Source organism: Streptomyces tauricus (assembly GCF_014650955.1).
Lineage (GTDB): Bacteria > Actinomycetota > Actinomycetes > Streptomycetales > Streptomycetaceae > Streptomyces > Streptomyces tauricus.
Genome location: NZ_BMVY01000024.1, coordinates 1 through 57,671, shown reverse-complemented (window position 1 = coordinate 57,671; position 57,671 = coordinate 1). Strand labels below are relative to the sequence as shown.

Genomic DNA, 57,671 nt, shown 5'->3' with positions numbered 1-57,671 from the left:
GACGCGGCCCCGTGCCCCAGCCGCGCCAGCACGTCACGGCCGAGCCCGTCGGTGCCGAGCGGATGGGCCCCGGAGGGCGCGCGGAGGCGGGCGGCCGTGTCCACGGTGTACGGGTCGCGCAGCAGACCCCAGGCGATGGCGGTAAGGAGTACTGCTGCGAGCGCCGACGGGATCGCCGGGTGCGCGCGGACCGGGCGGGCGGCCGGCAGGGTCAGGCCCGCGTCGCCCAGGGCCGGGCCCAGCAGCCGGCGCCGCACGACGGCCGCTGCCGCGCCCGTCACGAGGCCGAGCGCGAGCAGGGCGAGCACGGCACCCTGGAGCAGCGGCAGGTCCTGCGACTTGGCCGCGCCCAGGGCCGTACGCCCGATGCCCGGTACCGCGAACACCGTCTCGACGGCGACCGCTCCGCCCGTCAGACCGACGGCGACCATCCCGAACTGCGGTACCAGCGGCGGCAGTACACGGCGCAGGGCGGCGGCCGCGACGCGCGCCCCGCTCACTCCGGCGCCCTGCCACAGCTCCACCCACCGCTCCGCCAGGACGGCCGGCAGCGCGTCCGCGACCAGCCGGCCGAGCAGACCGCCCGCGGGCACGCCGAGCGCGAGGGCAGGCAGCACCACGTACTGCGGGCCCTGCCAGCCCGAGGTCGGCAGCCAGCCGAGCCACACACCGCAGGCCAGCAGCGCGAGGGTGGCCAGGAGGAACTCGGGCAGCGCGGCGAGCATCGCGGCGAACGCGCCGGCCGAGCCCCGGCCCCGTACGAGAACCGGGGCCACCAGGGCGCAGGCCACCAGGAGCGCGACGCCGAGGGCCGCGCCCATCAGCGCCAGCGACACCTGGAGTCCGGCGGCGACCGACGGCAGGACGTCGGTGCCCGACACCCACGACGTGCCGAGGTCGCCGCGCGGCAGTCCCGCGGCCCAGCTCCCCAGCAGGGAGAAGGGGCCGGCGTCCAGGCCGAGGTCGGCGCGGATCGCGGCCAGCGCCTCCGGCGTGCCCTCCTGTTCGGCCGAGCGGGCGCGCAGGACGGTGAGCGCGGGGTCGCGGCCGGAGAGCCAGGGGAGCAGTCCCACGGTGGTGAGGACCGCGGCGAGGCAGCCGAGCCGGGTGAGCGCGGTCCGGCCGGCCGGACCGGACAGGCGTGCCACGAGCGTCACTTGACGTAGGTGTCGGCGGTGACCAGGGCCCGTTCGCGCGGGTCGTGCTCGACGTCCACGACACCGGCCGCGTCACCCTGGATCACACGCTCGTGCAGCATCGGGATCGCCGCGTCGGTGGCCAGCACCGCGGCCTCCGCGTCGATGACCGACCGGCGGCGGGCGTCACCGGTCCTCGTCCCGGCCGCCTTGTCCAGGGCCGCGTCGACCTTCTCGTCGGACAGCTGGGAGATGTTGAAGGAGCCCTCCGCGGCGAAGTCGCTGTAGAGGTACGCGGCCGGGTCGCCCGAGTCGAGAATCGTCGCCCGGGAGAGGATGAACGCGTCGAACTCGCCCGCCAGCGCGTCGGATTCGATGTTCGCGTACTCGCGGACGTCCAGCTTCACCTCGAACCCGGCCTTCTGGAGCTGCTGTTGCAGCGCCTGCGCCACCTCGGGCAGTTCGGCGCGGTCGGTGAACGTACCGATGGTGATCTTCTTCCCCTCCGGGGCCGCGGACTTGACCCGCTCGGCCGGTTTCCGCAGGCCGGCGGCCCAGGGGAGGGCGGGGCCCAGCAGGCCCTTCGCGACGTCGGCCCGGCCCTCGTACACGCCCTTGACGATCGACTCGGCGTCGACGGCCTCACGGGCGGCGGCCCGCAGCGCGGCGTCCTCGAAGGGGCCGTCGGCGGTGTTCAGATACAGGGTGTTGGTGCGCGGCATGGGCACCTCGGTGACCAGTTCCTCGTCGAGCAGCGCGGCCTGCGACACCGGTACGGCCTCGACGATGTCGGCCTCGCCGCTGCGCAGGGTGGCGGCGCGGGCGGTGCCGTCCGGCACGAACTTCACGTCGATGCCGGGGGACTTGGCCCGGCCGCCCCAGTAGCCGTCGTAGCGGTCGAGGGTGGCGGACGAGGTGCCGTTCACCTTCGTCAGCTCGAAGGGGCCGGTGCCCGCGCCGACCGGGCTGACGGTCTTCCCCCGGTACGCCTTCGCCGCCAGGATCGACAGCTGCGGCGAGCTCAGCCGCTGCGGGACGAGCGGGTCCTCGTCGGCGGTGGTGACGGTGACCGAGTCCCCGTCGGCCCGCACGGTCAGTTCCACGCCGTCGAGGATGCGCGGCTTGGGCGAGGCGGTGGCGGCCCGGGTGAGCGAGCGGACGACGGACTCGGCGGTGAGCCGTGTGCCGTCGTGGAAGGTGACGCCCTCGCGTATCCCGAAGGTCCAGGTCCGGCCGTCCTGCTGCCATCCGGTGGCGAGCGCGGGCTCGGCGTCACCGTCCGCGTCGAGGGTCACCAGGGTCTCGGCGGCCGACCAGCGCGACAGCTTGAACGCGTCGTCGGAGAGGGGTGAGAGGCCGGAGCGCGGCGGGTTCATCATCGCGACGCGTACGCGCTTGCCGTCGGCGGCGCCGTTGCCGTCGCCCTCGCCGTTCGAGGATCCGTCGGTGGCCGGTCCCGAGAAACAGCCGGTCAGCAGCAGTGTGGAGGCCGCGGTCGCCGCGGAGAGGGGGAGAAGACGGGTGGGCAGGCGCACGGAGCACTCCGGGTAAAGGGCTGGTCAATGGAGAGGTGCGCCGACCGTAGCATGATGATAATCGTTTTCAGTAATGGCCTCCGGTGTCGCCGGGGTGCTCGACGACGTAGGTGAGGGCGGACGCGGTGTCGGCGGTGATGTGCGTGGGCCGGCACGTCGTGTCGGTCCACGGCCGGCCGGCCGACACCCACACGCTGCGCACGCCGTCGAGCGCGCTCGCGCCGCCGATGTCGGCGTGCGGCGAATCGCCGATGAGCCAGGCCCCGTGCAGCCAGGCCTCGTTCAGGGAGGTTCCGTCCTGGGAGGGCCCGGCGACGGCCGCCGCTGCCCGGAAGATCTCCGGCGCCGGCTTCTTGCAGCCGACCGCCTCGGAGATCACCCATCCGTGGACGATCCGGTCGAGACCGGTGCGCCGGATCTTCGTTTCCTGCTGCCCGACGCGGCCGTTGGTGACGATCACACAGGTCCACCCGGCGTCGACGGCCGCGACGAGTGCCGCGCGCACGGCTTCCGCCAGTACGACGCGATCGGCCGCCCCCCGGTCGAGGAGGTCCCGGACGGATGCCGCCGAGACGGCTGCCCCGTAGCGGGCGGCCATGGCCCGGGCGACCTCGTCCCTCGGTGTGTAACCGCTCCCGTCGACGGACATCAGCCACGCGAGGTCGTCCACGGGGAGCCGGTGGTCGGTGAGGAACGCGGACGCCGCCTCCCGGAAGGCGGCGTCGCGATCGACGAGCGTGTTGTCGAGATCGAGCATCAGCAGAGGCATGTCCGGGAGTGCATCACGACGTGCGCGGCCGGGCGGGGCGAAGCGGCCGCGGCGCGTCGGTGCGGGGTCATACGGGCTGGTCGTCCCGGCGGAAGAAGGCGATCAGGTCCTCGGACGTGGGTGTGCCCTGGTTGGCGGCCTCGGACGCGTCGGTGGCCGCGGCGATACGGGGGAACAGGGCGCGCTCGTACGCGGACAGCGCGGACTCGATGTCGTCGGGGCGGGCGGCGAGGGCCTTGCCCAGTTCCGCGCCGTCCTGCATGGCCAGGTTGGCGCCCTCGCCGTCCTGGGCCGCCAGGTGGGCGGCGTCCCCGAGCAGCGTCACCCCGGGCGTCCTGTCCCACCGGTGCCCGGCCGGCAGCGTGTGATGGGGGCGCAGGACCGGCGCAGTGTCGCTGTCGGTGATGAGGGAGGTGAGCCCGGGCGCCCAGCCGGTGAACTCCTCGGCGATCCGTGCGCCGGCCGCGGCGGCATCGGCGAAGTCGACGCCGTCGAACCACTCCTGCGGCTCGGTCAGGGTCACGTAGGTGTGCAGGGTCCCGCCGCTCTCCCGGTGGGCGGAGATCATCTTTCCGTCCGGGCCGAGCACGTACAGTGATCCGCCACCGACCGCTTGCGCGGCCGCGGGGTGCCGGGTGTCGGCGTCGAACAGGTACGTCTCGACGAACGAACTGCCGGTGTATTGGGGCGTGGCGTCGGAGAGCAGCGGGCGGACCCGGGACCACGCGCCGTCCGCGCCGACCAGCAGGCTCGTCACCACGCTGGTGCCGTCGGCGAAGGCCACCTCGTGACGGCCCCCGCCGAGGGCGCGTACGGTGTCGGCCCGCTGTCCCCAGCGGACCGTACCGGCGGGCAGCGAGTCGAGCAGGATGCGTCGCAGCTCGCTGCGCTGCACCTCCGGGCGCCCGCCCGTACCGTCGTCGGGCTGGTCGAGGAGGACCGTCCCGTCCGGGTCCAGGACGCGTATCGCCTGGCGGCCCTCCAGGACGATGCCGCGGAACTCCTCCGTCAGGCCGGCCGCCCGCAGCGCCGGTTGGCCGTTGTAGTCGTGGATGTCGAGCATCCCGCCCTGGGCGCGCGCCGAAGGGGAGGACTCGGCCTCGTGGACCGTGGCCGGGATGCCGTGGACGTGCAGGACGCGGGCGAGCGTGAGGCCGCCGAGTCCGGCGCCGATGATGGTGACGGGGTTGTTCATGGTGATGGTTTCCTCCGAGATCGGGATAGGGATCGGGATCGAGATCGGGATAGGGATCGAGGTCGGGGTCGGGGGCGGTCGGTCCGTTGGGGTCGGCCCCCTGCGGGATCAGGTGGACCGAAGACTGCCGGGGGGCGCTCACACGGGGCTCACGTGGCGCTGACAGCGGCTGACGCGTGGCTGCGCGGTGGCTGCGGGGGCTGGGTCCGGGCCCGGTTGGGAGTTGGGGCGGGCGCGCGCGAAGATGGGGCGATGGACGGGGACGCGCGGCTTCGCATCACGCTGCTCGGCGCGCTTCAGGCGTCCGTGTCCCGTGGCGACGGAGCGGCCCTGCCCGTACCGGGTGCGCGGCTGCAGGCTCTGCTCGTACGGCTGGCGCTCGCCGGTGGTCGTGCGGTCGCCCAAGGGGTCCTGGTCGACGCGATCTGGGCCGAGGACCCGCCGGCCGGTCCCGCGCACGCCCTGCAAGCTCTCGTCTCACGGCTGCGCCGGACCCTCGGCTCGGCCGCCCTCGTCACCCAACTCGCGGGCGGCTACTTGCTGGACGTGGCCGCCGCTGACGTGGACGCCCTGCGGTTCGAGCAGCTCGCCGCCGCCGGCCGGGACCGTCTGCGCGCAGGCGATCCGCGGGGCGCGGCGACCGTGCTCGGTGAGGCCCTGGCGCTGTGGGGCGACCGCGCCGGTACCGAACCCGCGGTCGTCGCCACGGTGGCGCCCGCCGCGGCGACCCGGCTGGCCCATGTCTCGGTCGAGGCCGTCGCGGACCTCGCCGAGGCCGAGTTGACGCTGCACCCGGGCGACCACGCCGATACTGCCGCCGCCCGGCTGACCGCGCTGCTCGCCGACCACCCCCTCCACGAGCGTGCCGCCGCGCTGCTCATGGACGCGCTCGCCGCCCAGGGCCGCCGGGCCGAGGCCCTCGCCCTGTACGAGCGGGTCCGCCGCACCCTGGCCGACGACCTCGGCACCGACCCGGGCACCGCCCTGCGCGAACGCCATCTGCGGCTCCTGCGCCCCGAGCGGTCGCCGCGCCCCGAACGGTCCGGGCGCCCCGAGCAGTCCGCCCCGGGCGCCGACGCCGTACGGGCCGGGCGCCGACGCCGTACGGGCCGGGCAACCTGCCCGCGCCGTGGACCAGTTTCATCGGCCGGGACGACGACCTCGCCCGGATCGAAACGCTGCTCGCCGCCGGGCGCCTGGTCACCGTGGTCGGTCCCGGCGGCGCAGGAAAGACCCGGCTCGCCGTCGAGGCCGCCCGCCGCCACCGGCACGCCTACCGCGACGGCGCCTGGCTGGCCGACCTCGCCCCGGTCACCGAGCCCGCCAAGGTCGGCGCGGCCCTGCTCGCCGCGATCGGGTCGCGTGGCGGCACGGTGTTCGAGGCCGGGAACCGGGGCGAGGGCGACGACCTGGACGTACTCGTCGAGCGGTTGCGCGGCCGGGAGAGCCTGCTGCTCGTCGACAACTGCGAGCACCTGATCGAGCCGGTGGCCCACCTGGTCGCGGCCCTGCTGTCCCGCTGCTCCGGGCTGCGTGTCCTCGCCACCGGCCGTGAACCCCTCGCGGTCGACGGGGAGGCGCTCGTACCGCTCGGCCCGCTCGCGCTGCCCGGCCCGCACGACGATGTCGGGCAGGCGCGGCGGGCGGCGTCGGTACGCCTGTTCGCCGAGCGGGCCGCCGCGGTGCGCCCCGGCTTCGAGGTCGACGGGACGACCCTGGCCGAGGTCCGGCGGGTGGTGCGCGGCCTGGACGGGATGCCGCTGGCTCTCGAACTGGCCGCGGCCCGGCTGCGGACGCTGTCGCTGCCGGAGCTCGCCGACGGGCTCTCGGACCGGTTCGCGCTGCTCGGCACCGGCAGCCGTAGCGCGCTGCCCCGGCATCGCACGTTGCGGGCCGTCATCGCCTGGAGCTGGGATCTGCTGAGCGAGCACGAGCGTACGGTCGCCGACCGGGTCTCGGTCCTGCCCGGCGGCGTGACGGTGGCTTCGGCCACCGCGCTCTGCGCCGGCACCGCGGTGCCGCCCGCCGAGATCCCGGCGCTGCTCGCCGCCCTGGTCGACCGGTCGCTGCTGCACCTGGCACCGCAACCGCCGACGCCCACCCCGACGGGGCCCGGGGCCGACGCCCCCGCTTTCGCGCCGGTTTCGCCCGGCCTGGGCGGTGGGGACGCCCCCGCCTTCGCACCGGCTTCGCCCGGCCTGGGCGGTGGGGGCGCCCCTGCCTTCGCACCGGCTCTGCCCGGTCCGGGTGGCGGGAGCCCCTCCGCCGGACCGGCCGACGGACCAAGTCCGTCCGCTACGGGGACTTCTGGCTACCCCCCTTCAGCCGACGGCCGTGCGCCTTCGAGCTCCGGCCGCGCTCCCTCGACGTCCTGCGGCACCCGTTCAGCCGACGACCGCACCCCTGCGGGTTCTGGTCGGGCATCCTCGGGGTCCGGCGGCCTGCCTGCGGGTTCCGGTCGTGCGTCCTCGGATCCCGGCCGCCCGCCTGCGAGTTTCGGTCGCGCATCCTCGACCTCCGGGTGGGGCGACTCCTTGAGTGCGCGGCGGGTGCCGCTGTTCGGCGGGAGCGCGGTGTCTGGCGTCGCGGTGCCAGCGCCCGTGCCGGGGCGTTACCGGATGTTGGAGACGTTGCGTGAGTACGGCACCGGCCGTCTCGTCGAGGCGGACGAGCTCGGGGCCGTCCGTGACCTGGCCGCCGATCACTTCGCCGATTTGCTGGCCCGGTGCGAACCGCTGCTGCGCGGGCCAGGTCAGACGGCGGCCGTGCGGATCATCCGCGCCGAGTACGACAACACCCTCGCCGCCCTGCGCCGGCGCTGCGACAAGGGCGACGCCGACGGCGCGGTCTCCCTCGCGCTGAACCTGACCTGGTACTGGCAGATGCTCGGCCTGCACTCCGACGCGGCCTACTGGCTGGGCGAGGCACTGGCGGTGCCCGGCGGCGGGGCGACGCCCGACCGCGACTGCGCCCGGGCGATCCACCTGCTCAACCGGATCGGCACCCGGCCGGGGGCGAGCGCCGAACCGGCCGCCGACGACCGGGCCCGGATACGCGAGGTGGCCGACCGGCTGCTCGCGTACCCGGAGCTGCCCGGGCCGTACGGCGCGCTCGCCGCGCTTCCCCTCGCGTTCCTGCGCGGGGAGGGGGCCGTGCCCGCGATCGTCGGGCGGCTGGCCGACGGCGACGACGTATGGCTGGCCGGGATGGCCCGTATGTTCCGGGCCCAGTTCGCCGAGAACGCCGGCCTGCTCGACGAGGTACGCCCCGAAGTGGAGGCGGCCCTGGCCTGTTTCCGGCAGGTCGGCGACCGCTGGGGCCTGGCCGACGCGCTCCCGATGCGCGCCCTCCTGCGCCAGTACGACGACGATCTCGACGGCGCGCTCGCCGACCTGCGGGAAGCCCGTTCCCTGGCGGGCGAGTTCGGCCCGCTCAGCCTCGGCGACGAGGTCTTCGGCGATCTGCGCTGGATCGATCTGCATCTGCGGCGCGGCGACACCGACGTGGTGAGCGCGACCATCGACTCGGCCCGGGAACGCGCGCTGCGCGCGAACTCGCCGGAGACGCGGTTCCTGGTCGACGCCTGGGAGGCCGTCCTGCGGGTGCGGCTCGGCGACCTGGACCGGGCGCGGGACCTCCTCGACGGCGCCGAACGGGGTCTGTACGCCGATCCGCCGCCCTCTGCCGGCGCCCGCGCGTTCCCCGGTGACCACGCGCGGGCGCTGGTCGGCAGCGCACGGGCCGCGCTGTGCCTGCAGACGGGGGATACGGCGGGCGCGCGGCAGGCGCTGGTGCGGGCGTACGCGGCGGCACTGGAGACCGGGGACCTGCCGAACCTCTCGCTGGTGGCGGTGACCGTCGCCGCGCTCGCCGAGGCGCGGGGGTGTCCGCGGGAGGCGGCCGTCCTGCTCGGCGCCGCCGCCCGGTTGCGCGGCGCGCACGACCGGACCGACCGGCAGGTGCGCGACCTCACCCGCCGGGGGCGGGCCGCGCTGGGGGCCGCGGCCTTCGCGGCGGCGTACGAGCAGGGGTGGGACCTGGACGCGCGGACGGCCACGACGGTGGTCGACCCTGCCCGCCTCCCTGGGTAACCGGGCTGCCCGGTCCACCCCGGCCACCCGGCAACCCGGGCAACCAAGGGCGACAGCTCGCCCGGACCGAGGCCACCCCGCCCTCGCCCGGCCGACTGCTCGGTGACCCGCTCGCCCGCCCGACCGTCGGTCGGCAAGCCGAACCGTCCCCCACCCCCCCAATGGCCCAAACCCGCCCCCACCCCGGCGAGTTTTCCACTGGTGACGTGTACACGTCGACCCGACTATGTGGTGCACGTGTGTTCGGTGTGTGTTTTCTGTGTATGAACAGCCCGCTGTGGCACCCGCTGTGGCACCTGCTGCGACACCCACCGGATCCCTCCGGAACAGCGCAACCTGCCGAATTAGCCGCTGCTGAAGGGTCGGGCCGCATCATGGCCGGTCGGGTGTGGGGACATAGACGTTCGCTTCCGCTGTTACTGGGGTTCGCCCTGCTCGTCTCGCTGCTGTCCGGCAGCGTCTGGCGGGCCGGCGAACCAGCACCAGCACCAGTGGCCAATGTGCAGCCCTTGGGCGGCTGCGTACCGGGGTCGGAGGCGACGGCGAAGGGGCCGATCGCCGCGGAGTCCGCTTCGGTCACCAAGGAGTGGGTCGTCCCGGGCACCGGGGTGACCAAGCGCGTCGCCCGCGACGGCGCCGAGGTGGCGCTGGCGCCGGAGGCGGTGGACAAGCCGACGGAGATCGGCGTCCAGCCGCTGACCGGGAGCAGCATGCCGAGCCTCGGCTCCGGCATGGACAACATGACCGAGGGCCCGAGCGGTTACCGGTTCACACCGACCCCGCACACCTTCGAGGGCGACATCACGGTGACCCTCCCGTACGACCCCGACGCGGTGAGGACGGCGGGGCTCGCGCCCGAGGACGTGCGGACGTTCTACTACGACGAGACCGCCGACTGCTGGCAGCCGCTGGAGCGGCTCGCGGTCGACGAGGAGAAGCAGGTCGTCGTCTCGCGCACCGACCACTTCACCGACATGGTCAACGCCACCGTCACCGCGCCCGAGGGCCCCGAGCAGATCAGCCACGACCCGAACAAGATCAAGGGCATCCAGGCCGCCGACCCCACCGCCGGTATCGAGCAGATCGCCGCCCCGGCCGCCAACAACCAGGGTGACGCCCGGCTCTCGTACCCGCTGGAGCTGCCCGCCGGGCGTGCGGGAACAGGGCCCGCGCTCTCCATCGGCTACTCCTCCGCCGGCGCCGACAGCTGGCTGGGCAGCGGCTGGGAACTCACGACGCCGTCGATCTCCATCGACACCCGCTGGGGTGTGCCGCGCTACGACACGGCCAAGGAGACCGAGACGTACGTCCTGGGCGGCGAACAGCTCACCCCGGTCGCGCACCGCGCCGAACCGCAGCCGCGCAGCGAGGGCGACAAGGTCTTCCACACCCGTGTCGAGGGCGGCTTCGCGCGCATCGTGCGTACCGGGGACTCCCCGAAGACGTACGGCTGGGAGGTGACCGACAAGTCCGGGGTCCGCTATGTCTACGGTGGCGAGGGGGCTCAACTCACGGACGACAGCGGCAGCGTCTTCTCCTGGGCGCTGCGTGAGGTGCGCGATCCGCACGGCAACACCGTGCGGTACAGCTACACGGCGGTCGAGGACGCCGGCGTGGCGGGCGGGACCGTCGCGGGGCGCGAGCTGTACGTCAAGAAGATCGCCTGGACCGGGCACGGGGACACCGACGGCCCTTACACGGTGACGTTCGTCCGGGACCGTGAGCTGGGCGAGCCGCGTCGCGCGGACGTGTCCATCGACGCGCGCGGCGGCTTCAAGCGGGTCACCGCCGACCTGCTCCGCCGCATCGAGGTCCGGTTCCACGACGAGCTGGTGCGCGGCTACGAACTCGCCTACCGCGAGGGCGCGTTCCACAAGACGCTGCTGAAGTCGGTCGCGCAGCTCGACGCCGACGGCAAGGTCTTCACCGAGCACGAGTTCTCCTACTACGACGACATCCGCGACGCCGACGGCGCGTACGACGCGTTCGCGAAGGTCGACTGGTTCTCGCCGGACGACAACGTGCGCAACGGCCGTGTGGACGGGGTGCGTTCGGGCGCCGGTGAGGCCGGTGCGCTGAACGGCAACACCTCCACCGGCGCCGGCGGTCACCTGTACGTCGGCTTCGGTTCGAACCGTTCGAAGAGCGGCTCCGCCGGTGTCAAGGCGGGCTTCAACCGGTCCACCGACGAGGGACTGCTGGCTCTGCTCGACGTGGACGGCGACAACCTGCCGGACAAGGTGTTCGAGCGCGGCGACGGTCATGTCTTCCGCAAGAACCTGTCCCGGCCGGGCGGCGAGCCGAAGTTCGCTGCCACCACGACCGCACTGCACAACCTGCCGGGCCTCTACCGCGAGTCCACCAGCAGCCGCACCGCCGGTATCGAGAGCTATCTGGCGGGCGCCCAGCAACTGGACCACGTCAGTACCGTCTCCACCACCCGGCGCTACTTCGCCGACGTCAACGCCGACGGTGTGGTGGACCTCGTCAATGGCTCCGCCGTGGTGTTCGGCCGGGTCGGCGCCGACGGCGAGGTGACCTACGGGTCGGCCGCCGACACCCCCGAGCCGATCGGCACCGGCACGGTGGACGCCGAGGGCACACTGCCCGACCTGACCGCCGAGCGCGAACGCCGGATCGCCTCCTTCCCGCTGGTGGACTCGGTGCGCCGGTGGACCGCGCCGTACGACGGCACGGTGGCCGTCACCGGCACCGTGGCCCTGGCGGAAGTCGCCGGGGAACTGCCCGAGTTCGCCGACCCCGACGGCGTCCGGGTGGCCGTCCAGCACGAGAACCGGGAGCTGTGGTCGGCCCGTATCGAGGAGGACGACCGCACCCCGCGCACCCCCGAGGGCGTCGACGCGATCGAGGTCGAGCAGGGCGACCAGCTGTACTTCCGGGTCGGCTCGGTCTTCGACGGCGCCGCCGACCAGGTCGCCTGGGACCCGGCGATCGCGTACACCGGCTTCGAGGCGAGCGACGCCAACGGCCTGCCGCTGCACTCGTACAGGGCGTCAGAGGACTTCACCCTCACCGGGCGCGCCGGGAGTGTCGAAGCACCGGCGGCCGGCACCCTGCGGCTGACCGGTGATCTGAAGAAGACGGCGGCCACCACCGACGACCTCACCGTCCTGATCAGCAAGGGCGGCGATCCGGTGGTGGAGCGGACCATCGGCGCCGCCGAGACCGGGACCTTCGACGTCGGCGCCACGGTCGCCGTCACCAAGGGGCAGAACCTGTCCTGGCGGATCCGGACGGACTCACCGATCGACATCGGCAAGGTGGAGTGGGCGCCGCAGGCCGAGTACACCGAGGCCGAAGGCGTGGAGGGCGAGGCGAAGTTCAGCCCGCCGTACGACATCGACACCTATACGACCCGGGGCGAGCCGCAGCGCCCGTACAGCGCCCCCGGTGGCACGTTCACCGTCACCCCGCGGATCGAGGGCGGCTCCGGGACCGCCGTCCTCACGGTGAAGAAGCGCGGTGGGCTGCTCGCCAAGGAGACCGTGCGGCTCGGTGGTGAGCCGCCGTCGTTGCGGGTCGAGGCCGAGGCGGGCGAAGCCCTGTACTTCGACGTCACCGGGGCCGGGGTCACCTCGGCGGAGGTGACCGTGGGCGAGGACACCGTCGCCGCCACCGTGCACAGCCGCGCCACCGAGGGTGTCTTCGCCCGTCCGTACCGCGGCTGGGCCGCCGTCGGCTACAACGGCAACGGCGACCGCGCCGAACAGCCCGTCAGACAGGGCGACCTGACCGGCGAGTCCATCCCCGACCGGCTGCCCGACGACGTGGACCCGGTGGCCGAGCGCGAGGAGTTCGAGCGGGACCCGCGGATCACCCCGCCGGACGTGGTGCCGTTCACCCCCGACCGGGAACAGGGCCGCTGGACGTCCGGTGATGTGTGGGTGGCCGCGGACAAGGTGGCCGGTTCGCGCTACGGCGGACAGACCATCGGCCTGCCGACCGCCGAGTCCCTGGCCTCCGTGCAGGCCGTGCCCCGCATCTCCGAGTCCGAGCAGATCTCCCTGACCGGCTCGATCGGCGGCGGCGTGGGAACCGTCGGCGGCAGCGTCGCCTTCGGCACCTCCCAGGGCGTCCTCGACTACCTCGACATGAACGGCGACAGCTACCCGGACGTCGTCGGCTCCGCCGGTGTGCAGTACACCGAACCGACCGGCGTCCTCGGCGACACCAAGGGGAACGTCCCCGGCGGAGCGGTGCGCGAGTCGGACAACGTCACCGGCAACGCCAACGCGGGCAGCGCCGCCCGCACCCTCACCACCGGCCGCGGCCATGTCGCCCCGCCCGCCACGGGCACCGCCAACACCGCGACCTCCGGCAACGACATGCCCCCGCTGGGCGTCGGCGGCAACCTCGGCAGCGGAAAGTCCGACGGCCGCTTCGACCTGCTGGACATCAACGGCGACCAACTCCCCGACCGCGTCTTCGAGGACGGCCGCGCCGCCCTCAACCTCGGCTACCGCTTCGCCGCCGCCGAACCCTGGCCCGGCGGGAAGATCAACGAGGGCACCAGCTCCAGCTCGGGCCTCAACATCGGCTTCGAGACCGACTTCTACGGCTTCGGCGGCGGCGCCTCCTTCGACCAGACCACGTCGTCCACCAAGAACTCCCTGGTCGACGTCAACGGCGACGGCCGCGCCGACCGCGTCCTCGCGGGCGAGCCGATCAGGGTCGCCCTCAACACCGGCTCCGGCTTCGCCGACCCGGTGCCGTTCAAGGGCAGCCTGGACGGGATCAACAAGGACTCCAACGCCAAGCTCGGCGGCGGCGCCTACTTCACGATCCCCTTCTGCACGCTGTTCGTGACCGGCTGCGTCATCACCAACCCGGGCGCCAGCGTCTCGACCGGTGCCTCACGCGCCGAGCAGATGCTGCGTGACATCGACGGCGACGGGCTCGCCGACCACCTCGCCTCCACGAAGGACAGCGAGCTGACCGTCGCCGCCAACCGCACGGGCCGCACCAACCTCCTCAAGACGGTGTCCCGGCCGCTGGGTTCGCGCATCGACCTCGACTACACGCGCGACGGCAACACCTACGACCAGCCCGCCACCCGCTGGCTGCTGAGCGGCGCGAAGGTGCACGACGACCTGTCCGGCGACGGCCCCGACACCCAGTCGTTCGCCTTCACCTACCGGGGCGGCGAGTACGACCGTCCGGAGCGCGAGTTCCGCGGCTACGGCACCGTCGCCACCAGCCAGGACGGGCAGCGCACCGCCACCACCGAGTACGACACCCGCAGCCACTACACGCGCGGCCTCGTGGAGCGCCGGACGGTGGCGGACAGCTCGGGCGCCCTGTTCACCGAGACGGTCAACACCTACGACCTGCGGGACATCACCACCGGCGAGCCCGCGGACGGCAATTCGACCCGCGCCACCCTCTTCCCCCGCCTGACGAAGACCGAGTCACGCTGGTACGAGGGCGGGGCGGCACCCGGCAAGAGCACGTCGAAGGAACTGTCGTACGACGACCTCGGCAACGTCATCCGCACGACCGACCACGGCGAACCGGGCGCCGCGGACGACGTGGAGACGAGGACCCGGTACACCGAGTGCGCCGACACCCATATCGTCGGCATCGCCCGCGCCGTGGAGGTGTACGGCGGCGGCAAGAAGATGCGCTCGCGAGCGTCCGAGGTGGACTGCGCGACGGGTGACGTCACCCGGCACACCGCCGAGCAGACCCATGGCGAGAAGGCCGTCACCGACCTGGAGTACCACGACACCGGCACGCTGAAGTCGGTGAAGTCCCCGGAGAACCACCGGGGTCAGCGCTTCCGGCTGACCTACGAGTACGACGGTCCGACGGGCACGTACGTGACGTCCACGAAGGACAGTTTCGGCTACCGCTCGACGGAGGAGTACGACCTCCGCTTCGGCCTGCGGACCGAGTCCACCGACATCAACGACCAGAAGATCCGCACCACGTACGACCAGGCCGGCCGGGTGACCTCGGTGACCGGCCCGCACGACCACAAGGCGGACCGCCCGACCATCGCCTTCGCCTACCACCCCGGGGCCGACGTCCCGTACGCGGTCACCCGCCACCTCGACCGCGCCGCGGACGGCAAGGTCGAGCACGACACCATCGACACGGTCACCTTCGTCGACGGTCTCGGCAGGGTCGTCCAGACGAAGAAGGACGCCGAGGTCGCGGGCAAGGACGTGATGACCGTCTCCGGCCGCGGCGTCTACGACGTCCTCGGCCGGGTCGTGAAGCAGTACTACCCGGTCACCGAACCGAAGGGCGCCGCGAACACGGCGTACAACCCGGCCGTCGACACGGTCCGTCCGGCCGAGATCGGCTACGACGTGCTGGACCGCGCGCTGCGCACGGAGCTGCCGGACGGGTCGGTGACCTCCCTCGCCTACGGCTTCGGCAAGGACCGGGCGGGCAGGCCGCAGTTCGAGACGGTGGCGACCGACGCGAAGGACAACCAGACGCGCACCTATGTGGATGTGCGCAAACAGCAGACCGCGATACGGGAACCGGGCGCGAAGAAGGGCGACCCGCCGATCTGGACCTCGTACGCCTTCGACGCGGTCGGACAGCTGACGAAGGTCGTGGACGACGAGAACAACACGACGACGAGCGAGTACGACGACTTCGGCCGCCGTACGGTCGTCGACTCCCCGGACGCGGGCCGCACCACGACGGTCCACGACCCGGCGGGCAACGTGGTCCGCACGATCACCGCCAACCTGGCCAGGAAGCACAAGGCGATCGAGTACGAGTACGACTTCAACCGGCTGGTGAAGGTCGACCACCCGGTCTTCAAGGACAACGACGTCCGGTACGAGTACGGCGATCCCGGCGCCAAGTACAACACCGCGGGCCGTGTGAAGAAGACCGAGGACGCCGCCGGGTCGGTGACACGGCAGTACGGCCCGCTGGGCGAGGTCGTCGAGGAGACCCGCACGCTGCCGGGGCCCCTCCACACCACCAGCGTGTTCACGACCGGCTACCGCTACGACAGCTTCGGCAGGGTCCTGTCGCTGACGTATCCCGACGGCGAGGAACTGGAGTACACCTACGACAGCGGTGGCCAGGTCACCGCGGCGACGGGCACCAAGAAGCACCACGGCTACGACTATCTGAAGTCCCTGGACTACGACAAGTTCGGGCAACGGACCCGGGTCGAGCTGGGCAACGGCACGGCGACGTCGTACGCGTACGACGCCGAGGACCGCCGCCTGGCGACGCTCGACTCCACGCTGCCGAAGGGCGAGTCCTTCCAGAAACTCAGCTACACCTACGACGCGGTGGGCAACCTCACCCGCCAGGAGAACGCGGCCGGACCCACCGCGGACGCCACCGATGCCGCGAACGCCGCGGACAGTGGGATCTTGACCGAGTCGGGCGGGCCCACCGTCCAGACGTACACGTACGACAACCTCCACCGCCTGACGAAGGCGACCGGCGCGTACGACTTCGCCAAGAAGCAGACCGACACCTACTCGACGTCGACCACCTACGACACGATCAACAACATCACGAGCAAGGACCAGCGCCACGCGATCGTGTGGGACGGCGGTCACGAGAACGTGCGGAAGCACACCACCTACGCGAACACCTACGCGTACAAGGACCCGAGCCCGCACGCGCCCTCGCGGATCGGCGAGGCGTCCCTGTCGTACGACGCCAACGGCAACCTGATCGACAGCGAGTCCGACACCCTCGGCCACCCGCGCCGCCAGCAGGTCTGGGACGAGAACAACCGCCTGGCCTGCGTCCACGACCTGTGGAAGTTCGAGACGGTGGACCAGGAGCCGTCGTCCTGCGACAAGCTCGGCAAGTCGCCGACGGTCCGCTTCACGTACGACGCCGACGGCAAGCGGGTCGTCAAGGAAGGCGCGCAGACGGCCCTCTACCCGAACCAGAACTACTCGACGCGGGGCCTCCAGGAGTTCAAGCACGTCTTCGTGGGCACGACCCGCATCGCCACGAAGACCTCGAAGCCCCTCGGGCTCTACGAGAAGGACCAGTTCTACTACCACGCCGACCACTTGGGCTCGACGTCGTTCGGCACGGACGAGAAGGGCCGGGTCGCGGAACACCTCGACTACTTCCCGTCCGGTGAGGTCTGGGTCGACGAGAACAGGGGGGCGGACAACCCGTACCGGTTCAGCGGGAAGGAGCAGGACGAGGAGACCGGCTACACGTACCACGGGGCGCGGTACTACGACGCGCGCGCCGGACTGTGGCAGTCCGCGGACCCGGCGCTCGGCGGCTATCTGGACGGCTCACCGAACGGCGGGGTGCGCCGCCCGGCCAACCTCGACCTGTACGGGTACGCCTACGACAACCCCGTCGGGTACACCGATCCCTCCGGCCTCACGCCCGAGGGGGAGGAGTTCAACCTCGGGCGGCACCTCCTGGAGAAGTTCACCCGCCATCACGACCAGGCGATCACCATGGCGGGGCGCCAGCTGGAGCAGACCCATCCGACGGCCAGGGTGACCATGGACCTCCAGAGCATGGGACGGCGCGCGGACGAGAACCGCGTCGGCCGCGGCTGGGCCGATCTCATCCTCTGGACCGACACCTTCGTCTACGTGTGGGACTCCAAGAACAAGGGCGGCAAGGCCGAGAAGCAGGGCGTGACCGACGTCAAGTGGTACGTGGACAACCTCCAGGCCCAACTGCTCGCCAAGGGCGACACCCGGATCGTCGCCGCCGGATTCGACCTGGAGCCGATGGAGGAGCGGTCGAGGCACAAGGAGAACACCCTGGTGCTGATGGAGTCCTCGCAGACCTATCCCGGCAAGGGAGTCATCACCTACACCACGACCGAGCAGATCGAACAGGAGGTACCCGTGCCCGTCCCCACCCCCGTCCCGCTGCCCACACCCTCGGAGGAGACCAACAGGCTGGCGTTCTTCGGCACCGTGCTCCTCGCCATCGGGGCCGCCGGAGCCATGGTGTTCGCCCCCTGACCCGACCTAGAGGCGCCGCGCCTTGATCGCCATGTGCAGCAGCAGCCGGTCCTCGCCGTCGTCCAGGTCCAGGCCCGTGAGCTGTTCGACGCGGGACAGGCGGTAGTAGAGGGTCTGGCGGTGGATGCCCAGCTCCGCCGCGGCGCGGCCGGCCTGGCCCGCACAGTCGAGGAACACCTCGGCGGTGCGGGCCAGTTCGCGATGGGCGGGGGCGAGCAGCGGCCGGACGGCCGGGTCGTGCGCGGCGGGCGGGGACATCGTCGACAGCAGCCGGTACGGGCCGATCGACGGCCAGTGCGCGACCGGGCCCAGCCGGGGCTCGGCCAGGGCCGCGCGGGCGGCGGCCGAGGCCTCCTGCCAGGCGGCGGAGAGGTCGGCGAGGCCGGTGCGGGGGACGGCGATCCCGGCCGCGATCCCGGCCGCGAACCCTCCCGCGTCCGCCGGCCGGCCGGGTGGCCGGCCGGCCGGGGCCGATTTCCGTACCTCCTCCGCCCTCTCCAGCAGGCGGGAGGCCGCCGTCGTCGCCGGAGTGAGGACATCCGGGGAGCGCAGCCGGACCAGCAGGGCCAGCCCCTGGTCGTCGGTGTTCCACGGGAGGGCGCACAGCGCGGTGGCGCCCGGGATCGTCCGGACGGACGGGGCGTCGTCGGGGTCGGCCGAGGGCCAGGCGGCCACACAGAGCACGGTGTGGAGGCCTTCGCCGCGCGGGCCGAGAGCCGTACGCAGTTCCGTCACCGCCAGCTCGCGCTGCCAGCCGCTCCCGGCGGTGAGCACGGCGCGCAGTTCGCGGCTCAGGTCGGCGCCCGCCTGGGCCTCGTCCGCGAGCAGGGCGCCGATGCGCGGCGTCACCTCCATGGCCGCCGCGAGCTGCCGGTCGGTGGGGCCCGGCTCGTCGGCGAGGAGCCACACATAGCCGAGGGCGACACCCCGATGGCGTACCGGGAGGCAGACGCGGCCGCGGTGGACGCCCGCCTCCGGAGTCGGCGGGATACGGACCGGGCCGGTGGCCCGTGCGATGCCGAAACTCTCGAACCAGGTGCGGACCGCCGCCGTGGAGCGGCGCGTGAGGATCGAGCGGGCGCGCACCGGGTCCAGCGCGGAGGCGTCCAGCTCGCCCTCGCTGTCGTACGCGCCGAAGGCGATCAGCTCGAAGTCGCGGTTCTCCAGCGTCGCGGGGGCGCCGAGAAGCTCCGAGATCTCGTCGACCAGCTCCTGGTAGTCACCCTTGTGCTCCGGCCTGTGCTCCGACCGGTGTTCCGGCCTGTGCTCTGCCCTGTGCTCTGGTTCTGGTTCCGGCGTCACCCGGGCATTCTCGCTCATTTCTCCCCGCCCTCATACATCTGTCTGAGATCCAGGGCACGGATGCGTGACAGCTGTCGATGGCCGACGATCGGAGCGATCCTTAGGTTTCAGGTGGTTCTCCGTGCCGTATCCGAACGACCCACCTGGTCGGGTACGGCTTTCCGCCGGCCTTGTTGTGGAGGTGCCCCGTGCTGGGTCCCGTGATTCTCGCCGCCTCGCGCAGCGACCGGATGCGTCGTCTCGTCTCGGCGGCCCCGGTGACCAGGCCGGTCGTCGACCGCTTCATCCCGGGCGAGAGCGTCGACCAGATCGTGCCGATCATCCAGGACCTCACGGCCAAGGGCCTGGAGCTGACCATGGATGTGGTCGGCGAGGACATCACCACCCCCGAGCAGGCCGAGGCCGCCCGGGACGCCTACCTGGAACTGGTCGAGCGCCTGGCCGAGCTCGACCTCGGGACGCGCGCCGAGATGTCGGTGAAGCTGTCCATGTTCGGACAGGCGCTGGAGGGCGGGCACGAGCTGGCCCTCGCCAATGTCCGGCCCGTCGTCGAGGCCGCCGCCGCCATCGGCACGACCGTCACGCTCGACGCCGAGGACCACACCACCCTCGACTCGATGTTCGCCATCCACGAGGAGCTGCGGAAGGACTTCCCGGAGACCGGCTGCGTCATCCAGGCGTACCTCTTCCGCACCGAGGCCGACGCCCGCCGCCTCGCCGCGAGCGGCAGCCGCGTACGGCTCGTGAAGGGCGCGTACAAGGAGCCCGCCGAGGTCGCGTACCTGCAGAAGCCGGAGATCGACAAGGCGTACGTCCGGGTGCTGCGCATCCTGATGGAGGGCGACGGGTACCCGATGATCGGGTCCCACGACCCGCGCCTGATCTCCATCGCGCAGGAACTGGGACGCCGCGCCGGACGCAAGATCGACGAGTACGAGTTCCAGATGCTGTACGGGATCCGCAGCGACGAGCACCTCAGGCTCGCCGCCGAAGGTCACCGCATGCGGGTCTACACCGCCTACGGCACCGACTGGTACGGCTACTTCATGCGCCGCCTCGCGGAGAAGCCGGCCAACCTGCGGTTCTTCGCCCGCAGCATGATGACCCGAGGCTGACGGATGACGACGACACAGACTCTCGGCCGGGGGTCCGGGGGCTGTCCCCCGGGCAGGCACAGTATGCGCCGCCTCGCGGAGAAGCCGGCCAACCTGCTCTTCTTCGCCCGCTCGGTCCTCACCAAGGACTGAGCCGGGCACCGAGCCCAGGACTTCAGCAAGGGGGCCGCCATCACGGGCCCGAGCCCCGAAACACCCGCTCATCAAGGAGTACGGAACCCATGGACGCAGTGACCCAGGTCCCCACCCCCGTCAACGAGCCGGTGCACGGCTACGCCCCCGGCACGCCCGAGCGCGCCCGCCTGGAGGCGAAGCTCAAGGAGCTGGCCGAGAACCCGATCGACCTGCCGATGACCATCGGCGGCGAGAAGCGGATGGGCGGCGGCGAGCGCTTCGACGTCGTGCAGCCGCACAACCACAAGGCCCGTCTCGGCACGTACGCGAACGCCACCAAGCAGGACGCCCAGGACGCCGTCGACGCGGCCCTCGCCGCCGCGCCCGCCTGGCGCGCGATGTCCTTCGACGACCGCGCCGCGATCATCCTGCGCGCCGCCGAACTCCTGTCGGGCCCGTGGCGCGAGACCCTCGCCGCCTCCACCATGCTCGGCCAGTCCAAGACGGCCCAGCAGGCGGAGATCGACTGTCCCTGCGAACTGGTCGACTTCTGGCGCTTCAACGTCAAGTACGCCCGTGACCTGCTCGCCGAGCAGCCGCCGGCGAACTCGCCCGGCGTGTGGAACCGCCTCGACCACCGCCCGCTCGAAGGCTTCGTCTACGCGATCACGCCGTTCAACTTCACGGCCATCGCGGGCAACCTCCCCACCGCCCCCGCCCTGATGGGCAACGTCGTCGTGTGGAAGCCGTCCCCGACGCAGACCCACGCCGCCGTGCTGCTCATGCAGCTCCTGGAGGAGGCGGGCCTGCCCAAGGGCGTCATCAACCTCGTCACCGGCGACGGCATCGAGGTCTCCGGGGTCGCCCTGGAGCACCGCGACCTCGCGGGCGTGCACTTCACCGGCTCGACCAAGACCTTCCAGTACCTGTGGAAGACGGTCGGCAACAACATCGAGAAGTACCGCACCTACCCGCGCATGGTCGGCGAGACCGGCGGCAAGGACTTCGTCGTCGCGCACCCGAGCGCCGACCGCGCCGTCCTGAAGACCGCGCTGACCCGCGGCTCCTTCGAGTACCAGGGCCAGAAGTGCAGCGCTTCCTCGCGCGCCTACATCCCGGCCTCCATCTGGAACTCCGGCTTCAAGGAGGAGTTCGCGGCCGAGGTCGACGGCATCACCATGGGTGACGTCACCGACCTGTCGAACTTCATCGGCGCCGTCATCGACGAGCGGTCCTTCGCCAAGAACAAGGCCGCGATCGACCGGGCCGCCGCGGACCCGACCTGCACGATCGTCGCGGGCGGCACGTACGACGACTCGGTCGGCTACTTCGTGCGCCCGACCGTCGTCGAGTGCTCCGACCCGGCCAACGAGGTCTTCACCACCGAGTACTTCGGCCCGTTCCTCGCCGTGCACGTCTACGAGGACGAGAACTACGACGAGATGCTGGCCCAGATGGAGTCGGTGTCGGACTACGCCCTCACCGGCTCGGTCATCGCGGGCGACCGCGCCGCCGCCGCGCACACGATGGAGAAGCTGCGCTACGCCGCGGGCAACTTCTACATCAACGACAAGTCGACCGGTGCCGTCGTCGGCCAGCAGCCCTTCGGCGGCGGTCGCGCGTCCGGCACGAACGACAAGGCGGGCGCCCCGCAGAACCTGATGCGCTGGACGCTGACCCGCGCCATCAAGGAAACCCTGGTGGCCCCGACGGACTACCCGTACCCGCACATGGGCTGAGACCGACCCGCACGGGTCGAGACCGGCTCGTCCCCGAGCTGCGACCGGCTCGCGCCTGAGCTGAGTCCCGCCCCACCCGGACCAGGACGTCCCCGCACACCCCGGGTCGACGTCCCACCGAACCGCCCCCGCCCCGGAACCACCCCCTCCGGGCCGGGGGTGGTGTGCGTGCTCGGGCTTGGTGCGGGAAAGGCCAGGTCAGGGGGGTGTGACCCGCGCCGCCGTCTCAGATAGTAGGAAGTCCGACTAACTATGGAGACAGATGCGGAGTCCTCCCTTAGCTTTGTAGGAGCCGAACGTCTCGCTCGACCCAGCGAATGGCGGTCGTGAGCCGGAGCCCCTGGCAGGCAACCCCTGCGGCACCGCTCCCCGCCTCTTCCGGCGTCTCGTAACCCCCTCACCGCACTTCCGGCGTCCTCTGCCGGAGGCAAGGAGTCGATTCATCATGGCCGAGACGACCGCCCGCCGAGTCCGTCACGTCTCCCGTACCAGCGAGTCCGACCGCAAGAACGCCGCAGCCGCGCTCCAGCGCGCCCTCGACCGCCGCGACAACGGCGGCTCGACGGGCCACTGAGCCAGTAAGCCAGGACGCCACCCCAGAAGCCGGGAGCCGCGCCCGCCGGGGTGTGGCGCGGGGCCTCACGCTCCGCGCCGCACCTCGAAATGGTCGATGCGCCTGCCGCTCTGGGCGAGCGCCGACACCTTGAGTCGGGGAGCCGCTCCCGCCTCCGCCTCCACGGAGAGGAAGGAGTAGCCGGTGTACCGCACCCGCGACCACTCCACGGTGTCGGGGTTCTGGTTCTTCGACTTGGTCCAGTGATAGGTGTCCACCGACTCGCGGTCGGCGACCTTCCCCTCGTAGCTGTCCTTCACCCCTGACGGGAAGCTGTACAGGCTCTTGCCCGCGCCGCCCGCCGTGACGTACACGATCCCGTCCCGCGTCGGATCGGTCGACGCGCCGACCGGCACGGGCTTGCCCACCCCGCCGTTCTTGATGGCGTCGGTCCGCTCGTACACATGGTTGTGGCCGTTGATCACCAGATCCACCTGGTGCTTGGTGAACAGCGGCAGCCAGGCGTCCCGTACGCCGCCGTCCGAGGCGTGGGTCGACGTCGAGTAGGCGCAGTGGTGGAAGAAGACCACGACGAAGTCGATCCCGGTCTCCTTGCGGAGTTCCCCGAGGCGCTTGTCGAGCCAGGCCGTCTGCCGGCCTTCCGAGTAGCCCTTGTTGGCGGGGATCTCGTACGACACGTCGTTCGCGTCCAGCGCCACGACGGCGACGTTGCCGTAGGTGAAGGAGTACACGCCGGGGGAGTTCTTCGCGTCGAAGCCGTTCTCGGGGAGTGAGAAGCGCGCCGACTGGCCGGCGTACCCGTTCGGCGAGTACCAGGCCTCCATGTCGTGGTTGCCGGTCGTCACCATCCACGGGACCGTCTTCGCGACCGTCTCCGTCTGCTTGAGGAACAGGTCCCAGGCGGTGGGGTCGTAGATGTCCGACTCCTTGCCGTGGCCGGTCACGTCCGCGTAGCAGATGTCGCCCGCGTGCAGATGGAAGGCGGGCTCGCGGCCGAGGATCAGCTTGTCGTTGGCGAGCGCGTCCGGGGTGACGCCCTGGTCGCCGAACGCGGTGAACACGAACTTCTCCGCGCGGGCGGGCGCCGTCGTGAACGAGCCGACCGTGGAGTGCCGTTCCTTCGACGCCGGGTCGAACCCCTCGTGACCGACGCCGTAGTAGTACGTCGTCCCGGGCCGCAGCCCGTCGAGCGCCGCGTGCAGATAGAACTGGTCGAGGGCGAGCCGCACCCCTTCGAGGCCGGGGGTGTGCAGGTCGCGCACCTCGGCGTCGATCTTCCGGCTCAGCTCCCAGGGCTTCAGCCCGATCCGCACGTACGGCTTGCGGACCGCGAGCGGCACCTGCCAGGAGATCCGCATCTGGGTCCTCGGGTCCGCGCCGAAGGCGAGATGGCGGCCGAAGGGCGTGACGACCGCGCCGTCCACCCGCTCGGTGGGCGTGGAGCCGCCGGACAGGGGAGAGGGGGAACGGGACGCCGTGCCCGATCCGGAACCGGATCCCGAACCCGAGTCGGAGCAGCCGGTCAGCAGTCCGCCGGCCACCGCGCCCGCGCTCACCAGGGCGCGGCGACGGGTGAGCTTCGTGCGCAGGTACTCGTACTGCTCCGCCATGCTCATCCGGCGCGCGAGCCGCGGCGGGATGCCGACATCGGGGACGGGGGATCCTGGGGGTGTCCCCATGGGAGGCGCGGTCATGCTGGTGAACTTCCCATCGCGGGCCAACAATCGCCATACGTACAGGTGAACGGGGGCTGACGGGTTGATGCGCGGGCCCCGGCCGACAGCCCGGCCCTGTCCGTATGACGGACAGCCCATGTCATCCCGTGGGACGGGGAGTAGGGTGCCGACATGTCTCGCAGCATCGATCTCGCAGTGATCCCCGGTGACGGCATCGGCCAGGAAGTCGTGGCCCAAGGCCTGAAGGTCCTCTCCGCCGTCCTCCCGCAGGATGTGAAGCTGGAGACCAAGGAGTTCGACTTCGGCGCCCGGCGCTACCGCGCCACCGGTGAGACCCTCACCGACGCCGACCTCGAAGCCCTGAAGCAGCACGACGCCATCCTGCTCGGCGCGATCGGCGACCCGTCGGTCCCCTCCGGAGTCCTGGAGCGCGGCTTCCTGCTCAAGCTCCGCTTCGCCTTCGACCACCACGTGAACCTGCGTCCGTCGAAGCTCCTCCCGGGTGTCGCCACCCCGCTCGCGGGCCAGCCGGAGATCGACTTCGTCGTCGTCCGCGAAGGAACCGAGGGGCCGTACACCGGCAACGGCGGCACGATCCGCAAGGGCACCCCGCACGAGATCGCCACCGAGGTCTCCGTGAACACGGCCTTCGGTGTCGAGCGCGTCGTGCGTGACGCCTTCGCCCGCGCCCAGGCCCGCCCCCGCAAGAAGCTCACGCTGGTCCACAAGAACAACGTGCTGACCTTCGCGGGCCACCTGTGGACGAACACCTTCAACAAGGTGGCCGAGGAGTTCCCCGAGGTCACCACGGACTACATCCACGTGGACGCCGCGACGATCTACCTCGTCACGGACCCCGCGCGCTTCGACGTGATCGTCACCGACAACCTCTTCGGCGACATCATCACCGACCTCGCCGCGGCCGTCTCCGGCGGCATCGGCGTCGCCGCCTCGGGCAACATCAACCCGAGCGGCGAGTTCCCGTCCATGTTCGAGCCGGTGCACGGCTCGGCGCCGGACATCGCGGGCCAGGGCAAGGCCGACCCCAGCGCCACCGTGCTGTCGGTCGCCCTCCTCCTGCGCCACCTCGGCTACGAGGCCGAGGCCGCCCGCATCGAGGACGCCGTCTCCGCCGACCTCGCGGAGCGCGGCACCACGACCCGTACCACCGAGGAGATCGGCGACGCGCTCGCCGCCCGAGTATCCGGCTGACCCGCCGGTACCACCCCAAGCCGCCGGGTCGCTTCCGCACCCGGCGGCTTTTCGTATGCCCCGCCGGGTGTCACCATCAATCCCTGGGCCGCATTCACACCGTTTCGCCCCCCTCCACGGCCTCGAAGACTTCCGTGTCAGGGGTGGTGCCCCTTTCGGCTCACCTCGCGCGATAATCGAACGCGGAGCCGCGAAATGACGACATGCTCGGACGTCCTAACACTGGCCACTGGCAGTACAGGCGTGAGCGCGGCCCGTCACACACAACCGGTGAAGGACAAACCACTCATGACGACGCCCACGATCGAGCTCAAGCCCTCCTCGTCCCCGCTGTCCGACGCGGAGCGCGAGGCGATCCTGGCCAGCCCCGGATTCGGCCGCCACTTCACCGACCACATGGTGACGATCAAGTGGACGGAGGGCCGCGGCTGGCACGACGGACAGCTCGTCCCGTACGGCCCGCTCTCCATCGACCCCGCGACGAGCGTCCTGCACTACGCGCAGGAGATCTTCGAGGGGCTGAAGGCCTACCGGCAGCCCGACGGGTCGGTCGCCACGTTCCGCCCGGACCGCAACGCCCTGCGCTTCCAGTCGTCCGCCCGCCGGCTCGCCATGCCCGAGCTGCCCGTCGAGACCTTCATCGAGGCCTGTGACGTGCTGATCCGGCAGGACCAGGCGTGGGTGCCCGCGCACGGCGGCGAGGAGTCGCTCTATCTGCGTCCGTTCATGATCGCCACCGAGGTCGGTCTGGGGGTGCGGCCCGCGAACGAGTACCTCTTCATCGTCATCGCCTCGCCCGCCGGCGCGTACTTCCCCGGCGGGGTGAAGCCCGTCTCCATCTGGCTCTCCGAGGACCGGGTGCGGGCCGTTCCCGGCGGGGTGGGGGACGCCAAGACCGGCGGCAACTACGCCGCGTCCCTGCTCGCGCAGGCCGAGGCCGCGGCCAAGGGCTGCGACCAGGTCTGCTACCTCGACGCGGTCGAGCACAAGTGGGTGGAGGAGCTGGGCGGCATGAACCTGTACTTCGTGTACGGGGACAGGATCGTCACGCCCACGCTCAGCGGGTCCATCCTTGAGGGCGTCACGCGCGACTCGCTGCTGTCGGTCGCCCGTGACCTGGGGTACGGGTCGGAGCAGGCGCGTGTCTCCAGTGACCAGTGGAGGCGGGACGCGGAGAACGGCACGCTCACGGAGGTGTTCGCGTGCGGGACCGCGGCGGTGATCACTCCCGTCGGTACGGTGAAGAGTGCGGCCGGGGAGTGGCGGCAGGGTGGGGGCGGGCCTGGTGCGGTGACGCTCGCGCTTCGTGAGGCGCTGCTGGACATCCAGCGCGGCGTCTCGAAGGACACGCACAACTGGATGCACAACCTGGGCTGACGCCCTGCCTCGCCCCCGCCGCCCCTACCCTCCCCGTCACCACATGGGGGCTCCGCCCCCTACCCCCCCGTTGCGCAGTTCCCCGCGCCCCTAGGCACCTAGGGGCGCGGGGAACTGCGCGGCCAGCCCCCACCGGGCCCACCCCCCGGCCGTCGGTGCGCCATCGCTTTCAGGGGCGCGGGGAACTGCGCAATCTTTTGTCTTTGGGGGCGCGGGGAACTGCGCAGTCTTTTCGTCCGCAAGCAGCTCTCTCCCTTAGAGCGTCGTTCAAACGCGGACAGCCGCACAGAAGGTTGGGCTGGCCCAGGAAAAGGCACCGCGTTAGAGTGCTGCTCAATATGAGACTCACCCCCACCGAGCGCGACCGCCTCCTCCTCTTCGGCGCAGCCGAACTCGCCCGGGCCCGCCAGGCCCGAGGCCTGAAGCTGAACGTCCCCGAGGCGACAGCCGTCATCGCGGACACCGTCTGCGAAGCGGCCCGCGACGGCCGCAGACTCGCCGAGGCCGTCGCCGCGGCCAGAGCGATCCTCGGCCCCGACGACGTCCTGCCCGGCGTCGCCGACATCGTCACCGAGGTCCACGTCGAGGCCGTGTTCGACGACGGCTCACGGCTCGCGGTCGTGAGCGACCCGATCGGCGGCGGCGCGGGGCCGGACGGCCCGGGCGCCCTCCTCCCGGGCCCCGAGCACACCGACCCCCGCCCCACCCGCACGCTCACGGTCACCAACACCGCCACGGTCCCCGTCTCCGTGACCTCCCACTTCCACTTCTTCGAGGCCAACCCCCGCCTCGACTTCGACCGGGCGGCCGCCTACGGCACCCACCTGGCCGTCCCCGCCGGCGCGTCCGCCCGCTTCGGCCCGGGCGAGACCGTCGAGGTCGGCCTGCTGCCGATCGGCGGCGAACGCGTCGCGATCGGCTTCGCGGGCCTCGTGGACGGCCCCCTCGACGCCCCGGGAGCGAAGACGGAGGCCCTCCGCAGAGCGGCGGCCTGCGGCTACCTGGGAGCCGAAGCCGAAGCCGAAGCCGAAGTCGGAGACGCAGCCGTAGCCGTCGACGAGACGGGAGAAGGGCGATGAACCCTTACGAGTACGCAGCCACCCACGGCCCCCGCGCCGGCGACCGCGTCCGCCTCGGTGACTCGGGGCTGACCGTGCGGGTCGAGTCCGACGCCCAGAAGTACGGGGACGAGTTCCTCGCCGGGTTCGGCAAGACGGCCCGCGACGGGCTGCACCTCAAGGCCGCCGCCGTCCGCGACACCTGCGACGTCGTGATCAGCAACGTCCTGGTGATCGACGTGGCGCAGGGCATCCGCAAGGTGTCGATCGGCATCCGCGAGGGCCGGATCGCGGCGATCGGCCGGGCCGGGAACCCCGACACCCTGGACGGGGTCGACGTGGTCGTCGGCACCGGCACGACCATCGTCTCCGGCGAGGGGCTGATCGCCACCGCCGGCGCCGTCGACACCCACGTACATCTGCTGTCGCCCCGCATCATGGAGGCCTCGCTGGCCTCCGGGGTGACGACGATCATCGGCCAGGAGTTCGGCCCGGTGTGGGGCGTCGGCGTCAACTCGCCCTGGGCGCTGCGGCACGCCTTCAACGCCTTCGACGCCTGGCCCGTCAACATCGGCTTCCTGGCCCGGGGTTCGTCCTCGCACCCGGCGCCACTCGTCGAAGCCCTCGCCGAGGGCGGCGCGTCCGGCTTCAAGGTCCACGAGGACATGGGCGCCCACACCCGCGCCCTCGACACCGCGCTGCGCGTCGCCGAGGAGCACGACGTGCAGGTCGCGCTGCACAGCGACGGGCTGAACGAATGCCTGTCCGTCGAGGACACCCTGCGCGTCCTCGACGGGCGGACCATCCACGCCTTCCACATCGAGGGCTGCGGCGGCGGCCACGTACCGAACGTGCTCAAGATGGCCGGCGTACCGAACGTCATCGGCTCCTCCACCAACCCCACGCTGCCCTTCGGCCGGGACGCGGTCGCCGAGCACTACGGGATGATCGTCTCCGTCCACGGGCTCAAGACCGACCTGCCCGGCGACGCGGCGATGGCCCGCGACCGGATACGCGCCGGGACCATGGGCGCCGAGGACGTCCTGCACGATCTCGGCGCCATCGGCATCACCTCCTCGGACGCGCAGGGCATGGGCCGCGCGGGCGAGACCGTACGCCGGACGTTCGCGATGGCCGGGAAGATGAAGGCCCAGTTCGGACCCCTGGAGGGCGACGGGCCGGACGACGACAACGCGCGCGTCCTGCGATACATGGCCAAGCTCACCGTCAATCCCGCCATCGCGCACGGCCTCTCCCACGAGGTCGGCTCCATCGAGACCGGCAAACTGGCCGACATCGTGCTGTGGCGCCCCGAGTTCTTCGGCGCGAAGCCCCAACTCGTCCTGAAGTCGGGTTTCCCGGCGTACGGAGTGGTGGGCGATCCGAACGCGGCCACCGACACCTGTGAACCCCTGGTCCTCGGACCGCAGTTCGGCGCGCACGGCAGCACTCCCGCCGACATCTCCGTGGCGTTCGTCGCGCAGGCCGCGCTGGACCAGGGCAACGACATCATGCCGACCCGCCGACGCCGGGTGGCGGTCCGCGGCACCCGCGGTATCGGCCCGGCCGACCTGCGCCTCAACTCCCGTACGGGGGACGTCGATGTGGACCGGGACACCGGCCTGGTCACGCTCGACGGCGACCCGCTGCGCTCGGAACCGGCCGAGTCCGTGTCACTCAACCGCCTGTACTTCCTCTGAGGACCACCTGATGACGACCGCTGCCGCCGACGGCTTCCACATGCCCGCCGAGTGGGCCCCGCACGAGCGCACCTGGATGGCGTGGCCGGGCCCGAACCCCACCTTCGACGACCCCGGCGACCTCGCCGAGGCGTGCGCGGCCTGGGCAGCGGTGGCCCGTGCCGTACGCCGCTTCGAACCCGTCACGGTCATGTGCGGACCCGGCCGGTCCGCCGAGGCACGGGCCCTGCTGGGCCCCGGCATCGACACCGTCGAGCACGACCTCAACGACGCCTGGATGCGGGACATCGGCCCCACCTTCCTCACCGGCCCGAACGGTGAACTGGCCGCCGTCGACTGGACGTTCAACGGCTGGGGCGCCCAGGCCTGGGCCCGCTGGGAGCACGACGCCACGATCGGGGCGTACGTCGCGGACCTCGCCGGCGCCCGCACGTACGCCTCGCGACTCGTCAACGAGGGCGGCGCGATCCATGTCGACGGCGAGGGCACGGTCCTGCTGACCGAGACCGTGCAGCTCGGGCCCGAGCGCAACCCCGGCTGGACCCGCGAGGAGGTCGAGGCCGAGATTCACGGCATGCTCGGCACCCGCAAGGCGATCTGGCTGCCACGGGGCCTCACCGGCGACTACCCGGCCCCGCCCGCCGAAGGGAACTCCGCGGCCCCCGACAGCTTCGGCACCCTCGGCCACGTCGACATCGTCGCCGCCTTCGCCCGTCCCGGAGTCGTCGTCGCGCACTCCCAGCCCGACCCGGCCCATCCCGACCACGAGGTGACGAAGGAGATCATCGGGCTGCTCGGGGCGGCGACCGACGCGCACGGCCGCCCCATCGAGGTGGTGGAGGTGCCCGCCCCGACGGTCCTGGAGGCCGACGGCCACTGGGCCGACTACTCGTACATCAACCACTACCTCTGCAACGGCGGAGTCGTCCTGTGCGGCTTCGACGATCCGCGCGACGAGAGCGCGGCCGGCATCTTCCGCCGCCTGTTCCCCGAGCGGACGGTGACCCTGGTGGACGCGCGGGCGATCTTCGCGGGCGGCGGCGGCATCCACTGCGTCACCCAGCAGCAGCCGAGGGCCCGAGGGCGGAGGGCGGAGAGCGGGATCAGGTAGAACGTACGGATGAACGTACTGTCCTGTGCCGCCTGCGGACGTGCGCTGACCGCGCCCGTCCGGCAGCTCGACGAGCAGCCCCCGTACCCGTACTGGGACGGCCTGCCCGACGCGGAGGGGCGCCGGCACGGCCCGGCGACCATCCCGCGCGGCACCTACGTGGTCGATCCGCAGCCGTTCGGGGCGCCCTTCGAGCCGTACGAGGGCGAGGAGGACGCGTACGACGGCATCGTGCCCGGCGGAATGTGGATGTCGGACGAGCGGGGCTCGCTGGTCGCCGCCGGGCCGCGCGGCACCTACGTCCTGCACCCGCTCGACGTCGTCGACCTCGCCTTCCACCCCGACACGTCCCGCTGGGGCGGCTGTTGCGGCGCGACCCCCTACAACGGCGTCAACCGCGTCTGCGCCTGCGGCGCCGAGGTCGCCATCCTTGCGAGCGACTGCAGCGGCGGTTACGAGACACGGCTCGTCCCGGACGCCGTCCGCGTGGAGGACGCCCCGTGACCACCCGCCGGCGCAACACCGCGCCGCCCCGCGAGGACGTCCTCGCCGCGGCCATGGGCATGATCGCCGAGCGCGGTCTGGAGAAGCTCACCATGGCGGCGCTCGGCGCCGAGGTCGGGATGAGCAGCGGCCATCTCCTCTACTACTTCCGCTCCAAGGACGAGTTGCTGCTGCGCGCCCTGGAGTGGAGCGAGGGACTGCTCGGCACCGAGCGCGGCAGGCTCCTCACCCGGGCGGCCCCGGCGCGCGAACGCCTCGACGCGTACGTCGACCTGTACGTGCCCGAGGGCCACCGCGATCCGCACTGGACCCTCTGGCTGGAGGTCTGGAACCGCTCGCAGAACGCCGACGACGGCGCCCGCGACCGCCAGGCCGCGATCGAGGGCGCCTGGCACCGCGACCTGGTGGCACTGGTCGCGGAGGGCGTCTCGCGCGGAGAGTTCCGGCCGGTGGACCCCGACCGCTTCGCCACCCGGCTGCGCGCCCTCCTCGACGGCTTCTCCATCCACGTCGCGATCGGCCTGCGGGGGACGGACCGGGAGCAAGTCCTCGGCCACGTGGGCGAGTTCCTGGACGAGGCGCTGCGCCCGCCGACGCCCACGGACGCTTGAACGCGCGTCCGGGTTGTACGCGATATGGCGGATTGACCCCTGCCCGGCGGTGCGTTTGCATCGGATGAGCCCTCGGCGCGGGGCCGGGGGACGAGCGTCACGGGGAAATCAGGGGGAAGCTTTTGTACGCCACCACACGCACTACGCGCACCACACGCACTACGCGCACGGACCGCAGCACGTGCATGACCCGCACCACCCGCACCGCACTCACCACGGCTCTCGTCGCCGCCGCGTTGACCACGACGGCCCTGACGGGGACAGCCGCCCACGCCGCCCATGCCGTGCCCAGAGTCCCGCACATCGAGCCGGTCAGCGTCACACCCGACGGCAAGGCGGGCAACGGGGCCTCGGGCGACGCGGCCATCAGTCGCAACGGCCGCTACGTCGCCTTCACCTCGGACGCCGAGGACCTGGACCCGAACACGCCGCACGGCGGCATGTACCTGCGTGACCTGCGCACCGACACGACCCGCTTCGCGGGCTTCGGCGCGGTGGCCGGGGTCCTCGACGACGGCCGACTCGCCTACTCCACCTCCACCTCTGGCGACGTGTCGCTCGTCGACCCGCGGACGGGTCGGCAGGAGAAGTTCGGCATCGAGGTGCCCGAGGGATTCACCGGCCCGCCCGGCGCGGTCTCCGTCAGCCCGAACGGCCGGTACGCCGTCTACACGCTGTACGAGACCGGCGAGGGCTCCGTCGTCTTCCTGCGCGACCGGACCGCCGGTACCACCGAGCGGATCAGCCACCCCCGGCCGACCTGGGAGCCGCGCAACGCCTTCGAGCCGACGGTCGGTGACGACGGCCGCCGCGTCGCCTACCAGTACAACTACGCCAACGGTCCGCGCGGCGACGACTGGGGGGACGTCTGGGTGTACGACCGCCGCACCGGCGAGCGCGTCCAGGCCGACCGCTCCCACGACGGCTCGGCCACCGAGAAGGAGTCGCTGCGCCCGTCCCTCAGCGGCGACGGCCGTACGGTCGTCTTCGAGTCCCGCGACACCCACCTGGTGCCGGACGACACCGACGGCGCCTGGAACGTGTTCGTGCACGACCTCGCGACCGGCGCCAACCGGCGTATCCACGGAACGCAGGGCGGCCCCGGCGAGGCCTACACCCGCAACCCCGCGGTGAGCCCCGACGGGCGGTACGTCACCTTCATGTCGGAGGTGACGGAGCCGGACGCGGAGTACGGCAAGGAGTGGCCCGTCTATCTGCGGGACCTGAGGAAGGGCACCACCGTCCTGGTCACGCCCGACACCACCGGCGGCACGGCCACCGCCGACGTCTCGCCGGGCGGGATCTCCGAGGGCGCCCGCCGCATCGCCTTCCAGTCCGGGGACCCGGCGCTGATCCCGGCAGGCGACACGAACGACGGCACCGACGTGTTCGTCCGCCATCTGCGGTGAACCGCCGGTGATCAACCGAGTGTTCGCATCCTGAGACGGACGGTGAGCGCGGAGGAGGTCTGTGCCAGACTGCCTCCGTGCTCTCGTTCGCCACGATTATTGGCAGCAGGCGCGCCGGTCCGCAGTGACCACCACGTACGACCAGGTACGGGTGGACACCGTCGTCTCGACCCGCGCGCAGACCTCTCGCACCCGCGAGGGGTTTTTCGCTTTTCTGGCCCACCCTCAGCCGGAGGCGAGAGCGCGAGGGATCATGTGGGGACGGCGGAGCCGGTCATTCCGGTACCGACCGAGATCTGATCCTCAGGAGCTTTGACACCATGACCGAAACCAGCGAGCTCGACGATTCGTTCCACGTCTTCGACACCACCCTGCGCGACGGCGCGCAGCGTGAGGGCATCAACCTCACCGTCGCGGACAAGCTGGCCATCGCACGGCACCTGGACGACTTCGGCGTGGGCTTCATCGAGGGCGGGTGGCCGGGTGCGAACCCGCGCGACACCGAGTTCTTCGCCCGTGCCCAGCAGGAGATCGACTTCAAGCACGCCCAGCTCGTCGCCTTCGGGGCCACCCGTCGGGCGGGCGGCAAAGCGAGCGAGGACCCGCAGGTCAAGGCACTCGTGGAGTCCGGCGCCCCCGTCGTGACCCTCGTCGCCAAGTCCCACGACCGGCATGTCGAACTGGCGCTGCGCACCACGCTCGAAGAGAACCTGGAGATGGTCCGCGACACCGTCTCCCACCTCCGTTCGGAGGGCCGCCGGGTCTTCGTCGACTGCGAGCACTTCTTCGACGGCTACCGGGCGAACCCGCAGTACGCGAAGGCCGTCGTGCGGGCCGCCGCGGAGGCCGGCGCCGACGTCGTCGTCCTGTGCGACACCAACGGCGGCATGCTGCCCGCGCAGGTCCAGGCCGTCGTAGCCACCGTCCTCGCCGACACCGGGGCACGGCTGGGCATCCACGCCCAGGACGACACGGGCTGCGCCGTCGCCAACACCCTTGCCGCCGTGGACGCGGGCGCGACCCACGTCCAGTGCACGGCGAACGGCTACGGCGAGCGGGTCGGCAACTCCAACCTCTTCCCGGTCGTCGCGGCCCTGGAGCTCAAGTACGGCAAGAAGGTCCTCCCCGCCGGCGCGCTGTCCGAGATGACCCGTATCTCGCACGCGATCGCCGAGGTCGTGAACCTCACCCCGTCCACGCACCAGCCGTACGTCGGTGTCTCGGCCTTCGCCCACAAGGCGGGCCTGCACGCCTCGGCGATCAAGGTCGACCCGGACCTGTACCAGCACATCGACCCCGAGCTGGTCGGCAACACCATGCGGATGCTCGTCTCCGACATGGCGGGCCGCGCCTCCATCGAGCTCAAGGGCAAGGAACTCGGCGTCGACCTCGGCGGCGACCGCGAGCTGATCGGCCGGGTCGTGAGCCGGGTCAAGGAACGTGAGCTGCGGGGCTACACGTACGAGGCCGCCGACGCCTCCTTCGAACTCCTCCTGCGGGAGGAGGCCGAGGGCAAGGCCCGCACGTACTTCGACGTCGAGTCCTGGCGCGCCATCGTCGAGGACCGCCCCGACGGCAGCCACGCCAACGAGGCGACGGTGAAACTCTTCGCCAAGGGCGAGCGGATCGTCGCCACGGCGGAGGGGAACGGGCCGGTCAACGCGCTCGACCGCGCGCTGCGGGTCGCCCTGGAGAAGATCTACCCGCAGCTCGCCAAGCTGGAACTGGTCGACTACAAGGTCCGCATCCTGGAGGGCAAGCACGGGACGGAGTCCACGACGCGGGTCCTCATCTCCACGTCGGACGGGGCGGGGGAGTGGTCGACGGTGGGCGTCGCGAAGAACGTGATCGCGGCGTCGTGGCAGGCGCTGGAGGACGCGTACACATACGGCCTGCTACGAGCAGGCGTAGAACCGGCCGCCTAACAACCCTTTCCCTCGCCCCCGCCGCCCCTACCCTTCCCGTCACTGCATGGGGGCTGCGCCCCCTCGCCCCCGTTGTCCTCAAACGCCGGACGGGCTGAAAGATATCCGCCGGTCCGGCAACATCTCAGCCCCTCCGGCGTTTGAGGAGCGGGGGTTCGGGGGCAGCGCCCCCGAGTACGTGACGGGAACGGGTAGGGGCGGCGGGGGCGAGGAAACGGCAGAACGCCCTACCGCAGCTGCCACTTCTGGTTGGCGGCCCCCGTGCAGGACCAGATCTGCGCCCGAGCCCCATTCGCGGACGAGTTGTCACTCACATCAAGGCACTTGTTCGCGGCAGCGTTCACGACATCCCCGGTCGACGCGTTGTACGACCACCCCTGCGCCCCCGACCCGTTGCAGTCGTACAACTGCACCTTCGCCCCGTCGGACACAGACGCCGAGGTGACGTCAAGGCACTTGCCAAGAGCCCGCACGGACCCGTCCGCCCCCACGGTCCAGCTCTGCGCGGCGGACCCGTTGCAGTCGTACAACTGCACAGCCGAACCGTTCGCGGAAGAACCCCCCGCCACATCCAGGCACTTACCCGCGAGCCCCACAAAGGCCCCCGTCCGCTCCCCGCCCCCGGCCTGCGTACCCGCCCACGTGAACGTCGCCGACGTCTTCCCGGGCAGCGAGTAGGTCGCGTGCTGCGAACCCCAGTTGAGCGTCACGGTCTTCGCCGCGGCCGAGTCGTTGTACGCGATCAGCGCCTTCGACCCGTCAGGGTTCCGCCACGCCACGTTCGGCACGGACGCACTCGCCGTGGAGGCGATCCGATGCGCCCCCGGCCGGACGAACTTCGTCAGGTGCCCCATCGTGTAGTACTCGATCGTGTAGTCGACCTGCCCGTGCCGCGCGTCCCCGTTGTGCACGGTGACCAGCCCGTCGCAGGTCCCGCAACCACCGTTGTGCGGACCGCGGTTCTGGTCCACTGCCAGCGACCACTTGGTGACCGACTTCGCCCAGTTACGGGTGTAGTCGATGATGTTGCTCATGTCCTCGCGCTGCTGGTTGGCGATCCAGGTACCCCCGGAGTGCTCCGTGCCGAAGGCGTCCAGCTGCGGGTACTGGTTGTGCACGGCTGTCTGCTTGGCGACGTCACCGCCGTACCCGTGCCAGGCGATCCCGCCGAAGTTCGGATGCGAGCGCACCGCCGCGTCGTCGACGGTCTGGGCGGCGTACGCGTCGTACGTGTCCCAGTTCCAGTCGTGCGCCAGCACCTTCGTGGACAGCCCCGCGCCCTGGAGCTTGGGCAGCAGCTCGCTCTTGGTGAAGTAGGCGAGCCCGGAGCCGTTCCAGCTCATGGAGGGGTAGCCGGAGCAGCAGGTCGGCTCGTTCTGGGCGGTGACGTAGTCGACGGGGACGCCCTGGTCGCGCCAGGCCTGGAGGTACTTCACGAAGTAGTTGGCGTACGCCCCGTAGTTCTCGGCCTTCAGCCAGCCGCCGTTGAGCTGCCCGTTGTCCTTCATCCAGGCGGGCGCGGTCCACGGGGAGGCCATCAGCGTGAGCGACGGATTGAGCTGCTTGGCCTGTTTCGTCAGCGGCAGCACGTCCTGGAGATCGTGCGCTATCGAGAACTTGGCGAGCGTCGGGTCGGTCTGCCCGGCCGGCACGTCGTCGTACGTGTAGCCGAAGCGGGCCAGGTCCGAGCCGCCCATCGGATTGCGGATGAAGGACAGCCCGATGCCGTCGGTGGGGGAGAACAGCTTGCGCATGGTCGCGTCACGCGTCGCCTGGCTCAGGGCGCCGCTGCCGTCCACCAGCCAGGCCGCGGTGTCCGTGAAGGAGGCGCCGCCGCCGGAGAAGGTCTGGTAGCGGGTGTTCTCGTCGACGGTGATGTTCTCGCCGGAGCCACCGCTGCCGGCCTGGAACGCGAACGGCGTCTGCGCCTGCAGCCCGCGTACGACGTGCCGGCCGCCGGAGTCGTCGGTCGTGGTGAGCCAGGCGGTGACCTGCTCGCCCGCGGCGTGCGCGGGAGAGGCGCCGACGGTCGTCAGACCGGCCGTCATCAGCAGCCCGGAGAGAAGAAGCCGGGCCACCCGACGGGGCCTTCTGGAAACGGAGGAAGCAGAGACAGAGATGCCCATGGTTCGGTGCGCCGCCCTTCTGGAGGTGGGGGGAATGGGAGGCGTGCGAGGCGTGAGTAAATGACGGCTTCGGGTCCGCGTCAAGAGGGTGCGCGTTCAGTTTCCGAACGGGCAACGCCCCAGTTCCGGCCGCGACTTCACTTGGTACGGACTTCTGTACCGGCTTTGGTGTGAAGTCTTGACGGCCGGGCGGGGCGTCAGTTAACTCACGGCGTGATTTAAGTCCTGCGAGGTCATTCCGTCAAAAGCTTGAGCCGAGGGAAGGTCCATGCGAAGAACCGCCCTGTTCGTCTCCGCCGCCCTGCTGACCGGTCTGCTGCCGTTCGCCGCGGCTGGCACCGCCTCCGGAGCGGACGATCCCGCCCCCGTCCCCGTCGACAACTTCGAGGGCGAGATCCCATTCGCGAACCCGCCCGAAGAAGGCATTTTCACCTGGGGCAGCGACTCGGACGACCCGCCCACCCTGGAGCTCGCCGCCCGCGACGACGCGCCGCAGGGCGACAAGGTCCTGGCCGGCACGTACGACATCAGCGGCTACGGAGGCTTCACCCACGACTTCGCCTTCGCCCGGCCGGCCCACGACTGGTCGGCGAGCAAGGGCATCCGCTTCTGGTGGGACGGCCGCAACAACGGCAAGAAGGTGAACTTCGAGCTGAAGGACGGCGGCGCCAACGGCGAGGCCTCCGAGCTGTGGACGACGTCCTTCACCGACGACTTCACCGGCTGGAAACAGCTGGAGATCCCCTTCACCGACTTCACCTACCGTACGGACTACCAGCCCGTCGGCGGCATCGACCAGGTCCTCGGCCTCACCGAGATGTGGGGCTACGCGCTCACGCTCCCGGTCGGCGTGAAGGACCAGTTCGCCATGGACGGCGTGGAGTTGTACGGCAAGGCCGACCAGGCGCTGCGGGCCAACGTCGTCACCGACGCCGCCGTGTACCCGGTGAAGGAGGGCCGCTCGGCCGCCGTGAAGATCACCGTCGCCACCACCGGCTCCGCCCCGATCGAGGAGCCGGTCACCGTCGCGTACGAGACGGCCGGCGGCACCGGTGAGTCCGGCAAGGACTACACCCCGGTCAAGGGCGAGGTGACCTTCCCGGCCGGTACGGCCTCCGGCGCCTCGCGGACCGTGACGGTGGCCACCCTGCGCGACAAGGCGGGCGAGAACGCCGAGACCGTCCCGCTCAAGCTGACGGTCACCGGCGCCAAGGCGCCCGCCGAGAACCCGCAGGTCGTCATCGATGCCCACGGACTCCCGTACCTGGACGCGAAGCTGCCCGTGCAGAAGCGGGTCGCCGACCTGCTGTCCCGGCTGTCCCTCGCCGAGAAGGCCGGCCAGATGACCCAGGCCGAGCGCGGCGCGCTCACCGCGCCGGGCGACATCGCCACGTACGACCTCGGCTCGCTGCTCTCCGGCGGCGGCTCCACGCCGACGCCGAACACGCCCGAGGCCTGGGCGAAGATGATCGACGGCTTCCAGCTCCGGGCGCAGGCCACCCGGTTCCAGATCCCGCTCATCTACGGCGTGGACGCCGTGCACGGCCACAACAACCTCGTCGGCGCCACGATCCTGCCGCACAACATCGGCATCGGCGCCACGCGGAACCCCCAAGTCGCCTACGAGGCGGGCAAGGTGACCGCCGCCGAGGTGCGCGCCACCGGCATCCCGTGGGACTTCGCGCCCTGCCTGTGCGTGGCGCGCGACGAACGCTGGGGCCGCACGTACGAGTCGTTCGGTGAGGACCCGGCGCTCGTCGAGTCCATGGAGACCGTCATCCAGGGTCTGCAAGGGGCGGCCAGCGGCAAGGACCTGAAGCGGAACGACAAGGTCCTCGCCACCGCCAAGCACTTCGTCGGCGACGGCGGTACGGAGTTCGGCTCGTCCACGACCGGCTCGTACACGATCGACCAGGGCATCACCAAGGTCACCCGGCAGGAGCTGGAAGCCGTCCACCTGGCTCCGTACCAGGACGCGGTGGACCGGGGCGTCGGCACGTTCATGCCCTCGTACTCCTCGCTGGACATCCTCGGTGACGGCAGGGGCGCCGTGAAGATGCACGCCCGCGCCGACATGCTCAACGGAGTCCTCAAGGAGCGCATGGGCTTCGACGGCTTCGTCATCAGCGACTGGCAGGCCATCGACCAGATCCCCGGCGACTACGCGAGCGACGTCCGTACGTCGATCAACGCCGGCCTCGACATGATCATGGTCCCGTACGCGTACAAGGACTTCCACGCAACCCTCCTCGACGAGGTGCGGGCCGGGCGGGTCAGCGAGAAGCGGATCGACGACGCCGTCTCGCGCATCCTCACGCAGAAGTTCAAGCTGGGCCTCTTCGAGAAGCCGTACGCCGACACGAGCGGCGCCTCGAAGATCGGTTCCGCCGAGCACCGGGCCGTGGCCCGTAAGGCCGCCGCCGAGTCGCAGGTCCTGCTGAAGAACGCGGGCGGTGTGCTGCCGCTGAAGAAGTCCCAGAAGGTGTACGTCGCCGGGTCCAACGCCGACGACATCGGCAACCAGACCGGCGGCTGGACCATCACCTGGCAGGGCTCGTCCGGCGACATCACGGACGGCACGACCGTTCTGGAGGGCATCAGGAAGGCCGGCGGCAGTTCGGTCACCTACTCCAAGGACGCGTCGGCGCCGACCGCCGGCAGCGACGTGGGTGTCGTGGTCGTCGGCGAGACCCCGTACGCGGAGGGCGTCGGTGACGTCGGCAACGGCAACGACCTGGCCCTGACGGATGCCGACAAGGCCGCCGTCGACAAGGTGTGCGGCGCCATGAAGTGCGTGGTGCTCGTCGTCTCCGGGCGCCCGCAGCTCATCGGCGACCAGCTCGGCGACATCGACGCGCTCGTCGCGTCCTGGCTGCCGGGCACCGAGGGCGACGGGGTCGCCGACGTGCTCTACGGGAAGCGGGCCTTCACCGGTCAGCTGCCCGTCACCTGGCCGAAGTCCGAGGCCCAGCTGCCGATCAACGTCGGCGACGCGTCGTACGACCCGCAGTACCCGTACGGGTGGGGTCTGACGACGCTGACCAAGGTACCGGAGGGTGGCAAGGCCACGTTGAAGGCCCTTGCCGTCGCCGCCTCACTGGCCGAGCGGGCCGGGTCCGAGGAGGCGGGGCGCGCGATCGTCGGCAAGGCGAGGCTGCTCGTCCAGCAGAAGGTCGGGCAGGGGATCACTTCGGCTGTCGCCAAACCGTTCGCCGACGCCGATCATCTGCTGCTGACCGGGAAGTACGCGCAGGCCGTGGCGAAGCTGACGGCCGCGTACACCGCGGCCTGACCGGCCGCCCGCCGGGTCGTGGACATTGCGTCCGCGGCCCGGTGGCTCCTGCCCCACCGTTTCCCGCGGCCCCGAAAGCCTGGGGCGCCGGAAACGGCGGGGCAGGAGTAGGTTCGGAGGTATGAAAGGCGCGCTGGCACGAGGACTCTCCGTTTGTTTGATCGCGTTCGCGGCGCTGGCCGTCGGGGGCGGCGGCGCCCACGCCGCCACGGACGTCCCGACCGTCGCGGAAGCGCTCCGCGAGAGCCCCGTGTACGTCGATCCGTCCATGGCCCGGGTGCTGTCCGAAGCCGACGCCGAAGCCCTGGCCGCGAAGATCGAGCGGGCGGACAAGCCGGTGTTCGTCGCCGTTCTCCCCGGCGACTTCCCCACGGAGAACCTCTTCCGGAACCTGCGCACCGACACCGGCATCACGGGCCTGTACGCGATCAGGCTCGGCACCAGGTTCGACGCGAAGGTCGACTCCTCCCTCATGCCGGCCGCCGCCGTGCGCAACATCGTGACCAGCGTCCGGGGCGAGGACACGAAGAGCCAGCTGGACCACTTCACGGACCTGGCCCTCGCCAACGTCGGCGGCTCCGCGCCCAGCAGTTGGAGCGAGGGTGACGGCGACGGCGTCGGCACCGGCGCACTGATCGGGGTCGGCGCGGTCGTCGTGGCGGGCGGCGCGGGCGCGTACGCCCTCGTGCGGCGCAGCCGGCGCCGCAAGGAGGCGGAGCGGCGGGCCGCCCTCGACCGGCTGCGTGTCGTCGTGGACGAGGACATCACCGCCTTCGGCGAGGAACTCGACCGGCTCGACTTCCACCCCGCCGAGGCGGGCGCGGACGACGCGATGCGCGCCGACTACGAGCGCGCCCTCGACGCCTACGACAAGGCGAAGTCCTCCATGGCAGCGGCCACCCGCCCCGAGGACGTGCGGGGAGTCACCGAGGCCCTGGAGGACGGCCGCTTCTCGCTGGCCGTGCTCGCCGCCCGCCGCGAGGGCAAGCCCCTTCCTGAGCGCCGGGCGCCCTGCTTCTTCGACCCGCGCCACGGCCCGTCCGTCGCCGACGCCACCTGGACGCCGGCGGGCGGAGCGACCCGCGAGGTACCCGTGTGCGCCGCCGACCAGGTCCGGCTGGCCGAGGGCAGCGACCCGGCCGTGCGCGAGGTCGACACGGAGTACGGACGGCGGCCCTACTGGGACGCGGGCCCGGCGTACGGCCCCTGGGCGGGCGGCTACTTCGGCGGCGGCATCCTGCCCGGCCTCCTCGTCGGCACGATGCTCGGCTCGATGATGGCGGGCCCGGCGTACGCGGCCGACTACGGCTCCGGTTACGGGGACTTCGGCGGAGGCGGTTACGAGGGCGGGGACGTGTCCGGCGCCGACTTCGACTCGACCGACTTCAGCGGGGGCTTCGACGGCGGCGGTGGCGGCGGGGACTTCGGAGGCGGGGGCGGGGACTTCGGCGGCGGCAGCTTCTGACCCCGGGGCCCCGGTACGGGATTTCGGTTTTCGGCACAGGTACGTCCACGGGCCCGGCGCGGGAGAGCGCCGGGCCCGCGTCGTGCGGCGTACCGCGTGTGTGCGGCGTACCGCGTGAGTCAGAGAGTCGACGCCGCCGAGGCGATCGCCGAGGCGAAGGTCGAGACCTCGCTGTAGACGCCGGGGGCGTTCGCGCGGGCGCAGCCTATGCCCCAGCTGACGATGCCGACCTGGATCCAGGCACCGGCGTTGTCCTTGCGGAACATCGGGCCGCCGGAGTCGCCCTGGCAGGTGTCCACACCGCCGGCGGCGTAACCGGCGCAGATCTCGTCACTCGCGACGAGGCCGCTGTACCCGCTGTACGTACGACAGGTGGCGTCGCTGATGAACGGCACGCTGGCCTTGAGCATGTAACGCTGCTGGGCGCCGCCCTCAGTGGCCGAGCCCCAGCCGGCGACGGTGAAGGTCCCGGAGTTGTACGCGGTGGTGGTGGCGATGGGCAGCGTGGGCAGGTTGATGGGCTGGGCGAGCTTGATGAGCGCCCAGTCCTTGCCGTTGCCGTTGTAGCCGGGGGCCCGGTAGACCTTGGTGGACCTGACCTGGACCCGGCCGGAGGTGGACTGGAGGTCCACGACACCGGCGGTGGCGGTGATGCTCGTGTTGTTGCCGGTGGCGCCCACGCAGTGCGCGGCGGTGAGCACGATCTGCTGGGTGTAGAGCGCGCCGCCGCAGCCCATGGAGAGCCGGACCATGAACGGGAACTCGCCCTGCGCGGCGCGGGTTCCGCCGACGACGGGCGCGGGGGCGGCCTGCGCGGTGGACAGGGGCTGGAGGCTGATGACCGCGAGGGCTGCGGCGCCCGCGACCGCGCATCTCTTGAGCGTCTTGAGGAGGTTCTTCAACGTGATGCCTTCCGTGGGGGGTGGAAGTGACAGGCGCATGCCAAGTCTGACGGGAGAAAATCCCGTTGTTCTCGTCATGTGCCGGTCAATTTCTGTTGAAGGATTATGGGAACGCTGTGAGCGCGGCCACAAGGGGCTGAATCCAGCCGTTCCTATTCGGTCGGCGGAGTCCGGTCCGGCAGGGCCAGCCACTCCTTCCACGACAGATCCCGCCCGATGAACCGCGGCCGCTCGAAGGGCCACGCCTCGGCGATCCAGCGCGGTACGAACGCGTCGAGGTCGCGCTCCAGCGGGGTCCCCACCTGCTCGTCGACGACCCACCAGGAGATCTCGGCGTCGGCGCCGGCCTTCTCCGGCGGGTCGATGTACACGCACCCGTACTCGGTGGTCTCCGCCTCGTCGAACAGCACGTAGTTGAAGGACTCGTGCGCCTCGATCTCGGCCGCGTGCCGTTCCAGGTCCGCCTTGTTGGCCTCGTACGTGATCGTGGCGGCGGGCCAGCCCCAGGCCTCCCCGAAGATCGACCACAGCCGCTCGCGGGACCCCATCACCGCCGGGTAGTCGATCGCGGCGTCCTCACCGGTGATCGGGCGAAGGTGGTCCCCTCCGGGCACGCCGACGCGTAGGGGGTGGACGAAGTCCGGAGGAAGCCAGATCATGCGCGCAGGCTAGCGCGCGCGCCGCCGCGGCCGCACCGGGATATCGGCGCCGCTCCCGGCCCCGGCCCCGGCCGCTTCCCGGCCCCGGCCCAGCTCCGGCGCGGCCCCGACCTCGGCACCGGCTTCAGCACCGACCCGGCACCGGCTCGGCTTCGCCCGGTACCGGCCCCGGCCCCGGCTCCTGGCCCCGGCCCCGGCTTCGCCCGGCCCCGGCCCCGGGCTCGCGGACCCGGGTTCCCCGGCCTTCAGGCTCCGGGCCCTCAGGGGTCTCGGCTTGCCTTTACTGCATGAGGGCTGCGCCCCCTGGCCCCCGGTGCGCAGTTCCCCGCGCCCCTAGGGGGTGGGGCTTGGCTCGGAATGGTTAGGACCGTATCTGGCCTCATTGCCTTCTAGCGTGGCCGCATGGATAACACTCGTGAAGCGCTCGGGGGCGTGGAGGTCAAGGCCTTCACGGACGCCGCGCAGTTGGACGCGTGGATGGACGGGCTTGAGGAGCCGGCCGGTGGGGTGTGGCTGAAGATTGCCAAGAAGGGGTCCGGGCTGCCGTCGGTCACGATCGCGGAGGCGCTCGACGTCGCTCTCTGCCACGGCTGGATCGACGGTCAGCGGCGGGGCCTCGACGCGTCGTACTACCTCCAGAAGTACACCCCGCGCAGGCGGGACAGCCTCTGGTCGATGGTCAACGTCCGCAAGGTCGAAGCCCTGACAGCGGCGGGCCGCATGCGGCCCCGCGGTCTCGCGGAGGTCGCCGCCGCCGAGGCGGACGGCCGGTGGGAGGCCGCGTACGCGTCACAGCGCGACGCCACCGTCCCGGACGACCTGGCCGCCGAACTGGCCCGCAACCCGCGCGCGAAAGCCTTCTTCGACGGACTCGGGAAGACGGACCGGTACCTGGTGGTCCTGGGCCTGCTGAAGGCGAGGACCCCCGAGGTGCGGGCCGCGCGGCTGCGGAAGGCCGTCACCGCGCTGGAGTCGGGGCAGCCGGCGCGGTGACGCCGAAGCGTGCGGGCGGCCGTCCGGCCCTGACGCACAGGACGGCCCGTACGCGCACCGCACTCCGCACGGCCGCACGCGCACCGCGCACCGCACTCCGCACGGCCGCACGCGCACCGTACTCCGCACGCGCACCGCGCGCCCCACGTCCGCACGCGCGCCGCACGCCCCGCACAGCCGAGTGCCCGCCTTCCGCTCACAGGGAGCCGGAGGACGGGCGCGCTCGACAGACGGGGCGGATCAGGAACGGATCAGGCGGCGTTCTTGATCGCCGAGATGTCGAAGGTCAGCTTGATCTTGTCGGAGACGAGCACGCCACCGGTCTCGAGCGCCGCGTTCCAGGTGAGGCCCCAGTCGGAGCGCAGGATCTCGGCCTTGCCCTCGAAGCCGACGCGCTCGTTGCCGAACGGGTCCTTCGCCGCGCCGTTGAACTCCAGGTCGATGGAGAGCGGCTTGGTGGTGCCGAGGATCGTCAGGTCACCGGTGATGCGGTAGTCGTCGCCGCCGAGCGCCTGGGCCGCGGTGGACCGGAAGGTCATCGTGGGGAACTCCTCCGTCTTGAAGAAGTCCGCGCTCTTCAGGTGACCGTCACGGTCGTCGGAGCCCGTGCTGATGCTGTCCATCTTGACGTCGATGGTCGCCGTCGACAGCGACGGGTCGGACCCGTCGAGGTGCAGGCCGCCGGTGAAGTCCTGGAAACCGCCCTTGACGTTCGTGACCATGGCGTGGCGCGCCACGAAGCCGATCGTCGAGTGGGCCGGGTCGATCGTGTAGTCGCCGGTCAGCGCGGCGAGGTCGGGGCTCACGACGCCGGGCGTGGCGGTTGCGGTGTCGGTGTCCTTGCGGCCGAAGATTCCCATGACTGGCTCCTTGGGGGACGAGCTACGGCCCTGTGCCGAAGCTGTTTAATGTTCAACTAGGGCGACCATAGACCTATTCCCTACGGGTTTCAACTGTGGTCGGGGTGTGTTGCCCCGATTACACCCGGTTGCCATTGGTCTACTCCTAAGGCGGTCCGCCGACCCCCTGGTGGACACGTGTAGACCTCGGGCACCATCGCCTTGCCTCACCCGCACCACCGCCCCAACTTCCGCAGCCGGCACGGTCACCCGCAGGAAAGGTTCCGTATGAAGCTCCGCTCCGCCCTGACCGCCCTCACCCTCTTCGCCGCCCCGGCAGCCGTCGTGCTCGGCGGCGCCTCGGGGGCGACCGCCGCTCCCGACGCCGTCGCCGTCACGAAGATCAGCCACGCCACCGCGACCTCGATGTTCAGCGGCTCCGGCATCACCTGGTCCTCCTCCGGCGGCTGCTCGGACCGCAACACCCCCACCTGTACGTCCTTCACGCAGCTCAACCTCGCCACCGCCCAGGGCGCCCAGACCCTGAAGAGCGCCACCGGCTGCGCCCTCAACATCACCGGCGGCACCGAGACGGGCCACGCGAGCGGCACGTACTCCCACTGGAACGGCTACAAGCTCGACTACGCCAAGAGCACCTGCGTCACGAACTACATCAAGAACACGTTCACCTACATCGGCCCGCGCGGCGACGGAGCCCTCCAGTACAAGTCGGGCTCGGGAAACATCTACGCGGACGAGGGCAACCACTGGGACGTCCTCTACTACAACTGCGGCGGCTGCTAGGAGGCGCACAGGAGACACATAGGAGCCCCAGGAGATGACTCCCGACCGCCGTACGTTCCTGCTGGCGGCGGCGCTCACATCGAGCGCCCCGCTCCTCGCGACCGCCCTCCCCGCTCCCGCGTACGCCGCCGACGACCCGTACGACACGCTCCGCCGCCGCTGGCTGGAGATCGCCCTCGGCGCGGGCTACGACCCGGTGGCCGAGCCGTACGCGTCCCGGCTCGCCGAGACCGGTGAACTGGCCCGCGGCTTTCGGGCGACCATGGCCCCGGCGGCCGGTTCCCTCTGGCCCGGTTACCCGTACGATCCGCCCGCCGGGATCACCCAGAGCTACAGCAGGCTGTGGACGATGACGCAGGCGTACGTACAGGAGGGCACCGGGTCCACCGGCGACGCGGGCCTGCTCGCGGACATTCTGCGCGGGCTCGACCACCTCTCCGCCACCGTCTACAACCCCTCCACCACCCGTTACGGCAACTGGTGGGAGTGGCAGATCGGCAGCCCCCGCCTCCTCATGGACATCGTGGCCGCCCTGTACGACGAGCTGACGGACGCGCGGATCGCGGCCGCCTGCGCCGCCGTCGACCACTTCGTCCCCGACAGCATGCTCGGCGACTACACGGGCACCTCGACCGGCGCCAACCGCGTCGACCTGTGCCGCTCCGTCGCCCTGCGCGGCATCCTCGGCCGGGCCCCCGGGAAGATCGCGCTCGCCCGGGACGCGCTCTCACCGGTCTTCCCGTACGTCACCAAGGGGGACGGGCTCTACGCCGACGGGTCGTTCGTCCAGCACACCTGGGTCGCGTACTCGGGAACGTACGGGCAGGTCATGCTCGACGGGCTCGGCCGGCTCTTCGCGCTGCTGGCCGGTTCGCAGTGGGAGGTGACGGACCCCGGCCGGCAGATCATCCTCGACAGCGTGGAGAAGGCGTACGCGCCGCTGATCCACGACGGGCTGATGATGGACAGCGTCAACGGGCGTGCCATCAGCCGGGGTTACCTCAGGAGCGACGACCGGCAGGTCATGCGCAGCGACCACTTCCACGGGCAGGCGCTGATCGCCGCGATCACGCTCCTCGCCCAGGGCGCGAGCGCGGCGGAACGCGAACGCTGGCAGGCACGGATCAAGGGCTGGATCGAGCGGGACACCGTCACCCCGATCCTGACGGCCCGGCAGTTCGGGGTGGCCGATCTGGCCCGTCTGCACGCCGTCGCCGACTCGGCCCTCCCGGCCGCCCCCGAACCGGCCGGTCACCACCTCTTCGCCGCCATGGACAGGGCGGTCCACCGAGGCTCCGGCACCAAGAGAAATTCCGGTCCCGGCTTCACCGCGAACATCTCCATGGCGAGCGAGCGGATCGCGTACTACGAGTGCGGCAACGGCGAGAACCCGCGCGGCTGGCACACGGGCGCCGGGATGCTCTATTGGTGGGCCGACGGGACCCGTTCCGACCAGTACACGGACTGGTACTGGCCGACCGTCGACTGGTACCGGCTCCCCGGGACGACCGTGTCCACCAAGCGGCTCGCCGACCGGGCGGGCGGCGAGTGGGGCGAGCCCAAGCCCGCGGCGCGCTGGGTCGGCGGCACGACGGACGGGGAGTTCGCGGCGGTCGGGCAGCACCTGCCGGGACTCGGCTCGACCCTCCGGGCCCGCAAGTCGTGGTTCTGCCTCGACGACGCGATCGTCTGCCTCGGCGCGGGGATCACCGCCACGGACGGCGTCCCGGTCGAGACGGTCGTCGACAACAGGAACCTGGGGGAGGGCGGCGCCCAGCGGTTCGTACGCGGTCCGGGCTGGGCGCACCTGGAGGGCCACGGAGGCTGGGTCGTCCTGGACGGGGCCGAGCTGCGCACCCTCCGCGAGGACCGCACCGGCGCCTGGTCCGACATCAACACCACCAGCACCACCGAACGCCGTACCCGGCGCTGGCAGACGCTGTGGCTCGACCACGGCACGGACCCGGTGGACGCCACGTACGCGTACGTCGTACTGCCCGGGGCCTCACGCCGTACGGTCGCCGCCCGCGCCGCCGACCGGCACCGGCTGTCGGTCCTCGCCAACGACTCCGGCCGCCAGGCGGTGTCCGTACCGGCGCTGGGGCTGCTCGCGGCGAACTTCTGGCAGCCGGGAACGGCCGGTCCGCTCACCGTCTCCGCCCCCGCGAGCGTGCTCGTACGCCGCCGGGGCCGGACCGCGACCCTCTGCATGAGCGAGCCCCCGCGTACGGGGGAGACGCTCGAGGTGACCTGGGACCGGCCCGTGCGCGGAGTCGTGCGCGCGGATCCAGGGGTCGAGGTACTGGCCACCGGACGCCGGCTGAGGCTGCGCGTCACTCCAGGGAAGGTATGCGGATCGCTGGAGTGTGAGGTGACTCTCAGCTGAGTCCTTTGTGTGACCCCTACAAGGCAAAGGCCCTCTGAGCAGTCGGATCGCCTGCACGCGGGTGGGGATCTGTTCAGGGCTACCAGTAAAACGGGCCGGAGACTGTACAGAGTCGACGGCCCGCTTTCCTTGGTGGACTTCGTAAGGTCACTACATGACCGTTTTGGACGAGACCGAATCCTTGGCCGGGGAACCCGCGGATGCGCGTGGGCGTGTGGCCGAGCTGCAGGCGATCCGTGCGGAGGCTCTTCGCGGACCCAGCGACAAGGCGACCGCGGCGCAGCACGCCAAGGGCAAGCTGACCTCCCGGGAGCGGATCGAGCTGCTGCTGGACGAAGGCTCGTTCAACGAGGTCGAGCAGCTGCGGCGGCACCGGGCGACGGGCTTCGGCCTGGAGGCCAAGAAGCCGTACACGGACGGTGTGATCACCGGCTGGGGCACGGTCGAGGGCCGCACGGTCTTCGTCTACGCCCACGACTTCCGTATCTTCGGCGGTGCGCTGGGCGAGGCCCACGCCACGAAGATCCACAAGATCATGGACATGGCCATCGCGGCCGGGGCGCCGCTGGTCTCCCTCAACGACGGCGCCGGCGCCCGCATCCAGGAAGGCGTCTCGGCCCTCGCGGGCTACGGCGGCATCTTCCAGCGCAACACCCGCGCCTCCGGCGTCATCCCGCAGATCTCGGTCATGCTCGGCCCGTGTGCGGGCGGCGCGGCCTACAGCCCCGCCCTCACCGACTTCGTGTTCATGGTCCGCGAGACCTCGCAGATGTTCATCACCGGACCGGACGTCGTCAAGGCGGTCACCGGCGAGGAGATCACCCAGAACGGCCTCGGCGGCGCGGACGTCCACGCCGAGACGAGCGGCGTCGCGCACTTCGCGTACGACGACGAGGAGACCTGCATCGCGGAGGTCCGCTACCTCCTGTCGATGCTGCCGCAGAACAACCGCGAGAACCCGCCGGCCACCGAGTCGGAGGACCCGGCGGACCGCCGCTCCGACGTGCTCCTGGACCTGGTGCCGGCGGACGGCAGCCGTCCGTACGACATGACCAAGGTCATCGAGGAGCTCGTCGACGACGGCGACTACCTGGAGATCCACGAGCGCTGGGCCCGCAACATCATCTGCGCCCTGGCACGGCTCGACGGCCAGGTCGTGGGCATCGTCGCCAACCAGCCGCAGGCCCTGGCGGGCGTGCTGGACATCGAGGCGTCGGAAAAAGCGGCGCGTTTCGTCCAGATGTGCGACGCTTTCAACATCCCGATCGTCACGCTGCTGGACGTCCCGGGCTTCCTGCCCGGCGTCGACCAGGAGCACGGCGGAATCATCCGCCACGGCGCGAAGCTGCTCTACGCCTACTGCAACGCGACCGTGCCGCGGATCTCCCTGATCCTGCGCAAGGCCTACGGCGGCGCGTACATCGTCATGGACAGCCAGTCCATCGGCGCCGACCTCACCTACGCCTGGCCGACGAACGAGATCGCCGTGATGGGCGCGGAGGGCGCCGCGAACGTCATCTTCCGCCGCCAGATCGCGGAGGCGGAGGACCCCGAGGCGATGCGGGTCCGCATGGTCAAGGAGTACAAGGCCGAGCTGATGCACCCCTACTACGCGGCCGAGCGTGGTCTCGTCGACGACGTCATCGACCCGGTCGAGACCCGCGAGATCCTCATCCGCTCCCTCGCGATGCTGCGCAACAAGCACGCGGACCTGCCCTCCCGCAAGCACGGAAACCCGCCGCAGTAACCCGTCGGACCCATGACGGCAACCTCGCGTACCTCTCTCTCCCGGAGACTGACACCCATGGACATTCCTGATATCCGCGTCGAGAAGGGCCACGCCGGCCCCGAGGAACTGGCCGCGGTCACGGCGATCCTCCTGGCCCGCGCGGCCTCCGCGCCCGCCGAGGCCCCGGCCCACCGAGCCCACCCGAAGGCAGGCTGGCGCCGCCTGGAACGCACCCCCGGCTTCCGCGCCCCGCACTCCTGGCAGGGCTGAGCCCCAGCTCGTCCGATCGCCGGGCCCGCTCCACGAGGAGCGGGCCCGGCGATCGCCGTTCCACTCAGGGGGAGGGGTTCTGCTTGATGACTACGATCAACGCGGAGAGCCCTTCGGGCGGCAGGGTGAGTATTCGCCCGGGCTCGTCACTCTCGCGGAGGGCTGCGCCGTCTTCCGTGGCGGCGACCTCGACGCAGTTGTTCCCGGAGGCTTCGGAGAAGGACGACTTGAGCCACGTCAACTCGGTCAAGGTGCGGACCTCTTACAGGTTCTGAGCGATATTGAGGATGCAGTCCCTCGATTGCTGGGCATTCAACGCTACCTGTTCGACTGCGTCCAGACGACGGCGGAAGTTGGCCAGCTGAGTGGGCGACTCGAAGAAGACGGCACCGATCGGTGAGTCCACCTGAACGGTGTCCAGATGGGCGCTCTCGGCTGAGGCATACAGCACCGAGTCGCCTGCCATGGGGAATCCACCGGCGCTGAAGGGGATCACCTGCAGCGTTACGTTGTCGCGCTCGCTCTCCTTGAGCAGGTGCTGCAGCTGGGCCTGAGCCACGAGGCGTCCGCCCACCTGCATGTGCAGCGCGGCTTCATGGATCAAGCCCGTATACGGGACGGCAGGCTCCTTGGTGATCACCTCATGGCGGGCCAACCGTTGCGCGATGCGGAGTTCCACTTCGAGGCGCGGCAGGGCGGGAATGAAGAGATCGAAAAGGGCCCGGGCATGGTCCTCGGTCTGGAACATGCCGGGCATGTGGGCTGTCTGCAGGGTTCGCAGAGAACGGGCGCCGTACTCCAGCTCCGCCACATCAAGGAAGTCCGGCGGTACCTTGCCCCGGTACTCGTCCCACCACCCGCCTTTACGGCCGCCTGTCATCGATGCCAGAACCTCGACCAGCGCGGGGTCGTCGCACTCGTAGATGCTCGCCAGCCGCCGCAGGCGTTGCTCGCTGATGCCGAAGCGCCCCGCTTCGACGTTCGAGATGGTCGTGCGGTCGGTGCCGAGCAGTTCGGCCGCCCGCGGCGCGGACAAGCCGACAGCCTCGCGCAGGCGCCGCAGTTCGGCCCCGAAGCGGCGTTGGCTGATGGTGGGGGTCTGACGTGGCGCCATGTGGTCCTCTCTTGGGTTCGCGCACAGTGTGCCCGTCCGTATTGACCCCGTCCATCCGAATCGAAAATGCAACTCGTTGGATTGAAACAGGTATCACGGGTTGTAATCCCTACGTTACGGTGTGACCTGTGCCACCCGGTGTCCGCGGTGCGGAAACGGCGTGGCACGCGTCCAGTTGGCCCCGCGTCTCGGAGCTGCCACATGAACACCGAACAGAACCACCACCCCGGCCCGACCTCCTACCTCCTCCCCGCCCTCGACCCCCTGTCAGGGGCCCCGCACCCGCCGCCGCTGCCCTTCACGGCTCCCTGGTGCTACGAGCTGCACTTCCCCCGCGATCCCAGAGGGCCGGGCATCGCCCGCGTCACCCTCCGGGCCGTCCTCGACGCCCACGGCCTCGCCCCGCTCGTGGACCGCGCGGAGCTGCTCGCCTCGGAGCTGGCCACCAACTCCGTACGGCACACGCAGGGCCCCGCATCCGTACGGCTCCAGTGGCTGTGCCCCGTACTGCGGGTCAGCGTCTGGGACATGAGCCCCGACCTGCCCCCGGCACCGGGCTCCCGACGGACGGACGTCGCGGCACACGCGGAGGACGGACGCGGCCTGCTCATCCTCGACACGGTGGCCGACCGGTGGGGCGGATGCGCCATAGGAGAAGGGAAGTTCGGGCCCGGCGGCAAGACGATCTGGTTCGAGCTGAACCTTCCCGCCGCACCACCACCGGTGGGTTCCGCGCTCGCCGCTTGAGGCAGTCGACGAAAAGCCCGTCGGTGCTTTAGGGGCGCGGGGAAACTGTGCGACTAGCCGCGGCGGGCCCGCAGGCGACAGCGCACACGAAAGGGCCCCTCTGCCAGGAGAGGGGCCCCTTACGTACGAGCTGAGCGCCGAGCGCTAGCGCAGGCGCGCCATCAGCGCATGCTCCACCAGCGTGATCAGCGCCGACTTCGCGTCCGCCCGGTGGCGGGCGTCCGTCGTGATGATCGGGGTGTCCGGGCCGATCTGGAGTGCTTCCCGGACTTCGTCCGGGTTGTACGGCTGGCTGCCGTCGAAGCCGTTGAGGGCGATGACGAACGGCAGTCCGCTGTTCTCGAAGTAGTCGACCGCGGGGAAGCAGTCGGCGAGACGGCGCGTGTCGACGAGCACGATCGCGCCGATCGCGCCGCGTACCAGGTCGTCCCACATGAACCAGAAGCGGTCCTGGCCGGGCGTACCGAAGAGGTACAGGATCAGGTCCTGGTCCAGGGTGATACGGCCGAAGTCCATGGCCACCGTCGTGGTGGTCTTGTCCCCGGTGTGGGTGAGGTCGTCGATGCCCGCCGAAGCGGACGTCATCACGGCCTCGGTACGCAGCGGGTTGATCTCCGAGACGGCCCCGACGAACGTGGTCTTGCCCACGCCGAAGCCGCCCGCCACCACGATCTTCGCGGACGTGGTGGAGCGGGAAGGCCCTCCGCTAGAGCTTGCGAAGTCCACTGAGCACCCTTTCGAGCAAAGTCACGTCTGGCTGACCGCCGGCGTTCTCGTCGCCGCCGGGCTGATGAATGGCGACCAGGCCCGCCTCCGCCAAGTCGGCGACAAGGATCCTGGCCACACCGAGAGGGATCGTCAGCAGGGCCGAGATCTCGGCCACCGACTTGATCTCCCGGCAGAGGTTGCAGATGCGCTGATGCTCGGGCAACTGACCCTGCATCTGGTGCGGCTGCGCTGTGGTGTGCACCAGTGCCTCGATGGCGAGCTGGTATCGCGGCCTGGTACGGCCGCCCGTCATCGCGTAGGGGCGTACCAGCGGATTGCTGGCACTTCCCGCGGGAGACGGTTCGGGCGAGCGCCGCTGCGGCTGCACGGGCTGGATGCGCGGTGCCGGCGGCTGGTCGTAAGGAGAGGGGCCCGGACCCTGGGGAGAGTACGGCTGCTGGCGTCGGGGGCTCGGTGCGGAGGGGAAGTTGTACCGGTTCGGCGAACCGTCGCCGCCCTGGCCCTGGCCGGGGCCGTAGGACCAGTTGCCCGAAGACGAACCGCCTGGGGGTGTTGCCACTTTCTCCTCCTCCGAATGTGCCGGGCCCATCAATGTGGAGCCGCGTCCCGAAACCTTACGGCCACGGGACGCCAAAACGCATCGCTTGTCTGCTAGTTGAGAAGGCTCCCCTGAAGCTCGGCACGCAGATCCGGCGTGAGGACCGTACCCGCACGGTCGACGAGAAGGGCCATCTCGTACCCAACGAGACCGATGTCCGCTTCCGGATGTGCGAGAACCGCGAGGGAGGAACCGTCGGAAATGGACATGATGAACAGGAATCCCCGCTCCATCTCCACAACCGTCTGATTCACGCTCCCGCCCTCGAAGATGCGGGACGCGCCCGCGGTGAGAGAGGTCAGGCCCGACGCGACGGCCGCCAACTGGTCGGCACGGTCACGCGGGAACCCTTCGGACATCGCCAGAAGGAGTCCGTCGGCGGAGACCACCACGGTGTGGGACACCCCGGGGGTGTTGTCCACGAAGTTGGTGATCAACCAGTTCAGGTTCTGTGCCGCCTGGCTCATCGGGCTCACACTAACGCTCCTGGTTGTAGGTGCTGTCAGGGCCACCGTGCTGGTTCCTGGTGGCCTGACCGTTCGTTTCACTGGTTGCATCTCGGCCCCGCTGCACGCCGCGTCGCAGGTTGCTCAGCCTGCCCCGGACGTCCTCGGGAGCGCGGGAGACCTGGGGGCCGCCCTGTGGGGTCGATTCCGCGGTGCCCTCGACCAGATTGGCCTTGGGTACCCGCCGCGGCAGGCCGGAGGAGGTGACCCCGCCCGCCTTGGGCTGCTTCAGCGCTTCGGCCCGGTGCCACATCTGGTCGTTGTTCGACCGCCAGTCGCCCTTGCCGCCGGTGCTGTTGCCGCCGCTGCTGTCGTTGTTCGCGAAGGGTGCCGGTGACTCCTGGCCCGTGGACTGCTTGCCGACCGCGGTGGCTCCGCGGCGGGGAAGTCCGGCGTCGGTGGTTCCGCGGCGCGGAAGCCCGGCGTCGGTCAGCTCGGGGGCGCTGGAGGGGACCGGTCCCGGAGCATCGAAGCCTACGCTGTCCTGCTCGGCCGCCTCAGCGGTCTGCGAGGACTCGGCCTGCGGAGCGTACTCGGCGGGGAAGCCGTTCTGGTACGCGTCCTGCTGCGGCCAGTCGTCCTGGTAGGGCTGCTCCTGGAAGGGCGGGAACCCGTCCTGCCCGGTGGCCTGCGCCGACCGCTGCTCGTCCTGGACCGGCTCCGCGAAGGAGGGGTCCGGGTATCCGTCGGCCTGCGGGAAGTACGTCTCGTCGTACGACGTCTGCTGCTGTCCCTCGTACGACGTCTGCTGGTCGTAGGCGGGAGCTTCGGTGTACGCGGGGGTCTCCGGGTACGCGGCCGCCGCGTCGTCGAACGCGGGCTGACCGTTCTCGAAGCCCTGGCCGCCGTTGTCGTAGGCCTGCTGCGGGTCGAACTCGCCCTGGAAGGACGGGGCCTCGCCGTCGGGGCCGGTCGTCTGGGCCTCCAGGGCCGCGCGGCGCTCCTCACGCATGAGGGAGCGGCCCACCGGGTCCAGCTCGCGTATGTCGTCCGGGACCTCGGGGTTGTAGCGGCTGTCGTCGAAGCCCAGTTCGGCGGCCGTGCGCAGGGCCGGCTGGGAGCTCTGGAACTCCTCGCCGCCGAAGGGCGGCTGCGGCTGCTGCTCGGGCTCCGGGATGATCTGCGAGACCGTGAAGTCGTCGCGCTGCACCTGGTAGTCGCCGCCGCCACCGTGGGTGATCGCGTCGGGGAGCATGACGAGCGAGGTCGTACCGGCCTGCTCGCCCGAGGGACGCAGCTGGACGCGGATACCGTGCCGGTCGGACAGCCGGCCGACCACGAAGAGGCCCATGCGCTGCGAGATCGCGGCGTCCACGGTCGGCGGGTTGGCCAGCTTGTGGTTGATGTCCGCGAAGTCCTCGGCGGTGAGGCCGATGCCCTTGTCGTGGATCTCGACCATGATGCGGCCGTCGGGCAGCCGGGTCGCGGTGACGCGGACCTTGGTCTGCGGGGAGGAGAACGTGGTGGCGTTCTCCAGCAGCTCGGCGAGCAGGTGCACGAGGTCGGTCACCGCGCGGCCGTGGATCTCGGCCTCCGGGACACCGGACAGCTCGATGCGCTCGTACTGCTCCACCTCGGAGGAGGCGGCGCGCAGCACGTCGACCAGCGGGACCGGCTGGTCCCAGCGGCGGCCCGGCTCCTCGCCGGCGAGGACCAGGAGGTTCTCGCCGTTGCGGCGCATACGGGTGGCCAGGTGGTCCAGGCGGAAGAGGTTCTCCAGCTGGTCCGGGTCGGCCTCGTTGTTCTCCAGGTCGGTGATGAGGGTCAGCTGGCCCTCGATCAGGGACTGGTTGCGGCGCGACAGGTTGGTGAAGATCGCGTTGATGTTGCCTCGCAGGAGGGCCTGCTCGGCGGCCAGTCGTACGGCCTCGCGGTGGACCTGGTCGAAGGCGCGGGCGACTTCGCCGATCTCGTCCGTGGTGTTGATCGGGATGGGCTGGACACGGGTGTCCACGCGGCCCGGGTCGGTGCGCGAGAGCTGGTCGACCAGCATCGGCAGGCGCTGCTCGGCCACACCGAAGGCCGCGTTGCGCAGCTGGCGCATCGAGCGGCTCATCTGGCGGGCCACCATGCCGGCCAGGATGAACGCGGCGAGCAGCGCGATGACGACGGCGGCACCGGTGATGAAGGCGTCGCGCTTGGCGTCGGAGGCGATGGTCGAGGCCTCGGCCACGGCCTTGTCGCCGAGGTCCGCCTCGATCGTGCGGTAGGCGTTGTACTTGGCGGTGTTGACCGCCCACCAGTTCTGGGCGGTGATGCCCTTGTCGGCGAGCGCGACGCGCGCACTGGCGTCGGTCGTCGCGAGGCCACCGATACCGCTGACCATGGCGGTTTCGCCGGACGGCGGCGGGACATAGGTGCGCCCGGCGGCCTGGGCCGCTTCCGCGGCCTCCTTGGCCTGCGCCGCGCCATCGGTCTGGATCTGCTTCTTGGCCTGCTCCAGCTTGGCGGCGTCGCTGTCCGTACCACCACCGATGTACTCCTCGATGGCGATGCCTTCGAGGTAGGCGTACGAGGTGAGGGCGACGCGCTGCTTGGCCAGGCTCTCGTCGGACGGCCCCGGCTTGATCAGCAGATGGGTGCCGATGGAGCGCTGGAGCGAGAGGGCGGCCTTGGAGAGGGAGATCGCGTAGACCGTGCGGCCGTAGCTGGTGATGTTTCCGGTGCCCAGACCGAGTTCGTTGGCGAACTCCATCAGCGGGTGCTGGATCTCGACGTAACCCTCTTCGGTCTCCACACCCTTGAGCTTCGTGGTGTAGGCGGCCGCGCGCAGTGCGGCGAGTTTGGGTTCCTGCTTGCGGAAGATGCCGAGGCGGCGTTCGAGTCCGGCCTTGGCCGGCATGTCCTTCGCGGCCTCGTTGAAGGCGACGGCCGCGGCGTCCGTCTCACGGCGGGCCTTGACGACGGTCGCGTCCTTCGCGCCCTTGCCCTCCAGGAGGGGGGCGGCGGTGATGTCGCGCTCGGAGTACAGCTTGTCGCCGTAGGTCAGGGCGGCGCGGACCAGGCGCGCGGTGCTCTCCGCGTCCTCGGCCTCCTGCCAGGTGTCGATCGAGCTCTTCACCTGGAAGCCGCCCATGACGAGGCCGACCACCACGGGTATGAGCAGGATCGCGTTCAGCCTGGTCGGTACACGCCAGTTGCGCGGAGAGAAACGGCCGCCGCTGGGCGGGGGTGGGGCCGTCGGCTCCGAGCCGGGCACATGTGCGGGTGCCGCTCCGCGCGGCGGCGGGGTGAAGTTGCCCCGTGCCGACGGCTCGGGACCGTTCTTGCTTCGCCTCACTCGACCAACAACCTCTCGGCTCGGCACCTTCTGTCGTGCCGCGTGTGTCTTTCCGGCCCTTAGAGCTCGTAACACGATCTTCTGTGTGACTCAGGTGCAGTCAAAGCGAAGCGGTCGAG

Annotated in this window: 39 protein-coding genes and 1 pseudogene (1 of these 40 running past the window's edge); 24 read left to right on the top strand and 16 right to left on the bottom strand. The window is 71.1% G+C overall.

Annotated elements, in window-relative coordinates; translation table 11 throughout:
- From IE278_RS29080 to IE278_RS29065, 4 genes are all read right to left on the bottom strand, one after another.
- A protein-coding gene (locus IE278_RS29080) for an ABC transporter permease subunit (protein WP_189776228.1) crosses the window boundary here: on the bottom strand, positions 1 to 1,148 show its 5' portion. The gene continues 643 nt to the left of window position 1, outside the view; 1,148 of the gene's 1,791 nt are visible here — the first part of the coding sequence; it begins with the start codon at positions 1,146 to 1,148; its stop codon lies off the left edge, out of view.
- A gap of 5 nt (positions 1,149 to 1,153) precedes the next feature.
- Entirely contained in the window at positions 1,154 to 2,671 is a 1,518-nt protein-coding gene (locus IE278_RS29075) for an ABC transporter substrate-binding protein (RefSeq protein ID WP_189776227.1), read from the bottom strand.
- Positions 2,672 to 2,738: 67 nt separating this feature from the next.
- Positions 2,739 to 3,440: an HAD family hydrolase gene (locus IE278_RS29070; RefSeq protein ID WP_189776226.1), complete on the bottom strand. Its 702-nt coding sequence runs from the start codon at positions 3,438 to 3,440 to the stop codon at positions 2,739 to 2,741.
- Between the two features lie 67 nt (positions 3,441 to 3,507).
- The gene (locus tag IE278_RS29065; RefSeq protein WP_189776225.1) at positions 3,508 to 4,635 is read right to left on the bottom strand and encodes an FAD-dependent oxidoreductase; all 1,128 of its coding nucleotides are present in this window, start codon (positions 4,633 to 4,635) and stop codon (positions 3,508 to 3,510) included.
- 252 nt (positions 4,636 to 4,887) lie between these two features.
- Between IE278_RS29065 and IE278_RS42505 the strand changes: the two are divergent.
- From IE278_RS42505 to IE278_RS29050, 3 genes and pseudogenes are all read left to right on the top strand, one after another.
- Positions 4,888 to 5,586: pseudogene (locus IE278_RS42505) on the top strand (AfsR/SARP family transcriptional regulator); the annotation flags it as partial.
- Positions 5,587 to 5,840: 254 nt separating this feature from the next.
- On the top strand, positions 5,841 to 8,726 hold the full coding sequence (locus tag IE278_RS42500; RefSeq protein ID WP_246570792.1) for an ATP-binding protein: 2,886 nt from the start codon (positions 5,841 to 5,843) through the stop codon (positions 8,724 to 8,726).
- A gap of 374 nt (positions 8,727 to 9,100) precedes the next feature.
- Positions 9,101 to 17,686, top strand: a complete 8,586-nt coding sequence (locus IE278_RS29050; protein WP_189776224.1) for a SpvB/TcaC N-terminal domain-containing protein — start codon at positions 9,101 to 9,103, stop codon at positions 17,684 to 17,686.
- A 6-nt stretch (positions 17,687 to 17,692) separates the two neighbouring features.
- Here IE278_RS29050 and IE278_RS29045 read toward each other — a convergent pair whose 3' ends face one another.
- Positions 17,693 to 19,006, bottom strand: coding sequence for a PucR family transcriptional regulator (locus tag IE278_RS29045; RefSeq protein ID WP_189776223.1), 1,314 nt, complete (start codon positions 19,004 to 19,006; stop codon positions 17,693 to 17,695).
- A gap of 170 nt (positions 19,007 to 19,176) precedes the next feature.
- Here IE278_RS29045 and IE278_RS29040 point away from each other — a divergent pair, with 170 nt between their 5' ends.
- The 4 genes from IE278_RS29040 to IE278_RS42980 all read left to right on the top strand — a co-directional run bounded on the left by IE278_RS29040 (position 19,177) and on the right by IE278_RS42980 (position 22,530).
- Entirely contained in the window at positions 19,177 to 20,103 is a 927-nt protein-coding gene (locus tag IE278_RS29040; RefSeq protein WP_189776222.1) for a proline dehydrogenase family protein, read from the top strand.
- 3 nt (positions 20,104 to 20,106) lie between these two features.
- On the top strand, positions 20,107 to 20,235 hold the full coding sequence (locus IE278_RS42985; RefSeq protein ID WP_281403191.1) for a hypothetical protein: 129 nt from the start codon (positions 20,107 to 20,109) through the stop codon (positions 20,233 to 20,235).
- 89 nt (positions 20,236 to 20,324) lie between these two features.
- The gene (pruA, locus tag IE278_RS29035; protein WP_189776221.1) at positions 20,325 to 21,956 is read left to right on the top strand and encodes an L-glutamate gamma-semialdehyde dehydrogenase; all 1,632 of its coding nucleotides are present in this window, start codon (positions 20,325 to 20,327) and stop codon (positions 21,954 to 21,956) included.
- A 445-nt stretch (positions 21,957 to 22,401) separates the two neighbouring features.
- Positions 22,402 to 22,530 (top strand): hypothetical protein, encoded by a 129-nt coding sequence (locus tag IE278_RS42980; RefSeq protein WP_265649617.1) that lies wholly within the window; start codon positions 22,402 to 22,404, stop codon positions 22,528 to 22,530.
- A 65-nt stretch (positions 22,531 to 22,595) separates the two neighbouring features.
- Here IE278_RS42980 and IE278_RS29030 read toward each other — a convergent pair whose 3' ends face one another.
- Complete coding sequence (locus IE278_RS29030) at positions 22,596 to 24,224, bottom strand: purple acid phosphatase family protein (protein ID WP_246570790.1); 1,629 nt, start codon at positions 24,222 to 24,224, stop codon at positions 22,596 to 22,598.
- 153 nt (positions 24,225 to 24,377) lie between these two features.
- On the opposite strand from IE278_RS29030, the gene IE278_RS29025 reads away from it, so the two are divergent.
- The 9 genes from IE278_RS29025 to cimA all read left to right on the top strand — a co-directional run bounded on the left by IE278_RS29025 (position 24,378) and on the right by cimA (position 35,113).
- Positions 24,378 to 25,418: a 3-isopropylmalate dehydrogenase gene (locus IE278_RS29025; protein WP_189776220.1), complete on the top strand. Its 1,041-nt coding sequence runs from the start codon at positions 24,378 to 24,380 to the stop codon at positions 25,416 to 25,418.
- Positions 25,419 to 25,706: 288 nt separating this feature from the next.
- Positions 25,707 to 26,795 carry a branched-chain amino acid aminotransferase gene (locus tag IE278_RS29020; protein WP_189776219.1) on the top strand — a complete coding sequence of 363 codons (1,089 nt, stop codon included), beginning with the start codon at positions 25,707 to 25,709 and terminating at the stop codon, positions 26,793 to 26,795.
- A gap of 338 nt (positions 26,796 to 27,133) precedes the next feature.
- Positions 27,134 to 27,874, top strand: a complete 741-nt coding sequence (gene ureA, locus IE278_RS29015; RefSeq protein WP_189776218.1) for an urease subunit gamma — start codon at positions 27,134 to 27,136, stop codon at positions 27,872 to 27,874.
- A complete protein-coding gene (locus IE278_RS29010) occupies positions 27,871 to 29,553 on the top strand; it encodes an urease subunit alpha (protein WP_189776217.1) in 1,683 nt (560 codons plus the stop codon). The genes ureA and IE278_RS29010 overlap by 4 nt, the downstream gene beginning before the upstream one ends.
- Positions 29,554 to 29,563: 10 nt before the next feature.
- Positions 29,564 to 30,664, top strand: a complete 1,101-nt coding sequence (locus IE278_RS29005; protein ID WP_189776216.1) for an agmatine deiminase family protein — start codon at positions 29,564 to 29,566, stop codon at positions 30,662 to 30,664.
- 9 nt (positions 30,665 to 30,673) lie between these two features.
- Positions 30,674 to 31,168, top strand: a complete 495-nt coding sequence (locus tag IE278_RS29000) for a hypothetical protein (protein ID WP_189776215.1) — start codon at positions 30,674 to 30,676, stop codon at positions 31,166 to 31,168.
- Positions 31,165 to 31,779: a TetR/AcrR family transcriptional regulator gene (locus IE278_RS28995; RefSeq protein WP_189776214.1), complete on the top strand. Its 615-nt coding sequence runs from the start codon at positions 31,165 to 31,167 to the stop codon at positions 31,777 to 31,779. The genes IE278_RS29000 and IE278_RS28995 overlap by 4 nt, the downstream gene beginning before the upstream one ends.
- A 185-nt stretch (positions 31,780 to 31,964) precedes the next feature.
- The gene (locus IE278_RS28990) at positions 31,965 to 33,188 is read left to right on the top strand and encodes a TolB-like translocation protein (RefSeq protein ID WP_189776213.1); all 1,224 of its coding nucleotides are present in this window, start codon (positions 31,965 to 31,967) and stop codon (positions 33,186 to 33,188) included.
- Positions 33,189 to 33,508: 320 nt separating this feature from the next.
- Positions 33,509 to 35,113, top strand: a complete 1,605-nt coding sequence (gene cimA / locus IE278_RS28985; RefSeq protein ID WP_189776212.1) for a citramalate synthase — start codon at positions 33,509 to 33,511, stop codon at positions 35,111 to 35,113.
- 227 nt (positions 35,114 to 35,340) lie between these two features.
- Here the strand turns inward: cimA and IE278_RS28980 are convergent, their stop codons facing one another.
- On the bottom strand, positions 35,341 to 37,239 hold the full coding sequence (locus IE278_RS28980) for a ricin-type beta-trefoil lectin domain protein (RefSeq protein WP_189776211.1): 1,899 nt from the start codon (positions 37,237 to 37,239) through the stop codon (positions 35,341 to 35,343).
- 268 nt (positions 37,240 to 37,507) lie between these two features.
- Between IE278_RS28980 and IE278_RS28975 the strand changes: the two genes are divergently transcribed.
- The gene (locus tag IE278_RS28975; protein WP_189776210.1) at positions 37,508 to 40,531 is read left to right on the top strand and encodes a glycoside hydrolase family 3 protein; all 3,024 of its coding nucleotides are present in this window, start codon (positions 37,508 to 37,510) and stop codon (positions 40,529 to 40,531) included.
- A 121-nt stretch (positions 40,532 to 40,652) separates the two neighbouring features.
- Positions 40,653 to 41,996: a hypothetical protein gene (locus tag IE278_RS28970; RefSeq protein WP_189776209.1), complete on the top strand. Its 1,344-nt coding sequence runs from the start codon at positions 40,653 to 40,655 to the stop codon at positions 41,994 to 41,996.
- Positions 41,997 to 42,115: 119 nt separating this feature from the next.
- Here the strand turns inward: IE278_RS28970 and IE278_RS28965 are convergent, their stop codons facing one another.
- Both IE278_RS28965 and IE278_RS28960 read right to left on the bottom strand, forming a co-directional pair.
- Complete coding sequence (locus tag IE278_RS28965) at positions 42,116 to 42,898, bottom strand: serine protease (RefSeq protein ID WP_189776293.1); 783 nt, start codon at positions 42,896 to 42,898, stop codon at positions 42,116 to 42,118.
- A gap of 152 nt (positions 42,899 to 43,050) precedes the next feature.
- Complete coding sequence (locus IE278_RS28960; protein ID WP_189776208.1) at positions 43,051 to 43,557, bottom strand: N-acetyltransferase; 507 nt, start codon at positions 43,555 to 43,557, stop codon at positions 43,051 to 43,053.
- A 402-nt stretch (positions 43,558 to 43,959) separates the two neighbouring features.
- On the opposite strand from IE278_RS28960, the gene IE278_RS28955 reads away from it, so the two are divergent.
- Positions 43,960 to 44,550, top strand: coding sequence for a YdeI/OmpD-associated family protein (locus tag IE278_RS28955; RefSeq protein ID WP_189776207.1), 591 nt, complete (start codon positions 43,960 to 43,962; stop codon positions 44,548 to 44,550).
- Positions 44,551 to 44,801: 251 nt separating this feature from the next.
- On the opposite strand, the gene IE278_RS28950 is transcribed toward IE278_RS28955, so the two are convergent.
- Entirely contained in the window at positions 44,802 to 45,410 is a 609-nt protein-coding gene (locus IE278_RS28950; RefSeq protein WP_189776206.1) for a YceI family protein, read from the bottom strand.
- Between the two features lie 267 nt (positions 45,411 to 45,677).
- Between IE278_RS28950 and IE278_RS28945 the strand changes: the two genes are divergently transcribed.
- The 4 genes from IE278_RS28945 (at position 45,678) to IE278_RS28930 (ending at position 50,578) form a co-directional block, all read left to right on the top strand.
- Positions 45,678 to 46,193: a hypothetical protein gene (locus IE278_RS28945; RefSeq protein WP_189776205.1), complete on the top strand. Its 516-nt coding sequence runs from the start codon at positions 45,678 to 45,680 to the stop codon at positions 46,191 to 46,193.
- A 34-nt stretch (positions 46,194 to 46,227) separates the two neighbouring features.
- Complete coding sequence (locus IE278_RS28940) at positions 46,228 to 48,579, top strand: polysaccharide lyase 8 family protein (protein WP_189776204.1); 2,352 nt, start codon at positions 46,228 to 46,230, stop codon at positions 48,577 to 48,579.
- Positions 48,580 to 48,733: 154 nt separating this feature from the next.
- Positions 48,734 to 50,326 carry an acyl-CoA carboxylase subunit beta gene (locus IE278_RS28935; protein ID WP_189776203.1) on the top strand — a complete coding sequence of 531 codons (1,593 nt, stop codon included), beginning with the start codon at positions 48,734 to 48,736 and terminating at the stop codon, positions 50,324 to 50,326.
- A gap of 57 nt (positions 50,327 to 50,383) precedes the next feature.
- Positions 50,384 to 50,578 (top strand): acyl-CoA carboxylase subunit epsilon, encoded by a 195-nt coding sequence (locus tag IE278_RS28930; RefSeq protein ID WP_189776202.1) that lies wholly within the window; start codon positions 50,384 to 50,386, stop codon positions 50,576 to 50,578.
- Between the two features lie 64 nt (positions 50,579 to 50,642).
- Here IE278_RS28930 and IE278_RS28925 read toward each other — a convergent pair whose 3' ends face one another.
- Together IE278_RS28925 and IE278_RS28920 are read right to left on the bottom strand one after the other, a co-directional pair.
- Positions 50,643 to 50,828, bottom strand: coding sequence for a DUF397 domain-containing protein (locus tag IE278_RS28925; protein ID WP_189776201.1), 186 nt, complete (start codon positions 50,826 to 50,828; stop codon positions 50,643 to 50,645).
- 12 nt (positions 50,829 to 50,840) lie between these two features.
- Positions 50,841 to 51,692: a helix-turn-helix domain-containing protein gene (locus IE278_RS28920; protein WP_189776200.1), complete on the bottom strand. Its 852-nt coding sequence runs from the start codon at positions 51,690 to 51,692 to the stop codon at positions 50,841 to 50,843.
- A gap of 201 nt (positions 51,693 to 51,893) precedes the next feature.
- Here IE278_RS28920 and IE278_RS28915 point away from each other — a divergent pair, with 201 nt between their 5' ends.
- Complete coding sequence (locus IE278_RS28915; protein ID WP_189776199.1) at positions 51,894 to 52,439, top strand: ATP-binding protein; 546 nt, start codon at positions 51,894 to 51,896, stop codon at positions 52,437 to 52,439.
- Between the two features lie 144 nt (positions 52,440 to 52,583).
- On the opposite strand, the gene IE278_RS28910 is transcribed toward IE278_RS28915, so the two are convergent.
- From IE278_RS28910 to IE278_RS28895, 4 genes are all read right to left on the bottom strand, one after another.
- Positions 52,584 to 53,165 carry a GTP-binding protein gene (locus tag IE278_RS28910; protein WP_006375305.1) on the bottom strand — a complete coding sequence of 194 codons (582 nt, stop codon included), beginning with the start codon at positions 53,163 to 53,165 and terminating at the stop codon, positions 52,584 to 52,586.
- The gene (locus IE278_RS28905; protein ID WP_107021942.1) at positions 53,146 to 53,727 is read right to left on the bottom strand and encodes a DUF742 domain-containing protein; all 582 of its coding nucleotides are present in this window, start codon (positions 53,725 to 53,727) and stop codon (positions 53,146 to 53,148) included. Before IE278_RS28905 ends, IE278_RS28910 begins: the two co-directional genes overlap by 20 nt.
- A gap of 92 nt (positions 53,728 to 53,819) precedes the next feature.
- A complete protein-coding gene (locus IE278_RS28900) occupies positions 53,820 to 54,233 on the bottom strand; it encodes a roadblock/LC7 domain-containing protein (RefSeq protein WP_033321188.1) in 414 nt (137 codons plus the stop codon).
- A gap of 10 nt (positions 54,234 to 54,243) precedes the next feature.
- Complete coding sequence (locus IE278_RS28895; RefSeq protein ID WP_189776198.1) at positions 54,244 to 57,552, bottom strand: nitrate- and nitrite sensing domain-containing protein; 3,309 nt, start codon at positions 57,550 to 57,552, stop codon at positions 54,244 to 54,246.
- Between the last annotated feature and the right edge of the window lie 119 nt (positions 57,553 to 57,671).

Bases quoted from the DNA above. Each gene is read 5' to 3' on its own strand.
- IE278_RS29070 (WP_189776226.1), bottom strand. From the start codon at position 3,440: ATGCCTCTGCTGATGCTCGATCTCGACAACACGCTCGTCGATCGCGAC.
- IE278_RS29065 (WP_189776225.1), bottom strand. From the start codon at position 4,635: ATGAACAACCCCGTCACCATCATCGGCGCCGGACTCGGCGGCCTCACG.
- IE278_RS29050 (WP_189776224.1), top strand. From the start codon at position 9,101: ATGGCCGGTCGGGTGTGGGGACATAGACGTTCGCTTCCGCTGTTACTG.
- IE278_RS29045 (WP_189776223.1), bottom strand. From the start codon at position 19,006: ATGAGCGAGAATGCCCGGGTGACGCCGGAACCAGAACCAGAGCACAGG.
- IE278_RS42985 (WP_281403191.1), top strand. From the start codon at position 20,107: ATGACGACGACACAGACTCTCGGCCGGGGGTCCGGGGGCTGTCCCCCG.
- pruA (WP_189776221.1), top strand. From the start codon at position 20,325: ATGGACGCAGTGACCCAGGTCCCCACCCCCGTCAACGAGCCGGTGCAC.
- IE278_RS42980 (WP_265649617.1), top strand. From the start codon at position 22,402: ATGGCCGAGACGACCGCCCGCCGAGTCCGTCACGTCTCCCGTACCAGC.
- IE278_RS29030 (WP_246570790.1), bottom strand. From the start codon at position 24,224: ATGACCGCGCCTCCCATGGGGACACCCCCAGGATCCCCCGTCCCCGAT.
- IE278_RS29025 (WP_189776220.1), top strand. From the start codon at position 24,378: ATGTCTCGCAGCATCGATCTCGCAGTGATCCCCGGTGACGGCATCGGC.
- IE278_RS29020 (WP_189776219.1), top strand. From the start codon at position 25,707: ATGACGACGCCCACGATCGAGCTCAAGCCCTCCTCGTCCCCGCTGTCC.
- ureA (WP_189776218.1), top strand. From the start codon at position 27,134: ATGAGACTCACCCCCACCGAGCGCGACCGCCTCCTCCTCTTCGGCGCA.
- IE278_RS29010 (WP_189776217.1), top strand. From the start codon at position 27,871: ATGAACCCTTACGAGTACGCAGCCACCCACGGCCCCCGCGCCGGCGAC.
- IE278_RS29005 (WP_189776216.1), top strand. From the start codon at position 29,564: ATGACGACCGCTGCCGCCGACGGCTTCCACATGCCCGCCGAGTGGGCC.
- IE278_RS29000 (WP_189776215.1), top strand. From the start codon at position 30,674: ATGAACGTACTGTCCTGTGCCGCCTGCGGACGTGCGCTGACCGCGCCC.
- IE278_RS28990 (WP_189776213.1), top strand. From the start codon at position 31,965: ATGACCCGCACCACCCGCACCGCACTCACCACGGCTCTCGTCGCCGCC.
- cimA (WP_189776212.1), top strand. From the start codon at position 33,509: ATGACCGAAACCAGCGAGCTCGACGATTCGTTCCACGTCTTCGACACC.
- IE278_RS28980 (WP_189776211.1), bottom strand. From the start codon at position 37,239: ATGGGCATCTCTGTCTCTGCTTCCTCCGTTTCCAGAAGGCCCCGTCGG.
- IE278_RS28975 (WP_189776210.1), top strand. From the start codon at position 37,508: ATGCGAAGAACCGCCCTGTTCGTCTCCGCCGCCCTGCTGACCGGTCTG.
- IE278_RS28970 (WP_189776209.1), top strand. From the start codon at position 40,653: ATGAAAGGCGCGCTGGCACGAGGACTCTCCGTTTGTTTGATCGCGTTC.
- IE278_RS28960 (WP_189776208.1), bottom strand. From the start codon at position 43,557: ATGATCTGGCTTCCTCCGGACTTCGTCCACCCCCTACGCGTCGGCGTG.
- IE278_RS28955 (WP_189776207.1), top strand. From the start codon at position 43,960: ATGGATAACACTCGTGAAGCGCTCGGGGGCGTGGAGGTCAAGGCCTTC.
- IE278_RS28950 (WP_189776206.1), bottom strand. From the start codon at position 45,410: ATGGGAATCTTCGGCCGCAAGGACACCGACACCGCAACCGCCACGCCC.
- IE278_RS28945 (WP_189776205.1), top strand. From the start codon at position 45,678: ATGAAGCTCCGCTCCGCCCTGACCGCCCTCACCCTCTTCGCCGCCCCG.
- IE278_RS28940 (WP_189776204.1), top strand. From the start codon at position 46,228: ATGACTCCCGACCGCCGTACGTTCCTGCTGGCGGCGGCGCTCACATCG.
- IE278_RS28935 (WP_189776203.1), top strand. From the start codon at position 48,734: ATGACCGTTTTGGACGAGACCGAATCCTTGGCCGGGGAACCCGCGGAT.
- IE278_RS28930 (WP_189776202.1), top strand. From the start codon at position 50,384: ATGGACATTCCTGATATCCGCGTCGAGAAGGGCCACGCCGGCCCCGAG.
- IE278_RS28920 (WP_189776200.1), bottom strand. From the start codon at position 51,692: ATGGCGCCACGTCAGACCCCCACCATCAGCCAACGCCGCTTCGGGGCC.
- IE278_RS28915 (WP_189776199.1), top strand. From the start codon at position 51,894: ATGAACACCGAACAGAACCACCACCCCGGCCCGACCTCCTACCTCCTC.
- IE278_RS28900 (WP_033321188.1), bottom strand. From the start codon at position 54,233: ATGAGCCAGGCGGCACAGAACCTGAACTGGTTGATCACCAACTTCGTG.